Source organism: Mesorhizobium sp. 8, assembly GCF_006351905.1.
GTDB classification, from domain to species: Bacteria; Pseudomonadota; Alphaproteobacteria; order Rhizobiales; family Rhizobiaceae; genus Mesorhizobium; species Mesorhizobium composti.
On sequence record NZ_CP040914.1, the window covers coordinates 3,347,312 to 3,404,269 of the forward strand.

Genomic DNA, 56,958 nt, shown 5'->3' on the forward strand with positions numbered 1-56,958 from the left:
CACCGAGGCGTCGAGCGCCGAGGTCGGCTCGTCGAGCAGGAGGATCGACGGTTCGAGGATCAGCGCACGCGCAATCGCCACGCGCTGGCGCTGGCCGCCGGACAACTGGTGCGAATAGCGGAAGCGGAAGCCGGACCCCAGCCCCACCTCGTCCAGCGCGCGGCGGATGCGCTGTTCGCCGTCGCCGATTCCGTGGATGGCGAGCGGCTCCTGCAACAGCCGGTCTACCGTCTGGCGCGGATGCAGCGAGCCGTAGGGGTCCTGGAAAACCATCTGCACCTGTCGGTAGAAGGCTTTGTCGCGACGGCGGCCGAGCTGTCTGCCGTCCAGCGCAATGGTTCCGGCTGTGACCGGCGCCAGCCCGGCGACGGCCCTGAGCAGCGTCGATTTGCCGGAGCCGGATTCGCCGACCAGCCCGAAGGATTCGCCTGGCTGCACGGCGATGCTGACGCCCTTGAGCGCGCGGAAGCGGTCGAAGACGACTTCGAGGTCGGTGACGGCGAGGGCGGCGGTCACTGCGCCCACTCCGCCTGCCGTTGCAGCACCGGCAGCGGGTGCCGGTCGGCGCCGATCTTCGGCATGCAGTCGAGCAGGCCGCGCGTGTAGGGATGCTCGGCTTGCGACAAGTCCGACGCCCTCAACTGCTCGACCACCTTGCCGGCATACATGACGACGACGCGGTCGCAGAAGGAGGAGACGAGGCGCAGGTCGTGCGAGATGAAGATCAGCCCCATGCCGCGTTCCGCCACCAGCCGGTCGAGGATGGCGAGCACGTCGAGCTGCACGGTGACATCGAGCGCCGAGGTCGGTTCGTCGGCGATCATCAGTTCCGGCCCGGCGATCAGCATCATGGCGATCATGGCGCGCTGGCCCATGCCGCCAGAGACTTCGTGCGGATGCAGGTCGAAGACGCGTTTGGGGTCGCGGATCTGCACGGCCGCCAGCATGTCCAATGCCCGCTCGCGCGCCTCGGCCTTCGTCACCCTCTCATGGGTGCGCAGCGTCTCGATGATCTGCCGGCCGATGGTCATCACCGGGTCGAGCGAATATTTCGGATCCTGCAGGATCATGGCGATGCGTTTTCCCCGCAGCGCGCGGCGCTCGCGCGGCGGCAGCGCAAGCAGGTCGAGCCCGTCGAAGGCGAGTGTCTTCGCCGAGACCTCGGCCTGCGGCGGCGTCAGCCCCATGATGGCGCGGCCGGTCTGCGACTTGCCGGAGCCGGATTCGCCGACGATGCCCAGCCGCTCGCGGCCGAGCGCGAACGACACGCCGCGCACCGCCTCGATGCGGCCGGTGCGGGTCGGGAAAGTAACGCGCAGGTCCTCGACGTCCAGCAGGTTGCCGCCGCTCCTTGCCGCCTTGTTCATTGGTCGCCGCTCCGCGGGTCGAGCGCGTCGCGCAAGCCGTCGCCGAGCAGGTTGAAGCCCAGCGAGACGATCAGGATGGCGACGCCCGGCGCGCCGGCCACCCACCACTGGTCGAGGATGAAGCGACGGCCCGACGCGATCATCGCGCCCCATTCGGGCAGCGGCGGCTGCGCGCCGAGCCCGAGGAAGCCGAGGCCGGCGGCGGTCAGGATGATGCCGGCCATGTCGAGGGTGACGCGCACGATCAGCGAGGAGAGGCAGAGCGGCATGATGTGGCGAAGCACGATGCGGAAGGGCGAGGCGCCCATCAGTTCCACCGCCTTGATGAAGTCGGAATTGCGCACCGTCAGCGTCTCGGCACGGGCGATACGTGCGTAGGGCGGCCACGACGTGATGGCGATCGCCAGCACCGCGTTCTCGATGCCGGGGCCGAGGGCCGCGACGAAAGCCAGCGCCAGCACCAGCTTGGGGAAGGCGAGGAAGATGTCGGTGATGCGCATCAGGACGGCGTCGATCCAGCCGCCGGCATAACCGGAGACGGTGCCGACGGCCAGGCCGACGGGGGCCGCGATGATCGCCACAAGCACCACCACGAAGAGCGTCAGCCGCGAGCCGTGGACGATGCGCGAATAGATGTCGCGGCCGAGGTCGTCGGTGCCGAACCAATAGTCGGCGGACGGCGGCAGAAGTCGCGCGTTCTTCAGGTCGCCGATATAGGGCGAATGGGTGGCGAGCACGTCGGCGAGGGCGGCCACCACCAGAAGGGCGATGATGATGAAAAGCCCAACCATGGCGAGCCTGTTGGCCGAGAAACGCCGCCAGGTGACATAGGCGCGGCCGAGCCGCGCCTGCATGCGCGAGGCCGGCCGTTCGGAGAGCAGCCATTCGCGGCGGGAAAGGGAGGCAGCGTCGGAGGTGGTCATGGGAGGGCCTCCGGCGAGAGATGGTTGCGCGAAATACCCCCACCCCTAGCCCCTCCCCTCAAGGGGGAGAGGGACTTGGCATGCGGCAGCTTCCCCTCCCCCTTGCGGGGAGGGGCTAGGGGTGGGGGTGGCCAATGAAGTTCCGCCCTCATCGCACCTTCGTCCTCGGGTCGAGCAGCTTGTAGAGCAGGTCGGAGAACAGGTTGATGGCGATGAAGACCGAGCCGATGACGATGGTGCCGCCGAGCACGGCGTTCATGTCGGCGTTCTGCAACGAATCGGTGATGTAGAGGCCGATGCCGGGCCAGGAAAACACCGTCTCGGTCAGCACCGAGCCTTCCAGCAGCCCGGCATAGGACAGCGCGATCACCGTCACCATCGGCACCGCGGCGTTGCGCAGCGCGTGGCCCCAGATGATGCGGGTTTCCGACAGGCCCTTGGCGCGCGCGGCGACGACGTATTCCTGGCTGAGCTCGTTCAGCATGAAGGAACGCGTCATGCGGCTGATATAGGCGAGCGAAAAATAGCCGAGCAGCGCGCCGGGCAGGACGATGTGGCGGAACACGTCCCAGAACACGTCCCACTGGCCCTGCAGGGCCGAATCCAGCAGGTAGAAGCCGGTGACCGGCGTGAAGGTGTACTGGTAGACGATGTCGATGCGGCCGGGGAACGCCACCCATTGCAGCTTGGCGTAGAACAGCACCAGCGCCAGCAGCGCCAGCCAGAAGATCGGCACCGAATAGCCGACGAGGCCGACGACGCGCACGAACTGGTCGGCCAGGCTGCCGCGCTTCACCGCCGCCAGCACGCCGAGCGGGATGCCGAGGATGGTGCCGATCAGGGTGCCGACCGTGGCCAGCTCGATCGTCGCGGGGAAGACGCGGCGGATGTCGGCCATCACCGGGTTGGTGGTCAGCACCGAGGTGCCGAAATCGCCGTTCAGCGCCGCCTTGATGTAGATCCAGAATTGCTCGATCAGCGGCAGGTCGAGCCCCATCTCGCGGCGCGTGCGCTCGACCACGCTTTCGGGCGCGCGGTCGCCGAGCACGGCCAGAACCGGGTCGATCGGGATGACCCGGCCGATGAAGAAGGTCACGGCGAGCAGGCCGAGATAGGTCGTTGCCGCGATCAGCAGGAAGCGGCCGATGCCGCCGGCGATGGCGAGCGCGCGGCCGCTGCCGCGCGCCCCCGCCTGTTGTTCAACCGCGCTCAAGGAAACGGCCTTCCGGCTATTCCTTGGAAACCTGACTGACGAAGTTGGTGTCGAAGCTCGGGCCGAGCTTGAAGTCCTTCAGGTTGGCGCGCAGGCCGGCGACTTCGAGCTGCTGGTGGATGATGACGAAGGGGCTTTCCTCCAGCGCCTTCTTCTGCAGCTCCTGGTACATCGCCGCGCGCTTGGCCGTGTCCTTCTCCAGAAGCGCGGCTTCCGTCTGCTTGGTCAGTTCCGGGATGTCCCAGGCGTTGCGCCAGGCCAGCGTCTTGGTCTTGCCGTCGTCGGAATTGTCGGGATTGGAGACGAAGGTCTGCGCGTTCGAGTTCGGATCGAAATAGTCCTGCCCCCACTGGCCGATATAGATGTCGTGGTTGCGGGCGCGGTACTTGGTCAGGGTCTGCTTGCCGTCGCCGGGGATGATCTCGATCTTGACGCCGGCCTGCGCCGCCGTCTGCTGGATCGATTCCGCCATGGCCGTCGTCGGCTGGCCGTTGCGCACGTCCATAGTGACGCTGAAGCCGTCCTTCAGCCCGGCCTTCTCCAGCAGCTCCTTGGCCTTGGCGACATCGAGCTTGAAGGGGTTCTCGTCCAGTTCGCCGAGGTCGCCCTTGGGCAGGAAGGTCTGGTGGATTTCGCCGATGCCCTTGAGGATGGTCGAGCCCAGCGCGTCGTAGTCGACGAGGTACTTGAACGCCTGGCGCACTTCCGGCTTGGCCAGCTTCTCGTTCTTCTGGTTCAGGCTGATGTACCAGACCGTACCCTTGGGCGCGCTCACCGTGGCGAGGTCCTTGTTGTCGGCGATGGCGTTGAGGTCGTTCGGCTCGAGGTTGCGGGCGACGTCGATGTCGCCGGCCTGCAGGGCCAGGCGCTGCGCCGAGCTTTCCTTCATGTGGCGATAGATGACGCGGGCGAGCTTGGGCTTCTCGCCCCAGTAATTGTCGTTGCGCTCCATGACGACGGCCTCGTTGGCCTTCCATTCGCGCAGCTTGAAGGGGCCGGAGCCGGCATAGCCGGTCTTCATCCAGCCGTTGCCGAAGTCGTTGTCCCACTTATGGTCGGCGTCTGGCGTCACCGCCACGGCGTGTTCCTTGACCAGCTTGGAATCGACCACGGAGCCTACCGTGGAGGACAGGCAGTTCAGCACGAAGCTCGGCGCATAGGACTTGTCGACGGTGAACTGGAAGGTGGTGTCGTCCACCGCCTTGGCCTTTTCGGCGACGTTGTCGCCGGTGATGCCGAACTGGTTGATGATGAAGGCCGGGCTCAGGTCGAGCTTGACGACGCGCTCGAAGGAGTAGGCGACGTCGGCGGCGGTGATCGGGTTGCCGGAGGCGAACTTCAGGCCGGGCTTGAGCTTGAAGGTGTAGACGAGGCCGTCGTCCGAGATCGTCCAGCTCTCGGCGAGGTCGCCCTTGACCTTGGAGGTGTCGTTGAGGTCGATGCGGATCAGAAGGTCGTAGGTGTTGCCCGTCACTTCCGCCGTCGACAGTTCGAACGCCTCGGCCGGGTCGACGCTGATGATGTCGTCGATGGCGAAGCCCTCGACCAGCGTGTCGGCCGGCGTCACGGCGAAGGCGGGCGATGCCGCCACGAAAGCGGACAGGGCGGCGCCTGCCAGCCACATGCGGGAGCGCAGGGCGATCTTTTCCATCATCATCGGAGTGTTCCCTTTGTTTTGTTAGAGGGTTCGATCAGGGTGCGTTCAGGCCGGATCGAACGATGGGCCGAACCATAGCGGGCGGTTTCGTCGCCAGCAACAGCGCTTTTGACGGTCATCACAGCCGGCCCGTGAGCCGGTTGGCGGCGGTCGCCGCCATCGCCTCGGACAGGCTCATCGCCCAGCATTCGCGGCAATAGGCACGGAAGTCGAAGCAGGGCAGGCCGGGACAGACCTCGAATTCGATGAGGTGGAGCGTGTCGTCGGCCTCGACGCGCAGGTCGAGCGAAAAGACGTCGCGCAGGCCGAGGCCGCGCATCAGCCTGTCGGCGAGCGCGCGGATGCGGGCGTCGGCGCCGGGCTGGCTGCGCGCCACCGGCTCCAGCACCGGCTCAGTGTAGCGGCCTTCGGCTTTGGCGGCCGCGCCGGTGTCGCCGTAGAGGGCGAGGCTGTCTTCCATGGTCTGGAAGTCGGCGCCGGAATCGACGAAGGAGATGCCCAGCGCCTCCGTGCCGGCGGCAGGTTCGACGGCGAGGAAGGAGGCCCGCGCGTTGCGGCCGGCGACATAGGGCTGGACGATCGCGTCGTCATGATAGTGAGCGAAGATGCGCCGGCTAAGTTCAAGCGCGTGATCCAACTCGAAGCAGCGGGAATCCGGCCAGATGCCGATCTTGGCACCGAGCCGGTTCGGCTTGACGAACCAGCCCTGCGCGGAGGCGGGCGGCGGCGCCAGCCATTCGCCGTCGCGCGCCAGGCCGGCGGGCGGAACCGGCAGGCCGAGAGCTGAAAGCACGGCGCCGGCGCGGAACTTGTCCTGGCACAGCGCGAACACCGAATCGTCGGCGCCGATGGTCCGGAAGCCGCTGAGCCGCGCCAGCGCCGGCGCCGCGCCGCCACGGAAATAGGCGATGCCGTCTGTCAGCGTCCACACGAGCGTCGATGCCGGATCGCGCTGGGCAAGGGCCGCCGCCGCATCGTCCAGTTCCGCCGGTGAGAAGCGCAGGCCACGCGCCGCGCAGGCGGCGGCGATGGCGTCGAATTCGGCCGCCAGGTCGGTCGACTGGGCGAGGTAGGAGGCGATCTCGGCCGCGCGCTGCGGTTCGAAGCCCTCGGCAGCCAGCCGGTCGAGGCAGGCCCGTTCGGGCTCATGGATCAGAACGAGTTCCGGGCTGGGCATGCTTCTTGGGGGTCCGATGATCCGGTCAGTCTCGCATTCGCGCAGGGCTCGGCATCCGATAAAACCGACGCGGGATCACCAGCGGCGCGACATGCTCAGATCAGCACGCGCGGCTCGAAGCGGCCGCGCACCGGCAGGTCGATCAGGAAGGTCTTGCCGGCTTGCGGGTCGGCGGCGCGCTGGTCGGCATCCATGTCCGCCCAGGCCGAGGTGACGGCGAGCCGGTCCGCATCCGGTCCGTAGAAGGCAGGGCAGGAGGGCTGCCTTGTCGGCATGCGGACCGAGCGCGTCAGCTTGCCCTCGGGAGAATAGGCGTTGACGCACGCCTCGCCCCAGCGGGCGTTCCACAGCGTCCCGTCGAGGTCGACCACCGAGCCGTCATGGTCGCCGCTGCCGCCGCCACGGTCGGCGAACACCTTCGCCTCGCCGATTGGCAGGCCGGTGGCCGGGTCGCAGGCGGTGCGCATGATCAGGCCTGACTTGGAATCGGTGTAGTAGGCGACCGTGCCGTCGGCGGTGAAGGCGATGGAATTGGGGATGGAGATGTCGGCGAACAGCCGCCGCAACTCGCCCTTGAACAACCAGTAGATCGAGCCGGCGCCGGTCTCGGCTTTCTTGCCCATGGTGCTGATCCAGAAGGCGCCGCAGGGATGGACGCGGGCGTCGTTGGAGCGCGTCACGTGATTGTCGACCTCGACCGGCGTGTGCAGCGTGAGTTTGCCGGTGGCGACGTCGCGCAGGTAAAGCCCGTCCTCGGCCGAAATGAGTTGCCGGCCGCCATCGACAATGGCGATGGCGCTGGCCATGCGGCCGAGCGGATGGGTTTTCGTTTCGCCGTCGTAACGATGCTCGACCAGCAAGCCGTTGACGATATCGAACCAGTAGAGCGAGCCGCTCGTCGGATCGTAGCTCGGCCCCTCGCCGAGTTCGCAGACGGTGTCCGACAGGGCCGTGACGGCAGGTTCGCTCATGTGCTTCTCCCGAAGACGGAATCCCAGGCGGCAACGGCGGCGCGCGCCTTCGCCGCCACTTCGGCCACCGTCATGCCCGGCTTGAACAGGCTGGAGCCCAATCCGAACACGCTGACGCCCGCCGCCTTGTAACCGGCGAAATCCTTGTCGGAGACGCCGCCGACGGCGCCGACCAGCGTCTCGGCCGGCAGCACGGCGCGCATCGCCGCGATGCCGCCCGGGCCGAGCACGCTGGCCGGGAAGAATTTCAGCGCCGAGGCGCCGAGGCGGATCGCCTGGAAGGCTTCGCTCGGGCTGAACACGCCGGGCATCGTCACCATGCCATGATGCGCGGCGCGCTTCATCACGTCGGCGTCGATGTTGGGGCTGACCAGCAGGCGGCCGCCGGCACCGTGCAGGCGGTCCACGTCGGCTTCCGTCAGCACCGTGCCGGCGCCGACCAGCGCCGTCGCCGGCAGTGCCGCGGCCAGGCGCTCGATCGATGTGAACGGATCGGGCGAATTGAGCGGCACTTCGATCGCCTCGATGCCGGCGGCGAAAATCGCTTCGCCGATGGCGAGTGCCTCGTCCGGCTTCAGTCCGCGCAGGATGGCGACCAGCCCGCGCGCGAGTTTCGGAAAGGGGGCCGTTTGTATCATGCGGGCTCCTGCGTCGAAGCGATCATGCCGTTCTCGCGTGCGGCGGCGAAAAGGCCGGCGCGCACCGCCTCGTCGGCGTCGACCGGCCGGATGGCGTGCCCGGCCAGGCCGAGGGCTGCGCCATAGAGCACGCCCAGAGCGCCGGAAGCGACGAGCGCGACCGGCTGCTTGCCAGCTGGGTATCGGCGAGCCGCCGAGGCGATCTCGGCGCCGATCAGAAGGCCGGAGAGACAGGCTGCGGCATCGACCGGGCCGAGCCCGTGCAGCAGGCCGGCGGCGCGGATGGAAAACAGCCGGCCCGTGATATCGCCGCCTTCGGCAAGTGCCGCCTCGCACCAGCGCCGGAACGCCGGGCTGTCGGCGGTCACGGCGGCGGGATGCTCGCCCAGCGAATGGCGCAGGATGGAGTGCGCCGCCAGAACGGAAAACAGTTCGCCCGTCGGCCATGTGCCGAAGCCGGTCACCGCCCCGTCATCGACCGCGACCCATTTGGAATGCGTGCCGGGCATGCACACGATGTGCCGGCCCTTGCCTCCGAGGCCGGCGCCGGCAAGTTGCGTCTCCTCGCCGCGCATGACATCGGGCGCATCGGCCAGCCGCTGCGCCATGCCGGGCACGATGCGGATGTCGCGGCCGGCGTCCGGCACCTCGAGGGCACCGCGCAGCACGGCTGAAAGCGGCGACGGCACGTCGACATAAGGGGCTTCCAGCCAGCCCTGGCGGGCGCCCACCATGCCGCACATGATGACCGGCAGACCGGCTGGCGCGCCGGCCGCCGCCAGATGCCCCTCCAGAACGGCGGCAAAGCCTTTGTCGCGGGCGCTGATCAGGCCGTCGTCGCCGCGCTGCTCGGCCAGCACCGCGCCAGAACCGTCGAGCAGCCAGAGCCTCAGCCGAGTCGTGCCCCAGTCGACTGCCGCGATGGCCGGTGCGGCGCTCACAGCACCCCTCCGTCGACGATCAGCGTCTGCGCCGTCAGCATGGCGGAGGCGTCGGAGGCGAGGAACAGGCAGGGCCCCACCATGTCGTCGGCCACCATCATGCGCGGGATCGCCTGGCGCGCGATGTGGCTGTCGAGATTGTCCCCCTTCACCCACAGCTTCCGTTGCCGTTCGGTGACGACCCAGCCCGGCGCGATGGCGTTGACGCGGATACCGTGCCGGCCGTAGCGCCCGGCCATGCCTTTGGTCAGGCCGACGATACCCGCCTTGGCGGTCGTATAGGCCGGCATGTCGCCCATGTTGAGCATGAAGGACGTCGAGGTGAAGTTGACGATGGCGCCGTGGCCGACAGCCTTCATGCCCGGCACCACCGCCTGCACTGTGAAGAAATGCGGCCTGAGGTTGACGGCGAGGTTGGCGTCCCATTCCTCCGGCGTGACGTTTTCGGCGGCATGGCGATCGTCGCGCGCGGCGTTGTTGACCAGCACCGTCACCGGCCCGTGTCGGGCGGCTGCCTCAGCGATGGCGGCGCGCAGCGCGCCGACATCGGCGAGGTCGGCCTTCAGGTGGAGCGGGCGGTTGCCGGTTTCGGCGAGCGCCTCGCACAGCGCCCGGCTGGGTTCCTCGGCGATGTCGATGAAGGCCACCCTGGCGCCCTGCCGCGCGAAGCCTTCGGTCAGCGCCGCGCCGATGCCGGAGCCGCCGCCGGTGATCAGCACCGAGGCGCCCTCAAGGTCGGCGAACCGCGCCGATGGCATCATGGTCTTCTCCCTCCACCGGCGGCGACAGGCCGCGATGCGCGGGCGCATCCTAGCCGGCCGCGATGCGCGGGCAAGCGCGAAAAGCGGCGCCTGGCCTGTTTTGTCGGACAAAATCGCCGCAACGGCGGCTCGGTCGCCTCCCGGCCGCCGTCACACCGCCTTGATGCGTTGTGCGCCGCGGAAGGAATCGCGCAGGTAGCCGAGCGTGGCCTCGGCGTCGGCCGGCTTGCCGAACAGGTAGCCCTGGCCGCCGCCGCAGCCGAACTGGATGAGCCTGTCGGCCTGCGCCTCCTCCTCGATGCCCTCGGCGACCACGTCCATGCCCAGCCCCTCGCACATCGCCAGGATGGCGCGGATGATGTGCTCCGACGGTTTGTCCTCCAGGATGGAAGAGACGAAGGCGCGGTCGATCTTGAGCTTGTCGAAATGGAATTCGCGCAGGCGGCCGAGCGACGACTGGCCGGTGCCGAAATCGTCCAGCGAGACGCGGATGCCCACCCGCTTCAGGTCCTCGACGATCTTCTCGGCCGAGGCCGGGTCGTTCATCAGGCCGGTTTCGGTGATCTCGACCTCCAGCCGGCGCGGATCGAAGCCGTTGCGGTCGAGGATCGACAGGATGTGCAGGCCGGTGTTCTGGTCGACGAGCTGCGAAGGCGACAGGTTGAACGACAGGAAAAGGTCCTTCGGCCAGGCGCGCGCGGCTTCCGTCGCCTTGCGCAGGATCAGCTGCGACAGCGGCCCGATGATGCCGCGTTCCTCGGCGATCGGGATGAAGACGGCCGGCGAGATGGAGCCGAGGTCGCGGTCGGTCCAGCGCGCCAGCGTCTCGAAGCCGATGACGCGGCGCGTGGCGAGGTCGACGATGGGCTGGAAGTGCGGCTCCACCTCGCCCGCCGAGACGGCGCGGCGCAGCGCCTGCTCGATGCGGGTGACGTGCTTGGCCGCCTCCTCCATCTCGCGCGTATAGACCATCACCTTGCCGCGCCCCGAGCGCTTGGCGTGGTAGAGCGCGGTCTCGGCCTTGTTGACCAGGATCTCGGTCGTTTCGTCGCCGGAATAGAACAGCGAGCAGCCGACGGAGGCCGAAAGGCGGGCGGTGCGCTCGCCGACGTCGTAGGGCGCCGACAGGATCTCGATCAGCATGCGCGCCCTCTCGGCGGCCGCTTCCTCGGAAAACACCATCGGGTAGAGGAAGGCGAACTCGTCGGCGCCGATGCGGCAGACGCTGGAATGCGAATCCATCGAGGCGCGCAGGCGCATCGCCACCTGGATGAGGATGTCGTCGCCCGCCTTGTGGCCGAACAGGTCGTTGATGGGCTTGAAGCCGTCGAGGTCGACGATGCCGACGGCAAAGGGTGCGGGGTCATCGGCACGGTCGGCGATCAGCCGCTCCACCTTGTCGAAGAAGCGGCGGTGATTGCCCAGTCCCGTCAGCGGATCGGTGAAGGCCAGATCCGTTCCATCCCTGTATGCCTGCCCGGTGCCAAACGAAGTTTGCATCGGTTTTCCTGTTCTGATGCCGGAAATTGCGGCGACCATGGCAGAAAACCGTTTAGGAAAAGTATCTCCGGCGCATTTCTATGACGAAATACGCCGGATTGTGGACAGATGTGTCTGGTTCCTCGTTTCACGCTGCTGACGGCAACGTTCAAAACGGAACGATTGGCAGCGCCCCGCCAAGCCTGTAGAGCAGGGCGCACCGCAAGCCGGAGACTGAGACCGCCATGCCGCTCGATATCGCCGTCCAGATGGACCATGTCAGAACCGTCAACATCGTCGGCGACACGACGTTCGCGCTGTCGCTGGAGGCGCAAAGGCGCGGCCACAGGCTTTATCATTACACGCCCGACCGGCTGGCCATGGTCGGCGGCAAGGTCTTCGCCCGTCTCGAGCCGATGACCGTGCGCGACGAGAAGGGCGACCACTTCTCGCTCGGCGAGCCGGTGCGCACCGATTTGTCCGAGATGGACGTGGTGCTGCTGCGCCAGGACCCGCCCTTCGACATGAACTACATCACCACCACGCACATGCTGGATCGCATCCATCCGAAGACGCTGGTGGTCAACGACCCGGCCTGGGTGCGCAACAGCCCGGAAAAGATCTTCGTCACCGAGTTTCCCGACCTGATGCCGGAAACGCTGATCACCAAGGACCCGGCCGAAGTCGCCGCCTTCCGCAGGCAACATGGCGACATCATCGTCAAGCCGCTCTACGGCAACGGCGGCGCCGGCGTCTTCCACCTTCCCGAGGCCGACCGCAACCTCGCCTCGCTCTTGGAGATGTTCGCCCAGCTTTTCCGTGAGCCGTTCATCGTCCAGCGCTACCTGAAGGACGTGCGCAAGGGCGACAAGCGCATCATCCTCATCGACGGCGAGCCGGTCGGCGCCGTCAACCGTGTGCCGGCCGAGACCGAATCGCGCTCCAACATGCATATCGGTGGCCGCGCCGAGAAGACCGAGCTGACGCCGCGCGAGCGCGACATCTGCGCGGCCATCGGCCCGGAACTGAGGCGCCGCGGCTTCATCCTGGTCGGCATCGACGTGATCGGCGACTACATGACCGAGATCAACGTCACCTCGCCGACCGGCATCCGCGAGATCAAGCGTTTCGGCGGCGCCGACGTCGCGGCCCTGTTCTGGGATGCGGTGGAAGCCAAGCGCACGTAAGGCATCGTGTCGAAAAGTGGATGCCGGTTTTCGGCAAAAGCGATGCGGAAACAGAAGCTGCGCCTGGTGCGCCGGATTTGTTCCACCGGCGCAACCGGATGCAACCGCGCTACAGCTTCGGCGCGAAATTGTTCTTGAAATGTTCTTGATCTGATCGGGCGATTATATATTTGACAAACCCAACGGATTGGGCGATAACCGTTTCAAGGAGTTATCGTCATGTCCGTCCTGTCCCGCCCATACTTCCACGACGAAGCCGCCGCCTTCGAGCATGTCGAGGCGATGATGTGGCCGCAGGGTCCGGTTTGCTTCCATTGCGGTTCTATGGACAAGCACTACGCATTGAAGGGCGTCCGCACAAAGCCGTCCAAGAAGAACCCGCATGGTGTCGAGCGTCACGGCCTCTACAAGTGCGCCGCCTGCCGCAAGCAGTTCACCGTCCGCATGGGCACGATCTTCGAAGAAACCCACCTGCCGCTGCACAAGTGGTTGCAGGCGATCCACCTCATGTGTTCGTCAAAGAAGGGCATTTCAGCCCATCAGCTTCACCGCGTTCTGGAATGCACCTACAAGACCGCTTGGTTCCTTGCGCACCGCATCCGCGAAGCCATGCGTTCGGACGACTTCACGCCCATGGGAGGCAACGGCAAGACCGTGGAAGTGGATGAGACGTTCATCGGCCGCCTGTCCGGTATGCCGAAGCTTCGCGACAGCCGCGCCCACAAGAACACGGTGCTTACCCTTGTCGAGCGCGGCGGCATTGCCCGCTCCTTCCATATCGACGGCACCACCGTTGCCCGCATCGTCCCGATTGTCCGCGCTAACATCGCCAAGGAAAGCGCGCTGATGACTGACGAAGCCCGCCACTACGTCCGCGTTGGTGGCGAGTTTGCCTCACATGGTCGTGTCGAGCATTCCGCGAATGAGTACGGTCGCACCGAGGGCAGCGTGAAGATCAACACCAACACGGTCGAGGGCTTCTATTCGATCTTCAAGCGCGGCATGAAGGGCGTGTACCAGCACTGCGCCGAACATCACCTGCACCGCTATCTGGCGGAGTTCGATTTCCGCTATTCGCATCGTTCGGCGATGGGTATTGACGACGCAGTGCGGTCGCTGGTCGCGTTGAAGGGCGCCAAGGGCAAGCGCCTCACGTACCGGCAACCTGTGTGACGCCAAGAAGGATCACTACCGAAAGCCGATCCAGTTGAAGCTGCCCCTGTGGAGGGCTGGACCATTTCGGAAGCGGAACAAGCCTTGAGACGCACGTTTATTTTTGCACAGGGATTCACAATTGATTCGAGGCTTGCTATCTTTTCAATGCCCGCAGCGTCGGGGAACTTCGTGTGAACCGAAGTGCGTGGGACTATAATGAGCCGCCCTCGGAGGATTCTAAGGGCGGCTTTTTATACGGTGGCAATGCCATCATTTCTGTATTTTGTAGCCCTTAGGTTAACTACGCCCGGAGCGATAAAATCGTAGAGCGTATGATGATTGCGCCCCACGCGTTTAGCCGGAAGCGTGCCGCGCTGATGTTCAAGTTTCAGCCTTGCTGCATATGCTATGAAGTCCGCCATTTGCACAAAATAAGAAAGATGTGAGTGTTTGAAGTTCGCGTCTTTAGGGAACATATCAAGCGGCATATTTTTGTTCCTTGCGGACGACGAAACTGTCGTGCACCGGAAGCACGGTGATACCCGCGCACACCGTCAGGTCGCGCAACACCGACTTCGCCATCTCCGCGTCCAGATTCTGAAGCCGAAGGCCGATACCGGAATGAAAAGCATCGGCCACAGCCGCGTGGCGTTTCTTCATGGCGGCGATCAGCGCGGCCGCCGTCTTCCGATTGTTGCCGACATAAGGCTGGATCGCACCCAGTGCCTCGGGGTAGCTGCCTGTATTCAGCAGGATGTTGAAGACACGTTTGCAAACCTTCCGGTTCCAGCCGGCCATCGTGTAGGCGTCGCCGCTCGGTTTCTGTCCGGCAACGGCATAGAGCAGGCGGGGGTGGAGCATTTGGTAATCCAGCTCCACGGTCGCGCCGCCTTCGATGAGCAGGTGTTCGCGGTCGATGCCACGCACTTGTTGCCACCATCCTCCGTAGTAGCGCCCGCCCAGCGTCCAGGCGCCGTTATAGCGCGGTATAGGGCGTTCATCCGGGTGTAGACGGTATGATCGCCAAGGCCCTCGTCGAGCCATTGCAGGAAACCGGGAAAGTAGATGGTGCCGGCCTCCTCGTCGTGAACGACGCCGTTGATATGGCCGAGCCGGATATCGGCGCTGGCGATGTGCCCGTTGACGGCTTCCAGGAAACGGCGATCGCGCATGGTGCGCTCGGTGTCCCGGTAGCCGATCAGGTGGCCATCGGCACCCTTCAACCGGATGATTTCTCCAACGCGATAGTCAGGCCTCGGCAACACGATATCAGCCAGGCCGGGCGTAGGGCGGAAGGATGACTGGACGCCCGTTCCGCCGGGACGCCCTGTCACCTTGTCATGGTCAACCAGCAGCCCGACCTCGACAAGCGCGTCGATAGCCGGCACTACGGTGTCGTAGCCGTAGTCGGTCCCCTCATAACGGCCGGCCACCGCGTAGAATGCCTTCCGACGACTATAGGAAATCCGCCTGACGGGGTTTTCGCGCGCGGACAGGGCCGCGTCGTAGACGATCGATGCCATGGCCCGCTCGCCCCGCCTCGACCTGCAAGCCGGGAGGTCCAGGCTACGCGACAGGGTTTCGTAGTCGGCTTTCCATCGGAAGCTGAGCGGGCGGTCACGATGGCCGGGTGCATAGCCTTCCGGTGCGGTTGATATATCTAATTGTTGACATTCTTCGGTCGGAAGGGGGCGTCGGTCAGCCAGGAGGAAACCCGGCCGGGCGCTCACCCGTCGATGTGACGGGGACGATTGACCTGTGCTGTGCCGACCATCATCATGGAACCCTTACCAACACGCCACCCGGAGGGAACCCCATTCCCGTTGAAGGGTGGCGTTTCCATTGGACGCCGCTTTGAAGCGGGCGTCCAGCCCCGGCCAACGGCCGGCGCGAAAGAGAATGCAGCGTATAAGGCGTAGCCTCCAGAACGACCGGAACCGCATCCATTGCCGGGCGGGAGGCGAAGCAAATTCGCGGCGCCTCGATCGGTTCAACAAGGCGGTCTAAGGAGGGTCAGCATAGCGGCGCTAACAGCGGAACCGGGACTGTCCGCCTCCGACGAGGGGACAACAGCCGAAACGGCAGTTTCGTCAAAACAGGGCCATTTTGCCGAAAATAGGAATTTGTTCTCCCGGTTATTTGGCCATACAGCGCGATTCTCACCTCGCCATGGGTTCCAGGTCACGGAAAAAATCCGGCGTTCCTTCGAATTTCGAACGACCGGATCGTTTCGAAATTCGAAGTTTTCGACGCTTCGACAGTCAAAACATCATGCGCTCTGCCGTTCGATCACTTGGTGGGCGTCCGGCAGGAACCATCCCGGCTCCATAGCCAGGATCATCCGACGACCCCGCGTTCCTTCGAAATTCGGAGTTTTTCGATGCTTCGATAGTCGAAACGTCATGCCTCACTCGGCCGTTCGATCGCGTGGTTGGCGTCCGGAAAAAATCCCGGACGCCGTGGCCAGGATCACGCGATGATCCGGCCTTTTCGCCGGGCTTCGGATGCGTACTCTGACAACGTCTTCGTCGGGCGAAAATGCCGATCGATTTCCAGCAGAAGGCCGAACCGGGTTCGGGTGGCCGCAAGCTCCGAGATGTCGACGTAGCCGAGTTCGGGGCAGCCTTGGCCGAGGTCGCACAAGCCGAATGCGATCTTGAGGTTGGCGGGGCTGACTTCGGTCAGCAACCAGGTGGCCGAGCCGGAAGGATCGAAGATTTTGACGGCCGGCCTGTGGTCGAGTTCCCGACCTCGGGCGGTCATGCAACCGTTGGCCAGGAGTTCCGAGAGTAGAACGGGCGGGATCATTGCCCCACCTCCCTGTCAGCGCGGGCGCGGATGACGAGCCGTCCAGATACCGGGATGGCGGTAAGGGCGACATTGAAGCCTTGTCCGTCGGCGTGAGGCCAAGCGCAGCCGATGCGCGTCCAGTGGGCGGTGGGACCGTCGCTTTCCACCACGAAGACGCCGTGGCTGGGGCTGTGGTTCGTGGCTGTGGATTCTTTCTTTGCCATTTTGGCCTCCATGCCGGCCGCCTCTTGCGACCGTTCTGGAGATGGGAAACAGCGGAGTCAGGATTGGCTGGCAGGGTGACCGGAGGGAACGCTCGCGCTTGCCCATTGGCCGCCAGTCCGACCGCTGTAGAGGAAATCCCAGGAACGACGCGGGAGCGATTGGAATCAGGAGAGCGATGGCAGGGAAGGAAGGGAGCGCCTACGAAGCGCCTCCAGCTTTGGCGAGGCGACGTTTGAGAAAGAAGGCATTGGCCGCCCGGACAGCATCGGGGTCTTCCTCTGGGAAGATATCGGGGTCGATTCCATGAGGCTCCGAATCGGAGCTCAGTTCGAGCCGCCAGTTTCCGCTGTCGTAGGTGAAAGGGACCTGATCCGCCGGGACATCAGCGCGCGGTTTCAGGTGCGCGATGATGCTAAGCTCGGGATGAAAATCGACCATCTCGACCAGTTGCCGAAGCTGCTCAGCGAGGCGGACGCGGATGGCCGTGCGCTCCTCGCCCTCGGCCTCGCCCATGGCGCGGTTGAGGTCCACGGCCTCGGCCAACCGGGCTTTCAATCCGGGGTCGGCCGCGGTCTGGGCTAGGGCCTTTTCCGCTCCTGCGAGTTCAGCCTTAAGCGCCGTCACGTCGGCAACAAGTTCCCGGTATCGCGCCAGCGAATCCGGGTCCATGTCTTCGACTGCTTCCAGCATCGCGGCCCGGTTCTTTCTGCGTTTCTCAGCATCGGCGAGCCTAGCCTTCACGCTCTCGACCTTTTCAAACTCGCCGTGCGATGCCTCGCCGCGCAAGATCGCATCCGCGTCGATATATGTCAGATGTTTCAAAAGCCGCCGCTCGATCTCATCGACGCGCCAACGATTCATGTTGTCGCAACCCGCCCTCCGGCGAGCCGTGTCGCACTCGAAATAAAGTCCCCCTCTCGGCAGGGGGCCTTTGTTAATGATGTGCATGGGGCCGTGGCAAATGCTGCAACGGCCGAGCCCAGTGAGTAGATGGGAGACACCGCTTCCACGTCGGCCAGCGGCTCCGCGCTGGACAACCCGCCCGTCGTCGTCGGTCACGCGACGACGCGAGGCGATCACCGCTTGCGCCCGCCAATACGTATCTTCGTCCAGAATCGCAGGGTAGTAGCCTCTAATCGGCTCGGCCTCCTTCTGGTACGTCCGGAAGCGGGTGCTTCCGGTGCCGGGGAAAAAGTCGCCAATGACAGCCCGGTTGGTCAGGATCTTGGCGACAGAGGAGGCATGCCAACCTGTCGGCTTCCTCTTGCGGTTTTCGCCAGCGCGGAAGTTCGGGATGCCTTCTTCATTCAAGCGGTGGACGATCGTGCGACGCCCGTACCCGTCGATAGTCTCGCGAAAAACGCGTCGGACGATTTCAACCCGGTCGGCCCGCTCGATGAATCGGCCATCTTCAAGAGACAGCCATTCGGGTGCCCGCTTCGTCAGCTTATGTTCGCCGGCGCGGGCGCGTTCCCGTTTGTCGGCCCATGCTTTCCCCACATTGTTCGACTTCCGGGCGGACTCAAGGTGAGCCTGAGACAGCTTGACGACAAGAAGCAGCATCGGGGACACGTCCGGCCCCGTCAGGCGCTCTTGTGAATATTCCTGCCCATCATCGACGGTCACGACGGTTATGCCCGCCGTAGCGAGGTCGAATAGGCGCGCCGTCGATGTCATGGCGTTCTGTCGGGAGAAGCGGTCCCAGGATTCAATCAGGAGATATGAACCTCGCTCGATCTCCCCCGCCTGCACGGCATCCACGAAGCGGCCCAGCGCACCCTCGGTGAAATTGGCCCCCGTGTAACCGGACTTGCCGAGGTCGTGGAAACGCAGTTTGTCGTCAAGCTCGACCCCCTTGCGCTTGCACCAGTCGAGCGCGGCGGCCATCTGGCGACGATAGGAATCGCCTTCCGCCTGTTCTGGCGTTGAAAATCGTAGGTATGAGTAGGCTTTAGGCATAATCTCGACGGGTATCCGCTCCGCATTAATATCCGGTGTTGGTAGATTAATTAATGTAGCATACCCTCCTGATGGTCGGCCCGCCCGGCTCCGGCAAGTCGATGCTGGCGCAACGCCTGCCGTCGATCCTGCCGCCGCTGACGCCGAAGGAATTGCTGGAAGTCTCGATGATCGCTTCCGTCGCCGGCGAGCTGGCGGAAGGCCGGTTGACCGACCGGCGGCCGTTCCGCGCGCCGCACCACTCGGCCTCGATGGCGGCGCTTGTCGGCGGCGGCCTGCGCGCGCGGCCCGGCGAAGTGTCGCTCGCCCATCACGGCGTGCTGTTCCTCGACGAACTGCCGGAGTTTTCGCCGCAGACGCTGGATGCGCTGCGCCAGCCGCTGGAAACCGGCGAATGCATGATCGCGCGGGCCAACCACCGCATCACCTATCCGGCCCGCATCCAGCTGGTGGCGGCGATGAATCCGTGCCGCTGCGGCATGGCTGGCGAGCCGGGCTACCGCTGCGCGCGCGGCGAACGCTGCCGCAGCGATTATCAGGCGCGCATTTCCGGTCCGCTGCTCGACCGCATCGACCTCAGGGTCGAGGTGCCGGCGGTCTCGGCCGGCGACCTGATCCGCTCCGAGCGCGCGGAAGAAAGTGCGGCTGTGGCCGCCAGGGTGGCGCGGGCGCGCGCCGTCCAGCGCGAGCGCTTCGAGCGGAACGGCGCCGGCGCGGTGGCCTGCAACGCGCAATGTCCGGCCGGCCTGATCGAGACGCTCGCCGCACCCGACGCGGCGGGCGTGGCCCTGTTGCGCGACGCCAGCGAGAAGCTCGGCTTTTCGGCGCGCGCCTATCATCGGGTGCTGAAGGTGGCGCGCACGCTGGCCGACCTCGACGGCAGCGACACCGTCGGCCGCATCCATCTGGCCGAGGCGATCTCCTACCGCATGGCGTCCGAAAGGCTGGCGCAGGCGGCGTAGGGCGCACTGTCTCTGCGGCACGGATGGTCCGGCCTCGGCGAGACCGTTGGGACGAGGCGGCAAGAGAGTGCGGTTCCTGTTTGAGCGGAATCGTCGGAATCACTCTGTTCCCTGTCTAGCTGCATTCGTGCGACGCCGGACATTCCGTCTGGCTGCAAAATGCTTTGTCTTTTGATCCGGGCGCATTTCCGGGTGTGAAACCGTTTCACGCTTTCGCTGGAAATGCTCTCCGCTGCCGGTCCATAGTCGGCCATGTCCGGTGATCCGCATGAAGCAGTCGAATATCGTCAAGCCGTCGAGAAGGACTTCGACGCCATCGCGCATGTCTGGCGCGAAGGTGCCCGTTCCGCACTGGATCCGGCCCTGGAGCTTCCCTCCGTCGACGAGCTGCGAGCCCGGATCGACGGGGAACTGGCCTCGGGATGGGTGCTGACGGTGGCTGTCCGCAGTGGCGGCGTCGTCGGATTCCTCGCGCTGAAACCGAGGTTTGGCATTCTGGATCAGCTGTTCGTCCTGCCGTCCGCGCAGGGACAGGGAATAGGCACGGCGCTTCTGGATCGGGCGAAACGTGAGATGCCGGGCGGCTTCCGGCTCCGAACGGCGGCGGCCAACGAGAAGGCGCGCCGATTCTACCTTCGCTCAGGGCTTTCCTTCATCGGGGAGGGAATCCATCCGAAAAACGGCACCGCCGTCTGCCACTACGGATGGCAGGACAATCGGATATGGCGCGGTACCCCCACCCCTGTCCCCTCCCCGCAAGGGGGAGGGGGACGCCGACACCCTGTTTCATCGGAACTCGGCAGGGTTCGCGGTCTGTGGTGTGGCCCCGCCACAAAGTCCCCCTCCTCCTTGCGGGGAGGGGTTAGGGGTGGGGATAAACGCCGGCCGGAATGGAAGAATATTCCATATGCGATTGCCCAGCTATGGATAGAGCGCCGCGAAGGATCGAGCGGGACGTGTGCTGTGTCGCTTTTCGATGCGCGGCTACTGCACCGAGCCGACCAGCACCTGCTGGCCGTCACGGATGGAGACCCAGCGGCCGGTGTTGTTGATCGCCTGCCGCTTGAGGTAGCGGTAGCCGGTCTGGTCCCACGCCCGCACCTTGTCGGTCAGGTTGTCGAGGATGTAGTCTCCCTTGTCGGTGCGCACCGTCAGCACCGCATGGCCTTCGCCGTCCGGCTTGCGCACCACGGTGATCAGAAGATCGGCCAGCGACATGCCGAGCCGGTTCAGCCGTCGGCGCTTTTCCAGCACATAGTCCTCGCAGTCGCCGACACCCTTGTCGGGATAGGCCCAGACCTCGTCCTTGCCGTAGATCTCGAGATCGCTCATCGGCTTGACGGCGGCGTTGACGGCGGCGTTGACGCTGCCGAGCTGGCGCCACAGCGCGGTCGTCATCCTGGCCGGGCCGAGATCGCCGGGCCGGATCGAGCACTCGCCGGGATTGGCCTTGCAGAACTCATAGTGGCCGATCGGCTGCGAGGTCAGCCCGCCGGTCGCCATGCCGCCCGCCGCCGAAGCCACGCCGCCGGCCCATCCGGCTGTCGCCAGTGCCGCCGCAGCCGTCGCAAGAAGGCGCAGACCCAGCGCCACCGGTGAGGAATGCATGATCCCCGTTCACCCCTGTTGTTAACGAAACGTTAAGGGGAGTTTACACTTCGTGTCAATTAACGCCTTCGGCCGATTGGCGGCATGGTTACTCACATCGCCGTGAGAGCGGCACTTGTGCAACAGTGCCCTGAGCGCCCCCGTCTCTATGTGCGAGGGGTTTGCCGTCATGGCCGGCGGGCGCGGTGGCCCTGTTTCAGGCTCCGTTCGAGCGGACCAGCCGCGGCTTGGCCCTGGCGCGATCGCCGCGACCATGGCTTGCCATGAAGGAAACGATGCGCGGCACGATCTGGGCGCGGAAGCGCGAGCCGTTGAAGACGCCGTAGTGGCCGACGTCGGGCTGCATGTAATGCGCCTTCATGGCGTCGGGGATGTTGGCGCACAGCGCGTGCGCCGCCCGCGTCTGGCCGATGCCGGAAATGTCGTCGTTCTCGCCTTCGACCGTCAGCAGCGCCGTGTTGCGGATCGCCGCCGGCTCCACCGGCACGCCGCGATGCGTCAGCTCGCCCTTCGGCAGGGCGTGGCGCACGAAGACGGTGTCCACCGTCTGCAGGTAGAATTCGGCGGTCAGGTCCATCACCGCCAGATATTCGTCGTAGAACTCGCGGTGCTTGTCGGCGCCGTCGCCGTCGTTCTTCACCAGGTGAACGAAGAAGTCCTTGTGCGCGATGATGTGCCGGTCGAGGTTCATGCTCATGAAGCCGGACAGTTGCAGGAAGCCCGGATAGACCATGCGTCCGCAGCCCGGCACCGGCCAGGGCGCCGGCATGATGACGTTGTGGCGGAACCATTCCGTGCCCTTTTCCTTGGCCAGCACGTTCACCGCCGTCGGGTGGCTGCGGGTGTCGATCGGCCCGCCCATCAAGGTCATCGTGGCCGGCGCGAAACGGTCGCCCCTGGCCTCCATCAGCGCCACCGCCGCCAGCACCGGCACGGACGGCTGGCACACCGCCATGACGTGGGTGTCGGGGCCGAGCTTGTGCAGCATGGCGATGACGTAGTCGATATAGTCGTCGAGGTCGAAGCGGCCCTCCGTCATCGGCACCATGCGGGCGTCGACCCAGTCGGTGATGTAGACATCGGCATGCGGCAGCATGGCTTCCACCGTGCCGCGCAGGAGGGTGGCGTAGTGCCCCGACATCGGCGCCACGATCAACAGCCTGGGATCGGCCTGGCGGCCGGCGGGCAGGGCGCGTTCGAAATGCAGGAGGTTGCAGAACGGCCGCGACCAGACGGTCTTCTGGGCCACCGGCGCGGTCTTGCCGTCGACGGTCGTGGCGTCGAGGCCGAAGGCCGGCTTGCCATAGCGGCGTGTGGTGCGCTCGAACAGTTCCGCCATGGCGGCGACGGAGCGCCCCCAGGTGGTGTGGGCAACGGGGTTGAGCGGATTGGAATAGAAGATGCGCGTCGCATCGGCCAGCGCGCGTGCCGGCTGCAGCGCGGCATGGTTCATTTCATAAAGCTGATAGAACATCGAGACCTCTGCTGTCCGCCACGACCAAAAGGTCGACGCGCGGCGCCGAGCCCTCATTACGCTACAGGAAAGTTAACGCGAAATTGCTGCGGCGCAATACGTTACGGTGCGTAAGTGGGTCGATACTTTGGTCCAACGGCCGGATTTCTCTGTGATTTGGCCGCAGCCGGCTGGGAATTCGCGGCGCGCGGATGCGGCAGCGCAAAACGAAGACGCCGCCCGATGGCCGCGTCTTCGTTGATTCGGCCCGCCGAAGCGTCAGATACGGGCGGAGCAGACGGGCGCGTGGCCCGAGCCGATCATGCCGATCTGCCTGGCGGCGGCGCGCGAGAGGTCGAGCACGCGGCCCTTGATGAACGGTCCGCGATCGTTGATGCGCACCACCACGCTCTTGCCGTTGCGCTGGTTGGTCACCTTCAGGCGGGTGCCGAAGGGCAGGGTGCGGTGGGCGGCCGTCAGCGCGGCGGGATTCATGCGCTCGCCCGAGGCCGTGCGCGAATGCAGTGCGTACCAGGAGGCGCGGCCGCATTGGGCGGCGGCGGGGCTGACGGAGGCGCCGAGCGTCAGGCCGGCGGCGACGGTCGCCACGGCGAGCGCGGCTGGTGTGCAGATCTTCATTCCTTGGGAGGGCTCCGTTGACAATTACGGAGGCGCGTAGGGTCAAATGAGGCGGCAAATGGGGCGAGTTTCTGTCGGTTCCGTGGCAAAGGCACACGTTTGGAGTCGCCGCGAAACAGTATGTCAGGAGTCCAGGTGTCCTAGACTGGCCGGATTTATCAAATTGTTAACGCTTCATCCAACGCCAGGACAGCGGCGTTGCTGTTCAATTCGCGGTCTCGATTGTCCGAAACTCCCCTTCTGCTTCCAACGCGGAAGCGGGAGGCCGGCACATCCGAAAGCGGCATATTCATTGCTCTTTCGGACGAATGTCCGGCTCGCTTGGGCCTCTATACTGTAGCGCTGCCACCGTATGCGGGGACAGATGCCGAGAACGCCGCTGCCGCCCGTGCCGTGTCTCAAACCGGACACTGTCGGCCTCGGGACGAGGTAGTCATGAAGCCGCGCGTTTTGTTCCTGTCGCTGCTCAACAATGTCGGGCTGGGCCGTATCATTTGCGCCATGGCGTCCAGCGGATGCGAATGCGGCATCCTCAGCCCACCCGGCTTCTACTATGCCCAGACCCGTTTTGCCGAACGCAGGTTCCAACTGCCGCGCCATCTCGGTGTGTGGCGGGGGGTGCTGGCGGTCCAGTACGCGCTGGAGACCCTCCTTTGGCAATGGCCTCCGGACGTCGTCTTCCCGTTGGACGATGTCGCGTCGTGGCTCCTGAGGGGCATGGTCCTCGGCGGCCTCACATCGATGAGGCTGACGCAAGTGATCGAACGATCGCTGGGACCCTCGAAAGGCTATTCAGCCTGCCTCAGCCGCTTCGAACTGATGTCGCTGGCTTCCGGACTGGGGGTAAGAACGCCGCACACGGTACAGGCGCGCACACGCGCCGCGTTCTTCGACGCCGTCGAATCCTGGGGATATCCGGTCGTGGTGAAGTCGGAATTCACCTGCGGCGGCGCCGGCGTGACCGTGGCCGCGGATCGTGGCGAACTGGAAGATTGCGCGGCGAGGTATTTTCCCGCATCGCCGGCCCGGCTGCGTTCCCTGAGGAGCGGGGTCAGGAAAATGATATGGCGCCGCGCCGGCATTCCGCAACCGCGCGGCAATGCGCTGGTGTTGCAGAGCCATATAGCGGGCGGGCCGGCCATGACGATGGTCGCCGCGCGGGAGGGCCATGTCCTGGAAAGCGTCAGCTTCGTCGCCGAGCGCGTCAATCCGGCGGTCACCGGTGTCAGCACCGTCGTCAGCCACATCGAGCACGAGGAGATGAGGCAGACTGCCCGGCGGATCGTCGCCGCCCTTGGCTGCTCTGGCTTCATCAGCTTCGATTTCATGCTGAGCCCGAGAACGCAGGAGGCCTTCCTGATCGAGATGAACGCCCGCGCCATCGGCACGGGCCATCTCGGCGCCATGTTCGGTCACGACGTCTGCGGAGCCTTGGCCGCCGACCTTGGCGGGTGGCCTCGGCCGATGCCGCGTCCGCTCTGGGATCAGGAAAAATCGATCGCCCTGTTCCCCAGGGACCTCGAGCGCGAGCCGGACAACCTTGCGCGATACAAGGCGGGGAATATCCATCTCGACCTGCCGGCCGACGACCCGGCCCTTGTCGAGGCCTATCTCGGTTATCTGGCCAAACAGGTGCCCGGCGGCGTCGACGGGATCAGGACGGCGCTGGCCCTGCCGCCCGGCCAGCCGAAATGGAGAAGCGCCGTTGCGGCTGGGCTGAAGCGGCTCGCGGGTCCTGGCCCGTTGGCCGGCGAATCCCCCGATGTCGCGCTCGGAGCCTCGCGGCCCAAGAAAGCCGAAGACCGGGGATGACCCGCTCAGCCCCGGCTTTCCGTCCATCACGGTGAACCGGCCGTCTCTGCCCGCATGACCGTCGAAAACCATCGCGTCCGGCGGCGTTGCCATCCGAATTCGGCTGCTCGAACAAAACGGTGGAAAGCGGAAAAAACCGTCACCCCTGAAAAGGGATGGTGCCCAGAAGAGGACTCGAACCTCCACTCCTTGCGGAACACGGACCTGAACCGTGCGCGTCTACCAATTCCGCCATCTGGGCTGGTGGGCGCTCATGTAAGCGGGCAGGCGATGCCTGTCAACGCGCTTTTTTCGGGCAAAGCGCGGCCCGCTCGCGGCGGCACCGAATATTAGCCTTTGCGCGCTAGCCTGGCTGCAACAGACAAGGACAGGCGATGGCGACGGAACCGGCCGGCCCGCTGCGGGCATGGAGACGCTGGCGGCTGCCGGGGCGCGGTGGCGACGGCGCCGATTCCGAGCGCGGCATCCGCCGCGCCGCCGGCTCGGCCTTTCTCATCCGCATCGCCAATGCCGGGCTCGCCTATGTGTCGCAGATCCTCATGGCGCGCTGGATGGGCACCTTCGAATACGGCGTCTACGTCTATGTCTGGACCTGGGTGCTTCTGGTCGGCACCGTGGCCGACCTCGGCTTCGCGGTCACCGCGCAGCGCTTCATTCCGCGCTACACGCAGGAAGGCGACCTCGACCGCATGCGCGGCTTCATCCTCGCCAGCCGCTGGGTGCCGGGCTTCTTCGTCACGCTTCTGGCCGTCGTCGCGGCGGCGTCGATCTGGCTGCTCGAAGGCAGGATCGACGCCTATCTGGTCTTCCCGCTCTATCTCGCCTGCCTTGCCCTGCCGCCCTACGGCCTGACCGGCGCGCAGGACGGCGTGGCGCGCGCCTTCGGCTGGATCAATCTGGCGCTGGTGCCGCCCTTCATCCTGAGGCCGGTGCTGCTGCTCGCCATCATGCTCGGCCTGTTCGCCGCCGGCCTGCCGCTCGACGCGACGGCCGCCATGTGGGCGGCGGTGGCAGCCACATGGCTGACCTCCATCGGCCAGATCGCGATCCTGGACCGGCGCGTCGGCGCACGGCTGGAAAGCGGACCGCGCCGCTATGCCCACCGGCTGTGGGTGGTCTCGGCGCTGCCGATCCTGTTCGCCAACATCTTCCAGTTCATGCTGAGCTATGTCGGCGTGATCCTGTTGCAGGCCTATCGCTCGCCCACCGACGTCGCCATCTTCTATGCGGCCACCAAGGTGACGGCGATCGTCTCGATGGTCTATTTCGCCGTCTCGGCCTCGGCCACGCACCGCTTCGCCACGTTCGAGGCGGCGGGCGACCGGCCGGGCCTCGCCGCCTTCTATGCCGGGTCGATCCGCTGGATGTTCTGGCCGACGGTTCTCGTCGGCACCGTCATCCTTGCGTTCGGCAAGCCGCTTCTGTGGCTGTTCGGCGCCGAGTTCATGGCCGGCTACTGGCTGATGTGGGTGCTGGTCGCCGGGCTCGCGCTCCGCGCGGCGATAGGGCCGGGCGAGCAGTTCCTCAACATGATGGGCCGGCAACGGCTCTGCGCGGCCATCTATGCCGCCGCCTTCGCCTTCAACCTGGCGCTCTGTCTGGCGCTGGTTCCCGACTGGGGCGCCATGGGCGCGGCGGTCGCCGCCACCGCATCCATCGCACTGGAATCGCTGCTGATCTTCCTCGCCATCCGCTCGAAATTTGCCATCCGCGCCTTCATCGGCCTTGCCGGAGCAGCGCGAGGCTAAGATACGCGGCCGGTCAGGCCAGCACTTCCTTCGAGGCGACCGTGGAATCGGCGTTGAGCCGGTAGACGATCGGCACGCCGGTTCCGAGTTCCATGCCGACGACCTCTTCGCCGGTCAGCCCGTCGAGCGCCATGATGAGGGCGCGCAGCGAGTTGCCGTGCGCGGCCACCAGAACCGTGCCGCCGGCAAGCACATGCGGCTGCAGGTCGTGCAGGTAGTAGGGCCAGACGCGCGCGCCGGTATCCTTCAGGCTTTCGCCGCCGGGCGGCTGCACGTCGTAGGAGCGGCGCCAGATGTGCACCTGTTCCTCGCCCCACTTCTTGCGCGCGTCGTCCTTGTTGAGGCCTGAAAGGTCGCCGTAGTCGCGTTCGTTCAGCGCCTGGTCGCGCACCGTGTTCAAATCGCCCTGGCCGACGCCGTCCAGGATGAGCTGGCAGGTCCTCTGCGCCCGCTTCAGCGCCGAGGTGAAGGCGATGTCGAATTTCAGGCCGCGCGCCTTCAGCTTTTCGCCGGCGGCCTTGGCTTCCGCCACGCCCTGTTCGGTCAGGTCGACGTCACGCCAGCCGGTGAACAGGTTCTTCAGGTTCCATTCGCTCTGGCCGTGGCGCACGAGCACGAGGGTTCGCGACATTTTTTCTCCCTTCACGATTGCGCGGGGCGTCAGCTCAGGCCGAGCACGTCCCGCATCGAATACAATCCCGGCTTGCGGCCGCGCGCCCACAGCGCCGCCTTGACGGCGCCGCGCGCGAAGATGGCGCGGTCCTCCGCCTGGTGCGTCAGCGCGATGCGCTCGCCCTGCCCCGACAGATAGACCGTGTGCTCGCCGACCACCGAGCCGCCCCGCAGCGAGGCGAAGCCGATGGCGCCGGTGCGGCGCGCGCCGGTGAGGCCGTCGCGTCCGCGCTCGCTGTTCTCGGCAAGGGCGATGGCGCGGCCTTCCGCCGCCGCCTCGCCGAGCAGGAGCGCGGTGCCCGACGGCGCGTCGACCTTGTGGCGGTGGTGCATCTCCAGCACCTCGATGTCGAAATCCTCGGGGCCGAGCGCGCGTGCGGCCTGTTCCACCAGCACCGCAAGCAGGTTGACGCCGAGGCTCATATTGCCGGACTTGACGATGGTGGCGTGGCGCGCGGCGGCCGCGATCGCCGCGTCGTCGGCGGCCGAGCAACCGGTGGTGCCGACGACATGGACGATGCGCGCCTGCGCCGCGTAGCCGGCGAATTCGACCGACGCCGCGGGTTGGGTGAAGTCGAGCACGCCGTCGGCCTTGGCGAAGGCGGGCAGGGGATCGTCGCCGATGACGATGCCATTGGCGCCGATGCCGGCGAGTTCGCCGGCATCCCGGCCGAGCGCCGGCGAGCCTGTCCTCTCGATGGCGGCGGCGAGGCGCGCGCCGGGAATGGCGGCGATGGTGCGGATCAGCGTCTGGCCCATGCGGCCGCCGGCGCCGACGACGACGAGGCCCATATCTGTGGCTTGCGGCGTGGCTTCCTGGGCACTCATGCCTTGGTCCTCGCGGTCTTGCGGCCGCGTCCCTGTTCGGGGGCCTGCGGCTCCGGTTCTTCGACTTCCTCGCGATCGTCGACGAGGCCGAGCCCATGGCCGCCTTGCAGGCGGTGGAAGCGGGCGTAGACGCCGTCGGGGTCCGCCAGAAGCTGTGCGTGGGTGCCCTGTTCCGCCAGCCGGCCTTCTTCCAGCACGACGATGTGGTCGGCATTGACGACGGTCGACAGGCGGTGCGCAATGACGATGGTGGTGCGCCCCTGCATGATCTCGCCGAGCGCCTGCTGCACGCGCGCTTCCGATTCGTTGTCGAGCGCCGACGTCGCTTCGTCGAGCAGCAGGATCGGCGCGTCGCGCACGATGGCGCGCGCGATCGACAGGCGCTGGCGCTGGCCGCCCGAAAGCGTGACGCCGTTCTCGCCGACCTCGGTGTCGTATCCCTGCGGCTGCTGGCGGATGAACTCGTCCGCCGCCGCCAGCCCGGCCGCCTGTTCGATTTCGCCGTCGGTGGCGTCGAGGCGACCATAGCGGATGTTGTCGCGGATGGTGCCTTCGAACAGGTAGGGCTGCTGCGAGACATAGGCGATGGCGCTGCGCAGCGACTTCTTCGTCACCTTCGAGATGTCCTGCCCGTCGACGGAGATGGTGCCGGCGTCGACATCGTAGAAGCGCTGCAACAGCGCCACCAGCGTCGACTTGCCGGCGCCCGAGGCGCCGACGATGGCCGTCGTCTTGCCGGCGGCGGCGACAAAACTCAGGTCGCGCAGCACCGGCGCGTCCTCGGCATAGCCGAAGCGGATGGCGTCGAAGCGCACCTCGCCGTTCTTGACGTGCAGGGCGGCGGCACCGGCCGAATCGCCCTGCTGCGGCTCGAGGTCGAGGATCTCGTAGATCATGCGGGCATTGACCAGCGCGCGTTCCATGCCGACCTGCACGCGCGCCAGCCGCCTCGCCGGGTCGTAGGCGAGCAGCAGCGCGGTGATGAAGGCGAAGATCGTTCCGGGCGGCTCGCCGGCGACTGTGGCGCGGTAGCCGGCATAGGCGATGACGCCGGAAACGGCGAAGCCGGCAAGGATCTCGGCGATCGGGTTCAACCGCTCGGAGACGCGGGCGATACGGTTGGCGCGCTGCTCGGCGGCGGTCACCAGGTCGCTGATGCGCCGCGACAGCACGTCCTCCATGGTGAAGGCCTTGACGATGGCGATGCCCTGCGTCGCCTCCTGCATGGCGCCGATCAGCCGCGAATTGATCTGCACGGCCTCGCGCGTCGCCCGCCTCAGCCGCTTCATCAGGTAGACGACGGCATAGATGAGCGGCGGGCCGATGAGCAGCGACATCAGCGACAGGAACGGGTCCTGCACCACCATCACCGCGATCAGGCCGACCAGCGAGACGGCGTCGCGGGCGACGGAGGTGAGAGTCATGGACAGGAGATCGCGCACGCCGTTGACGTTCTCGTTGATCTGCGCGGCGAGGCGGCCGGAGCGTGTGTCGTTGTAGAAGCCCATGCCGAGGCGCATGAGGTGGTCGAACAGGCGCCGCTGGTAGCGGGCGACGAGATTGTTGCCGATCTTGGCCAGCGTCACCGCCTGGCCGTAGGTCGCCAGCCCCCGGATGACGAAGGCGGCGAAGAGCGACAGACAGATGAGGGCGACGAGGTCGCCGCGCTGGCGATAGAAGATCTCGTTGATGACGTCGCGCATGATCCATGCGGTGAAGGCTGTCGTCGCGGCCACCGCGACCAGGCAGACGATGGCGAAGACGTAGTGCCAGACATAGTCGCGGCCGTTCTCGGCGAGGATGCGGCGGATGACCGTCGCGATCTCGCGGGATTTCGTCTGCGGTGCCTTATCTGCGTTCAAGGAGCCGTTCCGTGTCTTGGGCCGGGCGCCCCTCATAACGCCCCGAAAGCGGATTGCCTATGCCCCGAAGTCGAAAAGCTCAGCCCCGCCAGCGGCGGCCGTCTGTCTGGACGCCGAACAGCGACGGCGCGCGCGCATAGGCGGCGAGACCCAGCAGGGCGGCGAGCGGATGGGTGATGACGTAGACCGGCATGTCGCGCATCAGCGCGCTGTGCGGCGCCTTGTCCTCGAAGGCGGCGCGGAAGTTGCCGGCCTTCAGCGCCGGCACGATCTTCTGCGCGATGCCGCCGGTGAGGAAGACGCCGCCGCGGCTCATGAACACCAGCGCCAGGTCGCCGGCGGTGCGGCCGAGGCAGGTGACGAACAGCGAAAGCGCTTCCTCGGCCACCGCGTCGGTGCCGGCGAGAGCCGCCGCCGTCACTTCCGACGGCTTGGTGAAGGGCGCGTCCTTGCCGTCCGCCGCGGCCACCGCGCGATAGACGTTGACGAGGCCCCGTCCGCACAGGATCTGTTCGCCCGAGATGCGCCCCTCGATCGTCTCGATGTGCGGGAAGACCTCGAAGTCGCGCGGCGTACGCGGGCCGATGTCCATGTGCCCGCCTTCGCCCGGCACCGGTATCCAGTGGCCCAGCGCATGCACGAGCCCGGCGACGCCGAGGCCGGTGCCCGGTCCCAGCACGACGCGGCCGGCATTGGGCTCGGGCGTGCCGCCGCCGATCTTTTCCATATGCTCTTCGCCGAGCGCCACCACGGCCAGCGCCTGCGCCTCGAAATCGTTGAGCACGACGATGTCGGCGAGGCCGAGATTGGCGATCATCTCCTTCGGCCGCACCACCCATGGGCAGTTGGTCAGTTCGATCTCGTCGCCGTCGACTGGGCCGGCGACGGCGAGCACGGCGGATTTCGGCTGGACCGAGGAGCGGTCGAGCACGGCGGCCTGGATGGCGGCGTCGATAGTAGGAAAGTCCGCCGTCTGCACGATCCGCGGCTCGCCGGCCTCGGAATTGGCGTCGAGCACGACGGAAAACCGCGCATTGGTGCCACCGATGTCGCCGATCAGGATCGGAAACCGCAGGCCCGTTCCGTCCTCGCTCGCGCCCTGCATCCTGTCCCGCTCCATGGTTCGGTTTCGCGTCGCTATAGCCAAACCATGGCCGCTGCGGAAGACGCCTCGCTCACGGACCCGGCCGCGGACGCGGCACCGGCACGCCGATCTGCGGCGTTTCGGCGAAGGCGCTGAAAGCCGGCAGGCCGGTCGTGCCGGCCAGGACGGGAGCGGGCGGCGAAGCCGGCTCCGGCACGACGGCTTCCGGCGCCGGAGCGGTCGCCACCGCGACCGGGGCGCGGCCACCTTTATACAGCGCCGCCTCGAAGGAAAGCGGGCTCGGCTGGGTCAGCACCGCCTGGCACTGCTTCGGCAGCGCCGCCATGGTCATGATGTCGCGCGCCTTGGGCGCGTCGGGGTTCTTCGCCGGCCGCCATGGTTCCTCGGTGAACCACCAGGCAAGCTCCTTGCCGCAGCCGTCGCCCCTGCCGGTATCGTGCTGCGGCTTGCAGTTCGGTGAACCGGGCTGGCAGCCGATGCGGACGTGGAAATGCTCGTCATGGCCCCAGAACGGCCTGATCTTGTTCAGCCAGCCGCGGTCGCCGCTGACGGTATCGCACAGCTTTTTCTTGATGCCGGGATGGACGAAGATGCGCTCCACCTCCGGATAGCTGGCGGCGCGCTTCAGCAGGCGGGCGCGCGACTCCGTCCAGCGGCGGTCGTCGACGACAAGCGATTTCGGCTTCAGCATGGAGACGGCGCCGATCTTCTCGCGCCCGCTCATCGAATAGGGCTGGTCCGGCATCGGGCTGAACCAGATGTCGGCGTCCAGCCCGAGCTGGTGCGAGGCGTGGCCGGTGCGCATCGGGCCGCCGCGCGGCTGCGAGATGTCGCCGACCAGAAGGCCGCGCCAGCCGTCCTGCACCGCATCGCGCGACAGCTTTTCCAAAAGCGCGATCATCGCCGGATGGCCCCAGTTGCGGTTGCGCGAAGGGCGCATGACCTGCCAGGTCGGCCCATCCAGCGGCAGGCCGACGCCGCCGGCGAAGCAGCCCTTGGAATAGAAACCGTAGGATTGCGGGGCCACCGCCGAGGGCAGCGCCTCCGCGCCGAACAGGTTCTTCGCCAGTTCGGCAGCACCAGCCGTGTCCGCGCCGGACAACAGGCCGGTCAGCGCCACCGTCATTGCCAGCAGGACCGACCGGGGCGCGGAGAGCCATTTCGACTGTGTCATGCGATTTCCCCTGCCTGCCCGTCCGCCGCAAGTCGCCGCCGAAGCGGCCGGTTCGCGAATCATAGCACGGCCTGCCCTGTCGGGGCGATCACGACCGTTTCATCGCGCTGCGCGCCGCCCCGTCCGCCCAGTCGCCCGCCGCCCATAGGGCATCGAAGGCGACGCGGTAGTCCGGGAAGCGGAAGGCGTAGCCCGTCTTCCTGATCGCGGCGTTGGAAACGCGCTTGTTCTCGCCGTAGAAAGACCGCGCCATGGGCGAAAGTTGGGCGGTTTCGAACGGAATTTCCGGCGGCGGCTCCACGCCCATCAGCGCGGCGGCATAGGCGACGACCTCCTGCGGCGGCGCCGGCAGGTCGTCGGTGACGTTGAAGACGCCGCCAAGGTTGCGCTCGGCCAGGTGCCGCAGCGCGCCGGCGATATCGTCGCGGTGGATGCGGTTGAACACCTGGTTCGGCTTGACGAGGCGCCGGGCGGTGCCGTCGCGCAGGTTGACGAAGGCGTTGCGGCCCGGCCCGTAAATGCCGGAGAGCCGCAAGACCGCGACCGGCAGGCCGGCGCGCTGCCCAAGCTCCAGCCACTGCCGCTCCGCCTCCAGCCGGCGGCGCGAGCGCTGCGATACCGGCCGGCATGCGCTCTCCTCGTCCACCCAGCCGCCGCCATGGTCGCCGTAGACGCCGACGGTGGAGAGATAGCCGATCCATTGCAGCGCCGGCAGGCCGGCGGCGAGCCCGGCCGCGACGACATCGAGCGCCGGGTCGCCGGCCTCGTCCGGGGCGATCGAGACGACGACGTGGGTGGCTTGCTCGAGGGCCGCGAGCAGTTCAGGCGTCGAGGCGCCCTCGAACGGCAGCGGCGTGATGCCGGCATCGCGAAGTGTGGCGAATTTTTCCGGTGAGCGCGTCGTGCCGACGATGGTGGTGCCCGCAGGCAGCGCGCGGGCGAAAGCCTGGCCCGAATAGCCGGCGCCGAAGATGAGAACGGTTTTCATGGTCATTTGTACTTGGCGCGCTGCCCCTCACCCTTACCCTCTCCCCGTGAACGGGGAGAGGGGGACGCCGGCGTCGCAGCTTCTCCCCTCTCCCCGTTGTTCACGGGGGGAGGATGCCGGCAGGCAGGTGAGGGGCGGCGCGGAGCTACCATCGATTCACTGCCATCCATTCTTGCCTGACGTCCTCATCTTCCTCGTTCTCGACCCGCCCGGCGCAGCTCAAAAATGCCTCCGGCGCCAGCCGCGACAGCGCCCATACGGCAGCGCCCCGCACCAGCGGCGAAGGATCGCCAAGCAGGCTGCGGACCTGTTCCGTCAGTGCGCCGTCGCCCGAATTTCCGGCGGCGATCAGCACGTTGCGGATAAAACGGTCGCGCCCGATGCGCTTGACCGGCGAGCCGGAAAACAGCGCCCGGAAAGCGGTGTCGTCCAGTTCGAGCAGGTCGATGAGCTTCGGCGCGCGCAGATCGTCGCGGGCGGCGAGCTTCGCCTCCGAAGCCGCCTGCGCGAACTTGTTCCATGGGCAGGCGGCGAGGCAGTCGTCGCAGCCATAGATGCGGTTGCCGACCGCCTCGCGGAATTCGGCCGGGATCGGCCCCTTGTTCTCGATGGTGAGGTACGAGATGCAGCGGCGCGCGTCGAGCCGGTAGGGCGCCGGAAAGGCGTTTGTCGGGCAGGCGTCGAGGCAGGCGCGGCAGGAGCCGCAATGGTCGTCCTCGCGGCTGTCCGGCTCCAGCTCCGCCGTGGTGAAGATCGAGCCGAGGAACAGCCAGGAGCCGTGGGCGCGGCTGACGAGGTTGGTGTGCTTGCCCTGCCAGCCGAGCCCGGCGGCTTCGGCCAGCGGCTTCTCCATCACCGGTGCGGTATCGACGAATACTTTTACGTCGCCGCCGGCACGCGCCACGATCTTGCCGGCGATTTCCTTCAACCGCCCCTTCATGACGTCGTGGTAGTCGCGGTTCTGCGCGTAGACGGAGATGGCGGCCCGATCCGGCCGCGACAGGATTTCGCGCGGGTCGCTGTCGGGGCCGTAGTTCATGGCGAGCACGACCACCGAGCGCACCTCGGGCCACAGCACCGAGGGGTCGGCGCGACGCGCCAACGTCTCCTCGATCCAGCCCATCGAGCCGTGGAAACCGTCGGCCACGAACTGGGCAAGCCGCGCCGGCGCCAGCGGGATGGCGTCCGGCCGGGTCACGGCGACGGCGGCGAAGCCGGCGGCTCGCGCCTCGCGCTCGATCAGCTCGCGCAGGCGCTTCGGATCAGAAATCGAGGTCCGCATAGTGCGACACCGGCGAAAGGCCGCGCACGCGGTCGGCCAGCAGCGGCCGGAACGACGGCCGCGACTTCAGCCGCGTATACCATTCGCGCGCGGCGACGTGCTCGCGCCAGTCGATCTCGCCCAGATAGTCGAGCACCGAAAGCGTGGCGGCGGCGGCGAGGTCGGCATAGGTGAGCCGCGACCCCGCCAGCCAGGGACGGGTGCCGGCCAGCCAGTTGGTGTATTTCATGTGCTGGCGGATATTGGCGCGGGCGGCGCGGATGGCGGTCGAATCGGGCGAGCCGCCGCCGGCCTCGGCCGGCATGTGCGGCTTCAGCGCACGCTCGCGCACAAGGTGCCGCGTCACCTCGCTCTCGGCCTTGACGAGGTACCAGTCGGTCAGGCGGCGAATCTCGGCGCGCTCCATCGAGCCTTCCACGAACAGGCGCTTGTCGCGCTTCAAAACGCCGCGCGTCTCGTCGAGATATTCGGCGATGACCGAGGCGCCGACGATCGGCACGTCGCCCTCGGCGAGCAACACCGGCAGGTTGCCGGCCGGGTTCAGCGACAGGAACTCCTTGCGCCGCATCCACGGCTTTTCCTCGATCAGCGCCAGTTCCTCGCCGTATTCGCCGAAGGCGAGGCGCACGAACCGGCAGGAGGCGAACAGGGGATGATGAAAAAGCGTCAGCATGATACCGCGATTGACATGCGCTCTGGCGAATCGCCCGCCGCACCGCTAAAGCTTTGCCGCGACGGGTCGGGGCCGGCAAGGGTGCTGCGACCTATAGGGTGGTTCCCGCGCCGTGACAAGCAACGCCTTTTCGAACCCCCGACGCCAAGGACGCCCCAAAGGACCACCATGGACAGCCAGACCCTGATCGAAGCCCTCCTGCTCGGCCTGCTGGAGGGTTTTACCGAATTCCTGCCGGTGTCCTCCACCGGCCATATCCTGCTGGCGGGGCATTTCCTCGGCTTCAATTCGACCGGCAAGGTGTTCGAGGTGCTGATCCAGCTCGGCGCCATCCTCGCCATCCTTTCCGTCTATGCGAACCGTTTCTGGGATTTCATCAGGCGCCCCGACGCCTTCGCCCGGCTGGTCGACGTCGCGGTCGGCGTGGTGGCTGCCCTGATCTGGCTGGCCGGCTGCACCTGGGAACTCCTGGTGACGGGGTTCCGGCGCAAGCGGCCGAACCTGTTTTTGCCGCCTGAGCGCTCGTCCGACCATTCGGTCAGGCTGATGGTCGCCGTGGTGCTGGCCTTCCTGCCGGCGGCGGTGATCGGCGTGATCCTGCACGACTTCATCAAGACGGTGCTGTTCGAGACGCCGAAGCTGATCTGCATTATGTTGATCCTCGGCGGCATCGTGCTTCTGTGGATCGACCGGCTGGACCTGAAGCCGCGCGTCCACGACGCGTCCGAACTCTCCATTCCGCTGGCGCTGAAGATCGGCCTGTTCCAGTGCCTCGCCATGATTCCCGGCACCTCCCGCTCCGGCGCCACCATTGTAGGCTCGATGCTGATGGGCGTGGACAAGCGCGCGGCGGCGGAATTCTCCTTCTTCCTCGCCATGCCGACCATGCTCGGCGCCTTCACGCTCGACCTCCTCAAGAACCGCCACCTTCTGTCGGCGGCGGATTTTCCGATCATCGCCGTCGGCTTCATCGCCGCCTTCATCACCGCCGTCATCGCCGTGCGCAGCCTGCTTGGCTATGTGTCGCGGCACGGCTACGCGCTGTTCGGCTGGTGGCGGCTGATCGTCGGCGGGCTGGGGTTGATCGCGCTGTACGTTTTCGGGTGAGTTTTATCCTCCACAAAAGTGGGGCTTGGCATAGGGCGCTCCCCCTCTCCGTCGCGCTACGCGCGCCACCTCTCCCCCCGTTCCGGGTGGAGAGGATGGGAGCCAGGCTTGACGCCTATCCTCTCCCTCACGAAGTGGGGGAGAGGTGGCGCGCGTAGCGCGACGGAGAAGGGGCAATGCGCCTGGGGCGATAGCTTCCCCGCGCCGGGGGTCGTCGACGGCCGAAAATTTTCCTGCCTCGGTTCTCTTACGCCTCGGCGTTGCCGGCGGTGTCGCCGCGCTGGAACTGGCCGGCGGCGCGGAAGCGCCACAGGTAGCTGGGCAGGATGGTGCCGAGCGCCTGCGGCTGGATGCCGAGGCCGGGGAGCGTGCGGCCTTCCTTGTCGGCCTTGTCCGAGACGACGTTGTGCTCGCGCAGCTGCGCCACCTGGTCGCGGGTGAGCAGCGGCTTCGGCAGCATGCCGAGGATGGAGGCCTGAAGGTTCGCCAGCCACCAGGGCACCGGCACCAGCATGCGCTTGCGGTCGACGACGGCGAGCAGTTCCTCCATGCACTGGCGGAAGGTCAGCACCTGCGGCCCGCCGAGTTCGTAGGCGCGCCCGCCGGCGACCTGCCCGTCCACCGAGCGCGCGATCGCCTCGGCGATGTCCACCGCATAGACCGGCTGGAATTTCGTCTCGCCGCCGCCGATCAGCGGCAGCACCGGCGAATAGCGCGCCATGTTGGCGAAGCGGTTGAAGAAGGTGTCTTCCGGGCCAAAGGCGACGGAGGGGCGGAAGATGACGGCGTCGGCAATCGTCTCCAGCACTGCCTTTTCGCCGAGCGCCTTGCTGCGCTGGTAGGCGGAGGCCGACTGGGCGTCGGCGCCGAGCGCCGAGACGTGGGTCATGCCGGCGCCGACGGCGCGCGCGGCCTCCGCGACGGCGCGGGCGCCGAAGGTGTGCACGGCGCCGAAGCGCTGGCGGCCGCTCTCATGCAGGATGCCGACGAGGTTGACGACGTGGGCGGCGCCCCGGACCGCGTTGTCGACCGACCAGCGCACGCGCACATTGGCCTGCACCGGCTGGATCTGGCCGACATTGCCGAGCGGCTGCAGGTGGCCGGCGAGGTCGGGCCGTCGGCAGGCGGCGCGCACGCGGTAGCCGCGGCGGGCCAGCGCACGCACCACGTGGCGCCCCAGGAAGCCCGAGCCGCCGAAGACGACGACCAGCGGGGGTGTTTGCAGGATTTCGGTCATGGCTGGCTCCGGCAGGGCAGTTCGAGGCGTGGCTTTGCCGTTTCATAGTCGCTTTCGCGGCGAAGGCAAAGGGACTTGGATGGGCCGCCGAGGGTCATCCTTCCGGCCTTGCCTCAGCCGCCGCCACGTCAGGCATCGCCTTTGCCCAGTTCGTGGAGAAAAGACATCATCATGATCATCCGCCGGATGGCTTGCGGCGGCATGGGGCCGGCCAGGCAGACCAGGCGCGAATCCTCCAGGCGCACTTGGCAGCGGCCCTCGCGGCGGCAGGTGCGGCCGGGACAGCGTGACGGCGCCTCGTCCTCTTCCAGAGCAAGGCGCATGGCGATTCGGCAGGAGCGGGCGAACCGTTCCTTCTCGTCGTCGTCCCATTGGTTGTATGGCAGGTCGGGATCGTGGTCGCTGACGGGAGCGTCCTCCAAGGTAGGCAGGTCGTTCATGGTTGTTCCTCCGTTCCGATGATGGGTGGGCCGCCGCCCCGCAGGCGGCGGAAATCGTTGCCACGCCCGGCCTGTCGCCGTCTGGCCTTTGTTCGTCGCCGCCTTCCGAACACGGGAAGCGGAAGGGAAGCGGGGCGCGAGGCCGTGCCTCTTTTTGTTGTTTTTCGTGGCGCGAACCTCGCGCCCCGCCGGCCGCTTGCCTCCCCGAGGGTCGCTGCCGCTCGCGCGGCCCGCTGGCTCGGTCGAGGCCCGGACCTGGGGGTTCATCGCCCAGTGGCGCTACCGTAGCGCCACCGGCCCGGAGCCGCCGTCCTCACCCGATGTCCGGTGCGCACCGGGCTTCCCGCAAGGACGGTGAGGGAATTATCGGCGGCGCCGAAGCGACGGGGATAAAACGAAGCGAAAGAATCACCGTCTACGACGCAAGCCGTTGATCCGGCTTGACGATATCCCGGTATGCAGGAAGCGGTTGTCCGCGTCGCACCGCGCGGCCGTGGCTGAATGGACTCCCCCAGCCTGCCCTTGAATCGGCTCCTCGGGGATGGCAACCAGTAGGCGAGGCTTTCAACCCTTCAGGATGCGCTGCGTGCCGACCTTTCCGTTCTCCGAAGCCGACCCGATCCGCTATCCCGGCCCGCCGCCGAAGGCGTCCGAGGTGGTCGTCGTCGGTGGCGGCGTCATCGGCGTGACGACGGCGCTGTTCCTGGCGCAGCGCGGCATTCCGGTGACGCTTCTGGAAAAGGGGCGCGTCGCCGCCGAGCAGTCCTCCCGCAACTGGGGTTGGGTGCGCAAGCAGGGACGCGACGAGGGCGAATTGCCGGTCGCCATCGAGGCCGGCCGCCTGTGGCGGCAACTGGCCGAGGAATGCGGCGAGGACATCGGCCTCGTCGAGACGGGCGTGACCTATCTGGCGGAAACCGACAAGGAGTTGGCTGGCTTCGACGACTTCATGAGGCTCGCCGCCGCCCACGACCTCGACACGCGCCTGCTCGACGGCAGCGAAACCGCCAAGCTTATTCCGGGCATGGCGCGCAAATTCGCCGGCGCGATGACGACGCCGTCCGACATGCGCGCCGAGCCGTGGCTGGCCGTGCCCGCGCTCGCCCGCCTCGCCGCCCGCAAGGGCGCCACCATCGTGGAGAACTGCGCCGTCCGCACGCTCGATATCGCGGCGGGCAAGGTCAGGGGCGTTTGGACGGAGGCAGGCTTCATCGAAGCTTCCACGGTGCTGGTCGCGGCCGGCGCGTGGTCGTCGCTGTTCCTGCGCAAGCACGGCGTCTCCATTCCGCAGCTCAGCGTCCGCTCGACCGTGGCGGCGACCGAAGCCATGCCGGAGGTGCATCCGGGTGCTGCGGCAGACGACCATATCGCCTTCCGGCGCCGGCGGGACGGCGGCTATACGCTGGCGGCGGGCGGCGGCAGTCAGCTCTATGTCGGCCCCGACGCCTTCCGGCATGTCGTCAAATACCTTCCCGCCCTGCGGGCCAATCCGTTCGGCGTCCGCTATTCCCCGGCCGCCCCGTCCGGCTTTCCCGACGGTTGGACGACGCCGCGCGACTGGACGGCGGAGACGCAAACACCGTTCGAGCGGATGCGGGTGCTGAACCCGGCACCCGAACGCTCCAAGCTGCAGGCGGTGGAAAAGAATTTCGGCGCCCTTTTCCCGCAGCTCGGCAAGGTCCGCCTGGAGGCGAGCTGGGCCGGCATGATCGACGCCATGCCCGACGTGGTGCCGGTCGTCGACCGCGTTGAGGCGCTTCCCGGCCTGTTCGTCGCCACAGGCATGAGCGGCCACGGCTTCGGCATCGGGCCGGGGTTCGGCCGCGTCGTCGCCGACCTGATCCAGGGCAACGCGGTGGGCCACGACATGAGCCGCTTCCGCCTGTCGCGCTTCTCCGACGGCAGCGCCCTCAAGCTGGGGCCGGCGCTGTAGGGAGAAGCTCTCGCCAGCAGGCAGGACTATCGCATCTGGCGCAGCCCCCTCTCCGTCTTGCTTCGCAAGCCACCTCTCCCCCCGTTCCGGGTGGAGAGGATAAGCTGGCCGCAAGCCTTGGCTCCCATCCTCTCCCCTCACGAAGTGGGGGAGAGGTGGCTCGGCGAAGCCGAGACGGAGAGGGGGCGATGCGCCAGAGGAACTGAACTGCCCTCTGCTGAGAAGGTTTTTACTGCCCCGCCGTATAGGCCGCGATGGCCGCCATGTTGACGATGTCGCTGTCCTTGGCGTTGAGCGGCACGATCTGCACCGGCTTGTTCAGCCCCACCAGCAGCGGGCCGATGACGGTCGAGCCGCCGAGTTCCTGCAGCATCTTGGTTGAGATCGAGGCTGAGTGGAAGGCCGGCATGATGAGCACGTTGGCCGGGCCGGTGAGGCGGCAGAACGGGTATTGCTGCTGCATCAGCCGGTGGTTGAGCGCCACGTCTGCGGCCATCTCGCCGTCGTATTCGAAGTCGACGCGGCGCTTGTCGAGGATCTTCACCGCCTCCTGGATGCGCTCGGAGCGCTCGCCCTGCGGATGGCCGAAGGTGGAATAAGCCAGCATCGCCACGCGCGGCTCGTAGCCCATGCGGCGGGCGAAATTGGCCGATTCCTCGGCGATGTCGGCGATCTGCTCGGCGTTCGGCATGTCGTGCACGGCGGTGTCGGCGACGATCACCGTGCGGCCGCGCGCCAAAACGATGGAGGCGCCGATGACGCGGTGGCCGGGCTTGGCGTCGATGACGCGGCGTATGTCCTCCAGCGCGGTGGAGTAGTTGCGGGTGACGCCGGTGACGACGCCGTCGGCGTCACCCAGCGCCACCATGCAGGCGGCGAAATGGTTGCGGTCCTGGTTGATGAGGCGCTGGCAGTCGCGCAGCAGGTAGCCCTTGCGCTGCAGGCGCTCGTAGAGGAAATCGGCGTAGATGGCGTTGCGTCGCGACAGCCGGGCGTTGATGATCTCGATACCCGGCTTGTCGAGGTCGATGCCGGCATGCTGGGCATTTTCGCGCATGACGTCGTCGCGGCCGAGCAGGATGGCGGTGCCAAGGCTCTGGTTGGCATAGGCGACGGCCGCGCGCATCACCTGCTCCTCCTCGCCTTCGGCGAAGACGATGCGCTTGGGCTGGCGGCGCACGCGGTCGTAGATGCGCTGCAGGGTCGAGGCGATCGGATCGCGCCGCGCCGACAGTTCCTGCGCGTATTTGTCGAGGTTGAGGATTGGCCGGCGCGCCACGCCGGTCTCCATCGCCGCCTTCGCCACGGCGACGGGAATGGCGGAGATCAGGCGGGGGTCGAACGGCACCGGGATGATGTAGTTGGCGCCGAACTTCGGCCGGTTGCCCTGATAGGCGGCGGCGACGTCGTCGGGCACGTCCTTGCGGGCGAGGTCGGCCAGCGCGTGGGCCGCGGCGATCTTCATGGCGTCGTTGATGGTGGTGGCGCGCACGTCCAGCGCCCCCCGGAAGATATAGGGAAAGCCGAGCACGTTGTTGACCTGGTTCGGATAGTCCGAGCGGCCGGTCGCCATGATGGCGTCGGTGCGGATTTCGGCGACTTCCTCGGGCGTGATCTCCGGGTCCGGATTGGCCATGGCGAAGATGATCGGGTTCTTCGCCATCGATTCGACCATGGCCCGCGTCAGTGCCCCCTTGGCCGACAGGCCGAAGAAGACGTCGGCGCCTTCCATGGCGTCGGCCAGCGAGCGCGCCTCGGTCTTGACCGCATGCGCCGACTTCCATTGGTTCATGCCTTCGGTGCGGCCCTGCCAGACGACGCCCTTGGTGTCGCACAGCGTGATGTTCTCGGGCGCGAAGCCCATCGCCTTGATGAGCTCGATGCAGGCGATGCCGGCCGAACCCGCGCCGTTGCACACCAGCTTCGTCGTCTTCATGTCGCGGCCGGAAATCTCCAGCGCGTTGATGAGGCCGGCGGCCGAGATGATGGCGGTGCCGTGCTGGTCGTCGTGGAAGACCGGGATGTCCATCAATTCGCGCAGACGCTGCTCGATGATGAAGCATTCCGGCGCCTTGATGTCCTCGAGGTTGATGCCGCCGAAGGACGGGCCGAGGAATTTCACGCAGTTGATGAACTCGTCGGCGTCCTCGGTGGCGACTTCGAGGTCGATGGAATCGACGTCGGCGAAGCGCTTGAACAGCACCGCCTTGCCTTCCATCACCGGCTTCGACGCCAGCGCGCCGAGATTGCCGAGGCCGAGGATGGCGGTGCCGTTGGAGATGACGGCGACCATGTTGCCGCGGCTGGTATAGTCGAAGGCGCGCGAGGGGTCCTCGGCGATGGCCTTGACCGGCACGGCGACGCCCGGCGAATAGGCGAGCGACAGGTCGCGCTGCGTCGCCATCGGCTTGGTCGGCACCACCTCCAGCTTGCCGGGCCGGCCCATGGCGTGGAATTCCAGGGCCTCCTCTGCGCTGACGGAGGGGCCGTCGCTGTCGGGTTTTCTGGCCATGATGCTGGTGTTTCCTCGCCTTGGAACGGCTGCCGGACATGGCGGGCCGCATTGTTTTTGTGGAGTGTCCCCGATTAAGGCTACACTTCCAACCGGTCCTGCGCCAAGCAGGGACCTTTCGGGAATTTTGGAAAGACTTTCTTGAACGACGAAACGGCCATCCAGACCGAAGGGAGTACGCCAGCCGCCATGGGCGGCGGCGCGCCGATGCCGGCTGCCGCCGGCACCGTCACGCCCATGATGGAACAGTATATCGAGATCAAGACGGCGAACCCCGGTTCGCTGCTGTTCTACCGCATGGGCGATTTCTACGAGCTGTTCTTCGACGATGCCGAAAAGGCGAGCGCCGCCCTAGGCATCGTTCTGACCAAGCGCGGCAAGCACCAGGGCGCCGACATCCCGATGTGCGGCGTGCCGGTCCATGCCGCCGACGACTACCTGCAAAAGCTCATCGCGCAGGGCTTCCGCGTCGCCGTCTGCGAGCAGATCGAGGACCCGGCGGAGGCGAAGAAGCGCGGCTCCAAGTCGGTGGTGCGGCGCGACGTCATCAGGCTGGTGACGCCCGGCACCATCACCGAGGACAAGCTGCTCAACGCCGCCGAATCGAATTTCCTGATGGCACTCGGGCGGGTGAAGGGGGCCGCAAGAGGCGAGGAGCGCGACAGCGCGACAGGGAACCAGGGAACCTATGCGCTGGCCTGGATCGACATTTCCACCGGCGCCTTTCACGTCGCCGAGACCGATGCCGGACGGCTGCTGGCCGACATCGCCCGCGTCGATCCGCGCGAACTGATCGTCGCCGAGCCGGTGTTCCACGATGCCGAGCTGAAAGCCGTCTTCGACGTTCTCGGTCGCATCGCCGAGCCGCAGCCGGCGACGCTGTTCGATTCGGCCTCGGCGCCGGCGCGCATCGCCCGCTTCTACGCGGTGGCGACGCCGGATGCCTTCGGCGCCTTCTCGCGCGCCGAACTGTCGGCCATCTCTGCGGCCATCGCCTATGTCGAGAAGACGCAGAAGGCCGAGCGGCCGCAACTGGCGCGACCCGAGCGCGAGGAGAACGGCTCGACGCTGTTCATCGATCCGGCGACGCGCGCCAACCTGGAAATCCTGCGCACCCTGTCGGGCTCGCGCGACGGCTCGCTGTTCAGGGCCATCGACCGCACCGTCACCGGCGGCGGCGCCCGCCTTCTGGCCGACCGGCTGACGGCGCCGCTGACGAGCCCCGACAGGATCGCGGAGCGGCTGGATTCGGTCTCCTTCTTCCGCAGCGAGCCGCGGCTCTGCCAAGCGGTGCGGCTGGCGCTGAAAGGCGTCGCCGACATGCCGCGCGCGCTGTCCAGGCTGGCGCTGAACCGCGGCGGCCCGCGCGATCTCGGCGCTTTGCAGGCCGGTTTCGAGGCCGCCCGCGCCATCGCCGAGACCTTCGCCGCCACGCCGCCGCCGGCGGAGCTTGGCTCAGCCCTTGCCGCGATCGCGGCCCTTCCCGAGACGCTTGCCGCGCATTTCGGCCGGGCGCTGGCCGACGAACTGCCGCTGCTGAAGCGCGACGGCGGCTTCGTCCGCGCCGGCTACGACGCCGAACTGGACGAGATGCGGGCGCTGGCGTCAGAATCGCGAAAAGTCATCGCCGCCATGGAGCGCGACCTGATCGAGGAAACCGGCATCCGCTCGCTGAAGATCAGGCACAACAACGTGCTGGGCTTCTACATCGAGGTGACGGCCAACCACGCCGCCGCCCTGACCGGTTCGGACGAGGCGAAGGCGCGCTTCATCCACCGCCAGACGATGGCGAGCGCCATGCGTTTCACCACCACCGAACTCGCCGGGCTGGAGACGAAGATCGCCAACGCCGCCGACCGGGCGCTTTCCATCGAACTCGCCGTGTTCGAGACGCTGCTGCGCGAAGCAGTCGCCGAGGCCGAAAAAATCCGCGCCGGCGCCGAAGCCCTTGCCGTGCTCGACGTGTCGGCGGCGCTGGCGTTGCTTTCGGAAAGCGAGGACTGGTGCCGGCCGCAGGTGGATTCGTCCCTCGCCTTCGCTGTCGAGGGCGGCCGCCACCCGGTGGTCGAGCAGGCGCTGCGCCGCTCCGGGGAGGGGCCGTTCGTCGCCAACGATTGCGACCTGTCGCCGGAAGGCGACAGGGAGGCCGGCGCCATCTGGCTGCTGACCGGGCCGAACATGGGCGGCAAGTCCACCTTCCTGCGCCAGAACGCGGTTATCGCCATCCTCGCCCAGATGGGTTCCTTCGTCCCCGCCGCGCGCGCCCATATCGGCGTGGTGGACCGGCTGTTCTCCCGCGTCGGCGCCTCCGACGACCTGGCGCGCGGCCGTTCCACCTTCATGGTCGAGATGGTCGAGACGGCGGCGATCCTCAACCAGGCCGGCGAACGCGCGCTGGTGATCCTCGACGAGATCGGCCGCGGCACCGCCACCTTCGACGGCCTGTCCATCGCCTGGGCGGCGGTGGAATACCTGCACGAGAAGAACCGCTGCCGGGCGATCTTCGCCACCCATTTCCACGAGATGACGGCACTGGCCGGGAAGCTTGGCCGTCTCCACAACGTCACCATGCGGGTCAAGGAATGGGAGGGCGACGTCGTCTTCCTGCACGAGGTCGGCAAGGGCGCGGCCGACCGCAGCTACGGCGTGCAGGTGGCCCGTCTCGCCGGTCTTCCCGAGGCGGTGGTGGCGCGGGCGAAACAGGTGCTCCACCAGCTCGAGGAAGGCGAGGTGGCCGGCAAGACCGATCGGCTGGTCGACGACCTGCCGTTGTTTTCCGTCGCGGTGAAGCGCGAGGCGTCAAAACCCGCCGCGCCGCAGAAGGCCGACAGACTGGGCGAAGCGCTCGCCGCCCTGCACCCCGACGAAATGACCCCGCGCGAGGCGCTGGAGGCGCTGTATCGGCTGAAGGGAATGGCGGGGGAGGAGTAGGACGCGGGCGGCTGCATACGTCCGTAACGCCAATGCCATCGTCTATGATGCAGACCCCCCTCTCCGTCGCGCTTCGCGCGCCACCTCTCCCCCATTTCATGGGGGCGAGGATCGGAGCCAAGCTGGACGCCTATCCTCGCCCCCACGACGTGGGGGAGAGGTGGCTCGGCGAAGCCGAGACGGAGAGGGGGAACGCCAGTAATTGAAGCTGAAAGGGCCAGCTGTCCTCTACCACACCGCCCCCGGAAACGCTTCCAGTGGAAATTTCAGGTAGCGCTTGCCGTTTTCCTCCGGTTCCGGCAGGCGGCCGCCGCGTATGTTCACCTGCAGCGCGTGCAGGATCAGCTTCGGCATCGGCAGGGTTTTGTCGCGCGTCTCGCGCAGCGCCACAAATGCCTGCTCGTCCTTGCCGGCGAGATGGGCGTTGGCGCGCTTCTGTTCGCCCACCGTGCTTTCCCATTTCGGCGCCCGCCCGCCCGGCTGGTAGTCGTGCCCGGTGAACAGCCGCGTCTCGTCCGGCAAAGCGAGGATCGCCTGGATCGAGCTCCACAGCGCCCTGGCGCTGCCGCCGGGGAAGTCGGCGCGCGCGGTGCCGGAATCCGGCATGAAGATGGTGTCGTGCACGAAGGCGGCGTCGCCCACGACATAGGTGATCGAGGCCAGCGTGTGGCCGGGCGAAAACAGCACCCGGCCTTCCAGCGAGCCGATGTGGAAGGTGTCGCCGGCGGCAAACAGCCGGTCCCAGTACGAGCCGTCCGTCTTCAGTTCCGGCCAGTTGTAGATGTCCTTCCACAGCGCCTGCACGCCGGTGATGTTGGCGCCGATGGCGGTCTGCGCGCCGGTTTTTCCTTTGAGATAGTGCGCGGCGGAAAAATGGTCGGCATGGGGATGCGTGTCGAGGATCCATTCGACCGTCAGCCCTTCTTTCTCGACATAAGCGAGCAGCGCGTCGGCACTGGTCGTGGCGGTGGCGCCGGACTTTTCGTCGAAATCGAGGACGGGATCGACGAGCGCGCAGCGCTTCGTCGCCGGGTCCGTCACCACATACTGGATGGAGAAGGTGCGCGGATCGTAGAACCCGGTCACTTCCGGCACGCGCTTTTGCTCGCGCGCCAGCCAGCGCGCCGCGCCCGAGAGATCGAAGCCGTGCGCCTTGCCGAAGGCCTCCACCTCCTCGGCCTTCATGCGCCCGTCCAGCACCTCGGCCAGCGCATAGAGGGTGAGCGCGCGGGTGCCGCCCTTGCAATGGGCGTAGACCGGCCCTTCCGAGCGCTGCATCAGGCCGCGAAAAGCCTCGACGTCGGCCCTGCCTATGGTCGGCCCGGTGACCGGCACGAAGCCGTAGGCCATGCGGGCGCCCGCCGCCGCCGTCCGCTCGGCCGCGTTGCCCGGCTGGCCGGGCTCCTCGCCGTCGGGGCGCAGGTTGACGAGGGTAGCGAAGCCTTTTGCGGCGATGTCGCGAAAGGCCTGCGGGTCCGGCTGGCCGGCAACCGTCAGCCGGTCCGTGATCTTCACCTCGCTCATGGCCTTCCCCTCGCATGGATTGGATTCGCGGGGACATCATAGCCCATCGCGGTGCGCCGGCCAGTTTGAAGTGGCGGACGGACTGCGAGGACGAAAAATCTCGGCTGTGTCGGTTTTCGTGCCGGCCCTGCGTCCTAGGTTATCCGTAACCACAGGAGGACCGTCATGCAGTCTCTTGCTTCCGCCAAGGAACTGGCCGAGCGCAACGCCTTTCGCATTCCAGGTGAAAGCGCCGAATACCGCAGGGCGCGCACCGCGCTGCTGGCCGAGGAGATCGACCTGCGCCGCCATATCGAGCGCGTCGCCGAGCAGCGGCGGATGCTGCCGCCGGGCGCCGAGATCGAGAAGGACTATGTGTTCGAGGGCGAGAACGGCCCCGCGCATTTCGCCGACCTGTTCGGCGACCACGACGCGCTGGTGATCTACACCTACATGTTCGGGCCGGAGCGGGCGCGGCCTTGCCCGATGTGCACGGCGCTGGTCGGCGCGCTGGCCGCCAATGCCGCCGACATCCGCCAGCGCGTGGCGCTGGCCGTCGTGGCGCGCTCGCCGGTCGAGCGCCTCTACGCCTTTGCAAAGGAGCGCGGCTGGAAGAACCTGCCGCTCTACAGCGACACGACCGAGGAATTCGGCCGCGATTTCGGCAGCTGGACCGCCGAGGGCGACATGCCGGGCTATCACGTCTTCACCCGGCGCGACGGCACGATCCGGCATTTCTGGTCGGGCGAGATGGGCGGCGAGACCGCCGATCCCGGACAGGATCCGCGCGGCGCGCCTGACTTCACGCCGCTGTGGAACGTGCTCGACACGACGCCCGCGGGACGCGACCCGCACTGGTATCCGAAGGTGGATTACTGAGGCCGTGCCGGCGGCGGCGAAGGGCTAGCCCTTCACATACTGCGCTTCGCCGTTGCCGAACGACCAGTCGATCAACTCGTTCTCGGTGAGAACGATCATCACGTCTTCTTTCCGGACGTCGAGACGGGCATGGAGGTTGTCGGTAATAGTGCGGTAGAGCGCCTTCTTCTTCTCGACCGTGCGCCCGCCGCGCATGGTGATCTCGACGATCAGCGCGCCGGCGCCCCGCTCGATACCGAGATAGGTCGGGTCGATGACCAGCCGCCCGGCCGGATAGTCGGCAATGACGTGGAAGCGGTCGGCCGCCGGCACGTCGATGGTCGCCACCATGGCGTCCTGCACCGCGTCGGAAACGCCTTTGGCGAAGCCGGCATCCTTGCCGGCGGGGAGGGAAATGCGCACCATGGGCATGACGGATCCTTTCGCTCTTGTTGAGTCACCGGCAGATGGGCGCGGGAACGCCGAAGTTGATGAAGCCAGACAGCGGAGCCGGTCGAGCCAGACGCGCAGGCTTCAGATCATCTCCAGCGGGCTTTTCCGTCCCGGCGGAGGAAAGGCGCGGTCGAGGTCGGCGAGATCGTCGGCCGAAAGCGCGATGTCCAGCGCCGCCACGTTCTGGCGTACATGCTCGGGCTGCACCGCCTTGGGGATGGCGATGATGCCGTCCTGCGCCAGCACCCAGGCAAGCGCGACCTGGGCGGCGCTCGCGCCGTGGCGAGCGGCGACGGCGTCCAGCCGGGCGTTGCGGGCGAGCCTGCCCTGTTCGACCGGCGAATAGGCCATGACCGGCATGGAGCGCTGCCGACACCAGGGCAGGAGGTCGAATTCCGGGCCGCGGCGGGAGAGGTTGTAGAGCACCTGATCGGTCTGGCACCGGTTGCCGGCCGGCAGGCCGGCAAGGTCTTCCATCTCGTCGGCGTCGAGGTTCGACACGCCCCAGTGACGGATCTTGCCGTCGCGCTTCAGCGCTTCCAGCGCCTCGACAGTTTCGGATAGCGGTACTGAACCCATCCAGTGCAGCAGATAGAGGTCGATGCGGTCTGTGGAGAGGTTCTTGAGACTGCGCTCGCAGGCGGCGACCGTGCCGCGCCGCGAGGCGTTGGACGGCAGCACCTTGGAAACGATGAAGACCGCGTCGCGCCGGCCCGCGACGGCCTCGCCCACGACGCGCTCGGAGCCGCCGGAACCGTACATCTCGGCCGTGTCGATCAGCGTCACGCCAAGGTCGAGGCCGAGCCGCAGCGCCGCCACCTCATCGGAAAAGCGGCTTTTGTCCTCGCCCATGCGCCATGTGCCGAGGCCGAGCGTCGGCACGGCTTCGCCACTGGGCAGTGTGGTGGTCTTCATCGGCATCGGCGGGCTCCGAGACTGAGGCGGGTCAGGAGCAAAGATACCGCACGGGGAGATTTGGGCCAGTGTCTTGGGAACTACTGGGAGGTCATCGGCTTCCGCCCGATTCTGACCGTCGTGCACCCCCACCCCTGTCCCCTCCCCGCAAGGGGGAGGGAGACGCCGACACCGCCGGTTCACTCAAAGTCGGCAACGTCAGTCGACTGTGGGAGCGCCGTCGCAAAGTCCCCCTCCCCCTTGCGGGGAGGGGTTAGGGGTGGGGGTACTGCGCCGTACGGAAGCTGATATCCTCTCATTTTTCTCCATGCGCCTTTAGCCAGTCCTGCATCTGCCTGATCTCGGCTTCCTGCGCCTTGATGACGGCCTCGGCCAGCTTGCGGATCTCCGGGTCCTTGCCGTGCTCCAGCACGATCCTGGCCATGTCGATGGCGCCCTGGTGGTGCGGGATCATGCCGCGCACGAAATCGGCGTCGGCGTCGCCCGTATAAGCCATCGCCATCATGTCTGCGTGCATCTTGTCCATCGCCGCCTTGTAGGCTTCGGTCGAGGGGCTGTCCGCCTGCATCGACATGGTGCCCATGTCGTGGCCGCTGTGGCTTTCCTCAGCCGGTACGGTTTCGATGAAGGTGGCGAGCAGCATGCCGGCGGCGGTGGCGGCGAGCACGATCTTCTTCGTCCTGGTCATGGCGTCTTTCCTTTCTGTTTCTTCTTGGGGGGAGGATCACAGTTTCAGGGCGCGCAGGCGCAGCGCGTTGGCGATCACCGACACCGACGACAGGCTCATCGCCGCCGCCGCCAGCATCGGCGACAGCAGCGTGCCGGTGAGCGGATAGAGCACGCCGGCCGCCACCGGCACGCCGAGCACGTTGTAGAGGAAGGCGAAGCCGAGGTTCTGCTTGATGTTGCTCAGCGCGCCTTCGGCCAGCCGCCGCGCCCTGACGATGCCGGCGAGGTCGCCCTTGACCAGCGTGATGCCGGCGCTTTCCACGGCGACGTCCGCGCCGCTGCCCATGGCGATGCCGACGTCCGCCGCGGCCAGCGCCGGCGCGTCGTTGACGCCGTCGCCGGCCATGGCGACGATACCGCCGCGCTTGCGCAGTTCATCGATCAGCGCCGCCTTCTGCTCCGGCAAAAGGCCGGCGCGCACCTGCGCGATGCCGAGCTTGCCGGCGATCGCCTTGGCTGTCAGCGCGTTGTCGCCGGTGGCCATGACGACGTCGATCTCGAGCGCCTTCAGCGCTTTGATCGCGCCGGCGGCACTCTCCTTGATCGGATCGGCGACCGCCACCAGCCCGGCCGCACGGCCGTCGACGGCGACGAACATCGCCGTCCTGCCGTCGGCCTGCAGCGCCTCGGCCTTCTGCTTGAGGTTGCCGGCATCGATGCCGAGGTCGGCCATGAGTGCCGCATTGCCGAGCGCGACCTTGCGGCCGGAGACGGTGCCGGTGACGCCCTTGCCGGTGACGGCCTCGAAATCGGAGGCGGCCGCGACGGTCAGGCCGCGCGCCTCGGCACCCTGCACGATTGCCTCCGCCAGCGGATGCTCGGAGCCTTTCTCCAGCCCGGCGGCGAGCGCCAGCAACTCGTCCTCGGCGATGCCGTCGGCGACCACCTCGGTCAGCTTCGGCTTGCCCTCGGTCAGCGTGCCGGTCTTGTCGACCACCAGCGTGGTGACGGCGGCGAGCCGTTCGAGCGCGGCCGCATCGCGCACCAGCACGCCGGCATGCGCGCCGCGCCCGGTGGCGATCATCACCGACATCGGCGTCGCCAGGCCCAGCGCACAGGGACAGGCGATGATCAGCACCGAGACGGCCGAGACGATGGCGAAGGTCAGCCCGTAGCCGGCCAACAGCCAGACGGTGAAGGCGGCCAGCGCCACCAGCACCACCGCCGGCACGAAGTAGAAGGAGACGCGGTCGGCCAGCCCCTGGATCGGCGCACGGCTGCGCTGCGCGGTGGCGACCAGTTCGACGATGCGCGACAGCGTCGTCTCCGCGCCGACGCGCTCGGCCTGCATCACCAGCGTGCCGTTGCGGTTCAGCGTGCCGCCGGTGAGCGCCTCGCCCGGCACCTTCTCCACCGGCACCGGCTCGCCGGTGATCATCGATTCGTCGACGGACGAGCGGCCTTCCAGCACGCTGCCGTCCACAGGCACGGCTTCGCCGGGGCGCACGCGCAGCCGGTCGCCGGTCTTCACCTCGTCCAGCGGCACGTCGGTCTCGGAGCCGTCGGCGCCGATGCGCCGCGCCGTCTTCGGCGCCAGGTCGAGCAGGGCGCGGATGGCCGAACCGGTCTTCTCGCGCGCCTTCAGTTCCAGCACCTGGCCGAGGAAGACCAGCGCGACGATGACGGCGGACGCCTCGAAATAGACCGGCACGGCGCCGCCATGGCCGCGCATCTCGTGCGGGAAGAGGTCGGGGAACAGGATAGCGACGACGCTGTAGATGTATGCCGCGCCGACGCCGAGCGAGATCAGCGTCCACATGTTGGGGCTGCGGTTGACGATGGACGCCCAGCCGCGGCGGAAGAAGGGAAGGGCCGCCCACAGTACTACGGGTGTTGCCAGCACCAGTTCCAGCCAGCCGGCCAGCGGCTCGCCGATCCAGTCGCGCACCGGCAGTCCCAGCATCGGCCCCATGGCGACGACCAGCAGCGGGATCGAAAGTGCGGCGCTGACCCAGAAGCGGCGGGTGAAGTCGATCAGTTCGGGATTCGGGCCTTCATCGCCGGTCGGCACGCCCATCGGCTCCAGCGCCATGCCGCAGATCGGGCAGTCGCCGGGGCCGTCGCGCACGATCTCCGGGTGCATCGGGCAGGTGTATTTGGTCCCCTTGGGCGCGGGCGCAGGGGCCGGGCGGCCGTCGCGGTATTTTTCCGGGTCGGCCTCGAATTTCTTCATGCAGCCTTCGGAGCAGAAATAGTGCTTCTGCCCCTCGTGCTTGAGGAAATGCCGGGCCGTGGCGCGGTCCACCTTCATGCCGCAGACAGGGTCGGTTGCCGTGAGATAATCCTGCGGCGCCGCCTCGAACTTTGTCCGGCAGCCCTGGCTGCAGAAGTGGAAGGTACGGCCGTCGTGCTCGGCGGTCGGCTTGCCCGAAGCCGGATCGACCGTCATGCCGCAGACGGGATCGCGGACGACGGCGGGCGCCTCGGCGGCGGGGGCCGAACAGCACGAATCGCCGTCCGCCTTTGCATGACCGCCGCAGCAGGCGCCGTCGCCATGCGCGGGGCAGTGGTCGTGCGCATGTCCGTGGTCGTGCCCATGAGCATGGTTGTGCCCGTGGTCGTGTCCGTGGGCATGTTTGTGGTCGTGGGAATGCGTCATGTCAGCCGTCCGGGTTCTCGATTTCACCGGAGATAGGGCTTCCAGTCACTGGAAGGTCAAGAGGCGATTTTGGGGCGACAGGACAATTGTGCGAAAGCCTTGCCGGCCTCCTCCACCGTTCCCCGTCGCGCAAGGATGGAGCATCGGCTTATGGCGCTCCCCCTCTCCGTCGCGGCTTCGCCGCGCCACCTCTCCCCCACCTCGTGGGGGAGAGGACAAGTGCCCACCTCGTGGGGGAGAGGACAAGTGCCGAGCTGTGCGACCAGCCTATCCTCTCCATCCGGGACGGGGGGAGAGGTGGCGCGGCGAAGCCGCGACGGAGAGGGGGGCTTCCTACGCAATAGACCCGCTGTACGAGCGCAGTTCTTATACGCCCGGCCGTTCGTAACGCCCCATACCCAGCGCCGCCGAAACAGTTTATACACCGCGCCGGACGAAACGAACCCGGCCGGTATATGGCGAAACTTCCCCTCAGGCTCGAGGAACTGATCGACGGCGCGGCCCTGCGCCGCGACCTGACCGCGCTGACGGCCGAGACGCAGGGCGACGGCTCTTCGCCGGCGGTTCGCGCCGCCGTTTTGAGCCTCCTGAAACAGTATCGTGCCGCCGGGCGCCGCACCGCCGAGCTGATGCTGATGGCGGACGGCGGCGGCATCGCCTGCGCCGCCCGGCTGTCGCATGTCATGGACGAGATCGTGCGCGCGCTCTACGATTTCGCCGTCACCCACGTCTATCGCACCCGCAACCCTTCGGCCGCCGAGCGCATGGCCATCGTCGCCGTCGGCGGCTACGGCCGCGGCACGCTGGCGCCGGGTTCCGACATCGACCTCCTTTTCCTGCTGCCCTACAAGCAGACGCCATGGGGCGAGCAGGTCGTCGAATACATGCTCTACATGCTGTGGGACATGGGGCTGAAGGTCGGCCACGCCACCCGCAACATCGACGAATGCCTGCGGCTGGCGCGGGGCGACATCACCATCTCCACAGCACTTCTGGAAGCGCGCTTCCTGTGGGGCGAGGAGCCGCTCTACGACGAGATGGTGCGGCGCTTCGACCATGAGGTGGTGCGCGTCACCGGGCCGGAATACGTCCAGGCCAAGCTCGCCGAGCGCGACGCCCGCCACGCCAAGGGCGGCGAGAGCCGCTACGTGGTCGAGCCCAACGTCAAGGACGGCAAGGGCGGCCTGCGCGACCTGCAGACCCTCTATTGGATCGGCAAGTATTTCTATCGCGTGCCGACCGGCGCCGAACTGGTGGAGAAAGGCGTCTTCACCGGCGCCGAATACCGCGAATTCGTCAAGGCCGACGACTTCCTGTGGGCGGTGCGCTGCCACATGCACTTCCTCACCGGCAAGGCGGAGGAGCGCCTGCATTTCGACATCCAGCGCGAGATCGCCGAACGGCTGGGCTATACCAGCCACCCCGGCCTGTCGGCGGTCGAGCGCTTCATGAAGCACTATTTCCTCATCGCCAAGGACGTCGGCGATTTGACCCGCATCTTCTGCGCAGCACTTGAGGAAGAGCAGGCCAAGCACGTGCCGGGCTTCAACCGGCTGATCGCCGGCTTCTCGCGCCGCAAGCGCAAGCTCGCCGGCACGTCCGACTTCATCGTCGACAACGAGCGCATCAACATCGCCGACGAGCAGGTCTTCCGGCGCGATCCGGTCAACATGCTGAGGCTGTTCTGGTTCGCTGACAAGCACGGGCTGGAATACCATCCCGACGCGCTGAAGCTGCTCACCCGCTCGCTCGGCCTTGTCGACAGGACGCTGCGCCGCGACCCGGAGGCCAACCGGCTGTTCCTCGACGTGCTGACGTCCGATCGCAACCCCGAACTCAATCTCAGGCGCATGAACGAGGCCGGCCTGCTCGGCCGGCTGATCCCCGATTTCGGCAAGATCGTCGCCATGATGCAGTTCAACATGTACCACCACTACACGGTGGACGAGCACCTGATCCGCTGCATCGGCGTGCTGGCCGAGATCGAGCACGGCGATTCGCAAGATATCCATCCGCTGTCGCATTCGCTGATGCCGGGCCTGAAGAAGCGCCGCGAGGCGCTCTACGTCGCCGTCCTCCTGCATGACATCGCCAAGGGCCGGCCCGAGGACCATTCGACGGCCGGCGCGAAGATCGCGCGGCGCATCTGCCCGCATATGGGCCTCTCGGCGGCCGACACCGAAACGGTGGCCTGGCTGGTGGAAAACCACCTTCTCATGTCGATGACGGCACAGACGCGCGACCTGAACGATCGCAAGACCATCACCGATTTCGCCGACGTCGTGCAGTCGGTGGAGCGGCTGAAGCTTTTGCTCATCCTGACCGTTTGCGATATTCGCGGCGTCGGGCCGGGCGTGTGGAATGGCTGGAAGGGCCAGCTCCTGCGCAACCTCTACTACGAGACGGAGCTGCTGCTTACCGGCGGCTTCTCCGAACTGTCGCGCGCCGAACGCGCCGTGGCCGCGCGCGAAAACCTCGCCGGGGCGCTGGCCGCGTGGCCGGAAGCGGAGCGCCGGCGCATCGTCAGGCTGCACTACGAGAACTACCTGCTGACCGTCGATCTGGCCGACCAGCTGCGTCATGCCGAATTCATCCGCGAGGCCGACGCCGCCGGCCGGAAGCTGGCCACCATGGTCAAGACGCATCAGTTCGAGGCCGTCACCGAGATCACCGTGCTGGCGCAGGACCATCCGCGCCTGCTGTCGGTCATCGCCGGCGCCTGCGCGGCGGCCGGCGGCAACATCGTCGACGCGCAGATCTTCACCACCTCGGACGGCAGGGCGCTGGACACCATCCTGATCAACCGCGAGTTCGAGCACGACGAGGACGAGCGCCGCCGCGCCATGCGCGTCGGCAAGCTGATCGAGGACATGCTGTCGGGCAAGGCCTTCCTGCCGGAGATGATCGCGACGCGCACCAGGCCGAAGCGCGGCCAGAAGGTGTTCCGCATCCCGCCGCGCGCGGCGATCCGCAACGCGCTGTCGAACCGCTTTTCCGTCGTCGAGGTGGAAGGGCTCGACCGGCCCGGCCTGCTGTCGGAGATCACCGGCACGCTGTCCGACCTGTCGCTCGACATCGCCTCCGCCCACATCACCACCTTCGGCGAGAAGGTCATCGACACCTTCTACGTGACCGACCTGACCGGCCAGAAGATCGAGGGCGCAGCGCGCGAAAAGGCCATCCGCCAGCGGCTCATCGCCACGCTGGAGGGCAAGCCCGCGACGGCCAGGGCGAAGGCGGCGGCGGAGTAGCATGATGGTGCGTCCTTCGAGGCTCGCCCGCCATTCTCTGCGCGGATCTTTGAGCAGGTCTGCGGGCTCGCACCTCAGGATGAGGGCGGTCGGTAGCCGGCGTCATCAAATCTCTTGCGCCGATCTTTTCGGACTTCGAATGAACCGTACTTACGGTCCTCATCCTGAGGTGCGAGCGAAGCGAGCCTCGAAGGACGCACGATGAGCCTCATAAAGAAATTCGCCACCGTCGCGTCCGGCACGCTGATGAGCCGCATCCTCGGCTTCACCCGCGAGATGCTGATGGCGGCGGCGCTTGGCACCGGGCCGGTGGCGGACGCCTTCTACGCCGCCTTCCAGTTCCCCAACACCTTCCGCCGCCTGTTCGCCGAGGGTGCGTTCAACACCGCCTTCGTGCCGCTGTTCGCCAAGGAGATCGAGGCCGGCGGCATGGACGGCGCCAAGCGCTTTTCCGAGGAAGTGTTCGGCGTGCTGTTCTCGGCGTTGATCGTGCTCACCATCGCCATGGAACTGGCGATGCCGTTCCTCGTCAGCACCATCATCGCGCCCGGTTTCACCGGCGATCCGGAAAAATACGACCTGACCGTTGCGCTCGCCACCGTCATGTTCCCCTATCTGGTGTGCATGTCGCTGGCCTCGATGATGGCCGGCATGCTGAACTCGCTGCGCCGCTATTTCGCCGCAGCGATCGCGCCGGTGTTCCTCAATGTCATCCTGATCGGCGTGCTCTACTGGGCCTGGCGCAGCGGCGCCGACGGGCTGGCCGTCGGCCACTGGATGGCCTGGGGCGTCATGGCGGCGGGCGTCGTGCAACTCGCCATCGTCTGGATCGCGGCGCGCCATGCCGGCATTTCCATCGGTTTTCGCCGGCCGCGGCTGACGCCGGGCGTCAAGCGGCTGCTGCTTTTGGCCCTGCCCGCGGCGGTCACCGGCGGCATCACCCAGATCAACACGCTGATCGGCACGGCCATCGCCTCCACGCAGGCCAGCGCGGTTTCCTCGCTGGCGCTGGCGGACCGCGTCTACCAGCTGCCGCTCGGCGTCGTCGGCATAGCCGTGGCGATCGTGCTGTTGCCGGAACTGTCGCGGGCGCTGAAATCCGGCAACGAGGTCGAGGCGGCCAACCTGCAGAACCGTTCGGTCGAGTTCACCCTGTTCCTGACCCTGCCGGCGGCGGCCGCACTTCTGGTCATGGCCGAGCCGATCGTACGCGTGCTCTACGAGCGCGGCGCCTTCGCCGC

The 56,958-nt window shown here is 67.0% G+C and carries 46 protein-coding genes, 1 tRNA gene and 1 pseudogene (2 of these 48 only partly in view); 12 read left to right on the plus strand and 36 right to left on the minus strand.

The features are described 5' to 3' along the window. From FGU64_RS16260 to FGU64_RS16310, 11 genes are all read right to left on the minus strand, one after another. Positions 1-516: the 5' portion of an ABC transporter ATP-binding protein gene (locus FGU64_RS16260; protein WP_139954127.1), read on the minus strand. The gene continues 234 nt to the left of window position 1, outside the view; the window shows 516 of its 750 coding nt (coding positions 1-516); its start codon is at positions 514-516; its stop codon lies off the left edge, out of view. Beyond that, positions 513-1,367, minus strand: a complete 855-nt coding sequence (locus FGU64_RS16265; protein WP_139954128.1) for an ABC transporter ATP-binding protein — start codon at positions 1,365-1,367, stop codon at positions 513-515. The genes FGU64_RS16260 and FGU64_RS16265 overlap by 4 nt, the downstream gene beginning before the upstream one ends. Further along, on the minus strand, positions 1,364-2,290 hold the full coding sequence (nikC, locus tag FGU64_RS16270; RefSeq protein WP_139954129.1) for a nickel transporter permease: 927 nt from the start codon (positions 2,288-2,290) through the stop codon (positions 1,364-1,366). The genes FGU64_RS16265 and nikC overlap by 4 nt, the downstream gene beginning before the upstream one ends. A 148-nt stretch (positions 2,291-2,438) precedes the next feature. Beyond that, positions 2,439-3,503: an ABC transporter permease gene (locus FGU64_RS16275; protein WP_139954130.1), complete on the minus strand. Its 1,065-nt coding sequence runs from the start codon at positions 3,501-3,503 to the stop codon at positions 2,439-2,441. A 16-nt stretch (positions 3,504-3,519) separates the two neighbouring features. After that, positions 3,520-5,160 carry an ABC transporter substrate-binding protein gene (locus FGU64_RS16280; RefSeq protein WP_136354309.1) on the minus strand — a complete coding sequence of 547 codons (1,641 nt, stop codon included), beginning with the start codon at positions 5,158-5,160 and terminating at the stop codon, positions 3,520-3,522. A 118-nt stretch (positions 5,161-5,278) separates the two neighbouring features. After that, positions 5,279-6,337, minus strand: a complete 1,059-nt coding sequence (locus FGU64_RS16285) for a D-alanine:D-lactate ligase-like protein (RefSeq protein ID WP_139954131.1) — start codon at positions 6,335-6,337, stop codon at positions 5,279-5,281. Positions 6,338-6,432: 95 nt separating this feature from the next. Beyond that, positions 6,433-7,308, minus strand: coding sequence for an SMP-30/gluconolactonase/LRE family protein (locus FGU64_RS16290; RefSeq protein ID WP_139954132.1), 876 nt, complete (start codon positions 7,306-7,308; stop codon positions 6,433-6,435). Then, positions 7,305-7,946: a 2-dehydro-3-deoxy-6-phosphogalactonate aldolase gene (locus FGU64_RS16295; protein WP_139954133.1), complete on the minus strand. Its 642-nt coding sequence runs from the start codon at positions 7,944-7,946 to the stop codon at positions 7,305-7,307. Before FGU64_RS16295 ends, FGU64_RS16290 begins: the two co-directional genes overlap by 4 nt. Further along, entirely contained in the window at positions 7,943-8,887 is a 945-nt protein-coding gene (locus FGU64_RS16300; protein WP_139954134.1) for a 2-dehydro-3-deoxygalactonokinase, read from the minus strand. The genes FGU64_RS16295 and FGU64_RS16300 overlap by 4 nt, the downstream gene beginning before the upstream one ends. After that, positions 8,884-9,648 carry an SDR family oxidoreductase gene (locus FGU64_RS16305; RefSeq protein ID WP_139954135.1) on the minus strand — a complete coding sequence of 255 codons (765 nt, stop codon included), beginning with the start codon at positions 9,646-9,648 and terminating at the stop codon, positions 8,884-8,886. The genes FGU64_RS16300 and FGU64_RS16305 overlap by 4 nt, the downstream gene beginning before the upstream one ends. 150 nt (positions 9,649-9,798) lie before the next feature. Next, positions 9,799-11,148, minus strand: coding sequence for an EAL domain-containing protein (locus FGU64_RS16310; RefSeq protein WP_139954136.1), 1,350 nt, complete (start codon positions 11,146-11,148; stop codon positions 9,799-9,801). Between the two features lie 224 nt (positions 11,149-11,372). Between FGU64_RS16310 and gshB the strand changes: the two genes are divergently transcribed. Both gshB and FGU64_RS16320 read left to right on the plus strand, forming a co-directional pair. Next, complete coding sequence (gene gshB / locus FGU64_RS16315; protein WP_139954137.1) at positions 11,373-12,314, plus strand: glutathione synthase; 942 nt, start codon at positions 11,373-11,375, stop codon at positions 12,312-12,314. A 219-nt stretch (positions 12,315-12,533) separates the two neighbouring features. Beyond that, positions 12,534-13,487 (plus strand): IS1595 family transposase, encoded by a 954-nt coding sequence (locus FGU64_RS16320; protein WP_139954138.1) that lies wholly within the window; start codon positions 12,534-12,536, stop codon positions 13,485-13,487. Positions 13,488-13,720: 233 nt separating this feature from the next. On the opposite strand, the gene FGU64_RS16325 is transcribed toward FGU64_RS16320, so the two are convergent. Continuing rightward, entirely contained in the window at positions 13,721-13,957 is a 237-nt protein-coding gene (locus FGU64_RS16325) for a DUF3800 domain-containing protein (protein WP_139954139.1), read from the minus strand. Next, positions 13,947-14,396, minus strand: a complete 450-nt coding sequence (locus tag FGU64_RS16330) for a hypothetical protein (protein ID WP_139954140.1) — start codon at positions 14,394-14,396, stop codon at positions 13,947-13,949. Before FGU64_RS16330 ends, FGU64_RS16325 begins: the two co-directional genes overlap by 11 nt. Before the next feature lie 89 nt (positions 14,397-14,485). On the opposite strand from FGU64_RS16330, the gene FGU64_RS16335 reads away from it, so the two are divergent. Continuing rightward, on the plus strand, positions 14,486-14,770 hold the full coding sequence (locus FGU64_RS16335; RefSeq protein ID WP_139954141.1) for a hypothetical protein: 285 nt from the start codon (positions 14,486-14,488) through the stop codon (positions 14,768-14,770). Between the two features lie 1,168 nt (positions 14,771-15,938). On the opposite strand, the gene FGU64_RS16340 is transcribed toward FGU64_RS16335, so the two are convergent. The 3 genes from FGU64_RS16340 to FGU64_RS16350 form a co-directional block, all read right to left on the minus strand. After that, the gene (locus FGU64_RS16340) at positions 15,939-16,277 is read right to left on the minus strand and encodes a DUF2958 domain-containing protein (RefSeq protein WP_139954142.1); all 339 of its coding nucleotides are present in this window, start codon (positions 16,275-16,277) and stop codon (positions 15,939-15,941) included. After that, on the minus strand, positions 16,274-16,483 hold the full coding sequence (locus FGU64_RS16345; protein WP_139954143.1) for a hypothetical protein: 210 nt from the start codon (positions 16,481-16,483) through the stop codon (positions 16,274-16,276). Before FGU64_RS16345 ends, FGU64_RS16340 begins: the two co-directional genes overlap by 4 nt. Positions 16,484-16,682: 199 nt before the next feature. Beyond that, a complete protein-coding gene (locus FGU64_RS16350; RefSeq protein ID WP_139954144.1) occupies positions 16,683-18,443 on the minus strand; it encodes a recombinase family protein in 1,761 nt (586 codons plus the stop codon). 65 nt (positions 18,444-18,508) lie between these two features. Here FGU64_RS16350 and FGU64_RS16355 point away from each other — a divergent pair. Then, positions 18,509-19,405, plus strand: a pseudogene (locus FGU64_RS16355) (ATP-binding protein); the annotation flags it as partial. A gap of 984 nt (positions 19,406-20,389) precedes the next feature. Here the strand turns inward: FGU64_RS16355 and FGU64_RS16365 are convergent. From FGU64_RS16365 to FGU64_RS16375, 3 genes are all read right to left on the minus strand, one after another. Continuing rightward, positions 20,390-21,013 (minus strand): transglutaminase-like cysteine peptidase, encoded by a 624-nt coding sequence (locus tag FGU64_RS16365; RefSeq protein ID WP_139954146.1) that lies wholly within the window; start codon positions 21,011-21,013, stop codon positions 20,390-20,392. Positions 21,014-21,209: 196 nt separating this feature from the next. Continuing rightward, positions 21,210-22,487, minus strand: a complete 1,278-nt coding sequence (locus tag FGU64_RS16370; RefSeq protein ID WP_139954147.1) for a polyhydroxyalkanoate depolymerase — start codon at positions 22,485-22,487, stop codon at positions 21,210-21,212. A 258-nt stretch (positions 22,488-22,745) separates the two neighbouring features. Next, positions 22,746-23,105 (minus strand): septal ring lytic transglycosylase RlpA family protein, encoded by a 360-nt coding sequence (locus FGU64_RS16375; RefSeq protein ID WP_136354352.1) that lies wholly within the window; start codon positions 23,103-23,105, stop codon positions 22,746-22,748. A gap of 435 nt (positions 23,106-23,540) precedes the next feature. On the opposite strand from FGU64_RS16375, the gene FGU64_RS16380 reads away from it, so the two are divergent. Then, positions 23,541-24,917: an ATP-grasp domain-containing protein gene (locus tag FGU64_RS16380; RefSeq protein WP_139954148.1), complete on the plus strand. Its 1,377-nt coding sequence runs from the start codon at positions 23,541-23,543 to the stop codon at positions 24,915-24,917. A gap of 156 nt (positions 24,918-25,073) precedes the next feature. Here the strand turns inward: FGU64_RS16380 and FGU64_RS16385 are convergent. Beyond that, a tRNA-Leu gene (locus FGU64_RS16385) sits at positions 25,074-25,158 on the minus strand. A 133-nt stretch (positions 25,159-25,291) separates the two neighbouring features. On the opposite strand from FGU64_RS16385, the gene FGU64_RS16390 reads away from it, so the two are divergent. Further along, positions 25,292-26,665: a lipopolysaccharide biosynthesis protein gene (locus FGU64_RS16390; protein ID WP_139954149.1), complete on the plus strand. Its 1,374-nt coding sequence runs from the start codon at positions 25,292-25,294 to the stop codon at positions 26,663-26,665. 13 nt (positions 26,666-26,678) lie between these two features. Here FGU64_RS16390 and FGU64_RS16395 read toward each other — a convergent pair whose 3' ends face one another. The 8 genes from FGU64_RS16395 to FGU64_RS16430 all read right to left on the minus strand — a co-directional run bounded on the left by FGU64_RS16395 (position 26,679) and on the right by FGU64_RS16430 (position 35,249). Beyond that, complete coding sequence (locus FGU64_RS16395) at positions 26,679-27,296, minus strand: 2,3-bisphosphoglycerate-dependent phosphoglycerate mutase (protein ID WP_139954150.1); 618 nt, start codon at positions 27,294-27,296, stop codon at positions 26,679-26,681. 29 nt (positions 27,297-27,325) lie between these two features. Next, complete coding sequence (gene dapB / locus FGU64_RS16400) at positions 27,326-28,165, minus strand: 4-hydroxy-tetrahydrodipicolinate reductase (RefSeq protein WP_139954151.1); 840 nt, start codon at positions 28,163-28,165, stop codon at positions 27,326-27,328. Then, complete coding sequence (locus tag FGU64_RS16405; protein WP_246671138.1) at positions 28,162-30,027, minus strand: ABC transporter ATP-binding protein; 1,866 nt, start codon at positions 30,025-30,027, stop codon at positions 28,162-28,164. Before FGU64_RS16405 ends, dapB begins: the two co-directional genes overlap by 4 nt. A 79-nt stretch (positions 30,028-30,106) precedes the next feature. Beyond that, entirely contained in the window at positions 30,107-31,132 is a 1,026-nt protein-coding gene (locus FGU64_RS16410) for a glucokinase (RefSeq protein ID WP_139954153.1), read from the minus strand. 70 nt (positions 31,133-31,202) lie between these two features. Beyond that, positions 31,203-32,258, minus strand: coding sequence for a penicillin-insensitive murein endopeptidase (gene mepA / locus FGU64_RS16415; protein WP_246671362.1), 1,056 nt, complete (start codon positions 32,256-32,258; stop codon positions 31,203-31,205). A 136-nt stretch (positions 32,259-32,394) separates the two neighbouring features. Then, positions 32,395-33,300, minus strand: coding sequence for an SDR family oxidoreductase (locus FGU64_RS16420; protein ID WP_139954155.1), 906 nt, complete (start codon positions 33,298-33,300; stop codon positions 32,395-32,397). 139 nt (positions 33,301-33,439) lie between these two features. After that, positions 33,440-34,576 (minus strand): tRNA epoxyqueuosine(34) reductase QueG, encoded by a 1,137-nt coding sequence (queG, locus tag FGU64_RS16425; RefSeq protein WP_139954156.1) that lies wholly within the window; start codon positions 34,574-34,576, stop codon positions 33,440-33,442. Then, a complete protein-coding gene (locus FGU64_RS16430; protein ID WP_139954157.1) occupies positions 34,557-35,249 on the minus strand; it encodes a glutathione S-transferase family protein in 693 nt (230 codons plus the stop codon). The genes queG and FGU64_RS16430 overlap by 20 nt, the downstream gene beginning before the upstream one ends. 168 nt (positions 35,250-35,417) lie before the next feature. On the opposite strand from FGU64_RS16430, the gene FGU64_RS16435 reads away from it, so the two are divergent. Then, complete coding sequence (locus FGU64_RS16435) at positions 35,418-36,356, plus strand: undecaprenyl-diphosphate phosphatase (RefSeq protein WP_139954158.1); 939 nt, start codon at positions 35,418-35,420, stop codon at positions 36,354-36,356. A 247-nt stretch (positions 36,357-36,603) separates the two neighbouring features. Here the strand turns inward: FGU64_RS16435 and FGU64_RS16440 are convergent, their stop codons facing one another. Next, entirely contained in the window at positions 36,604-37,593 is a 990-nt protein-coding gene (locus FGU64_RS16440) for a complex I NDUFA9 subunit family protein (RefSeq protein ID WP_136354377.1), read from the minus strand. Between the two features lie 128 nt (positions 37,594-37,721). Further along, positions 37,722-38,033, minus strand: a complete 312-nt coding sequence (locus tag FGU64_RS16445) for a hypothetical protein (RefSeq protein WP_139954159.1) — start codon at positions 38,031-38,033, stop codon at positions 37,722-37,724. A gap of 586 nt (positions 38,034-38,619) precedes the next feature. On the opposite strand from FGU64_RS16445, the gene FGU64_RS16450 reads away from it, so the two are divergent. After that, entirely contained in the window at positions 38,620-39,966 is a 1,347-nt protein-coding gene (locus FGU64_RS16450; protein WP_139954160.1) for an FAD-binding oxidoreductase, read from the plus strand. Positions 39,967-40,195: 229 nt separating this feature from the next. Here the strand turns inward: FGU64_RS16450 and FGU64_RS16455 are convergent, their stop codons facing one another. Further along, the gene (locus FGU64_RS16455; protein WP_139954161.1) at positions 40,196-42,478 is read right to left on the minus strand and encodes an NADP-dependent malic enzyme; all 2,283 of its coding nucleotides are present in this window, start codon (positions 42,476-42,478) and stop codon (positions 40,196-40,198) included. A 189-nt stretch (positions 42,479-42,667) separates the two neighbouring features. Here FGU64_RS16455 and mutS point away from each other — a divergent pair, with 189 nt between their 5' ends. Then, a complete protein-coding gene (gene mutS, locus FGU64_RS16460; protein ID WP_139955415.1) occupies positions 42,668-45,409 on the plus strand; it encodes a DNA mismatch repair protein MutS in 2,742 nt (913 codons plus the stop codon). A 228-nt stretch (positions 45,410-45,637) separates the two neighbouring features. On the opposite strand, the gene blh is transcribed toward mutS, so the two are convergent. Next, positions 45,638-46,933, minus strand: coding sequence for a bifunctional sulfur transferase/dioxygenase Blh (gene blh, locus FGU64_RS16465; RefSeq protein ID WP_139954162.1), 1,296 nt, complete (start codon positions 46,931-46,933; stop codon positions 45,638-45,640). 165 nt (positions 46,934-47,098) lie between these two features. On the opposite strand from blh, the gene FGU64_RS16470 reads away from it, so the two are divergent. Continuing rightward, a complete protein-coding gene (locus FGU64_RS16470) occupies positions 47,099-47,791 on the plus strand; it encodes a DUF899 family protein (protein WP_139954163.1) in 693 nt (230 codons plus the stop codon). 24 nt (positions 47,792-47,815) lie between these two features. Here the strand turns inward: FGU64_RS16470 and FGU64_RS16475 are convergent, their stop codons facing one another. The 4 genes from FGU64_RS16475 to FGU64_RS16490 all read right to left on the minus strand — a co-directional run bounded on the left by FGU64_RS16475 (position 47,816) and on the right by FGU64_RS16490 (position 52,466). Further along, positions 47,816-48,202: a tautomerase family protein gene (locus tag FGU64_RS16475; RefSeq protein ID WP_139954164.1), complete on the minus strand. Its 387-nt coding sequence runs from the start codon at positions 48,200-48,202 to the stop codon at positions 47,816-47,818. A gap of 102 nt (positions 48,203-48,304) precedes the next feature. Next, positions 48,305-49,144: an aldo/keto reductase gene (locus FGU64_RS16480; protein ID WP_139954165.1), complete on the minus strand. Its 840-nt coding sequence runs from the start codon at positions 49,142-49,144 to the stop codon at positions 48,305-48,307. A 289-nt stretch (positions 49,145-49,433) separates the two neighbouring features. Further along, a complete protein-coding gene (locus FGU64_RS16485) occupies positions 49,434-49,826 on the minus strand; it encodes a DUF305 domain-containing protein (RefSeq protein ID WP_136354393.1) in 393 nt (130 codons plus the stop codon). A 36-nt stretch (positions 49,827-49,862) separates the two neighbouring features. Then, positions 49,863-52,466 (minus strand): heavy metal translocating P-type ATPase, encoded by a 2,604-nt coding sequence (locus FGU64_RS16490; RefSeq protein ID WP_139954166.1) that lies wholly within the window; start codon positions 52,464-52,466, stop codon positions 49,863-49,865. 455 nt (positions 52,467-52,921) lie between these two features. Here FGU64_RS16490 and FGU64_RS16495 point away from each other — a divergent pair, with 455 nt between their 5' ends. Both FGU64_RS16495 and murJ read left to right on the plus strand, forming a co-directional pair. Continuing rightward, on the plus strand, positions 52,922-55,717 hold the full coding sequence (locus FGU64_RS16495; protein WP_139954167.1) for a [protein-PII] uridylyltransferase: 2,796 nt from the start codon (positions 52,922-52,924) through the stop codon (positions 55,715-55,717). A gap of 201 nt (positions 55,718-55,918) precedes the next feature. Then, positions 55,919-56,958: the 5' portion of a murein biosynthesis integral membrane protein MurJ gene (gene murJ / locus FGU64_RS16500; RefSeq protein ID WP_139954168.1), read on the plus strand. 559 nt of this gene lie beyond the right edge of the window; the window shows 1,040 of its 1,599 coding nt (coding positions 1-1,040); it begins with the start codon at positions 55,919-55,921; its stop codon lies off the right edge, out of view.

Excerpts from the sequence above, each read along its gene's own strand:
- FGU64_RS16435 (WP_139954158.1), top strand. The coding sequence starts at position 35,418 with ATGGACAGCCAGACCCTGATCGAAGCCCTCCTGCTCGGCCTGCTGGAG.
- FGU64_RS16420 (WP_139954155.1), bottom strand. The coding sequence starts at position 33,300 with ATGACCATGAAAACCGTTCTCATCTTCGGCGCCGGCTATTCGGGCCAG.
- FGU64_RS16290 (WP_139954132.1), bottom strand. The coding sequence starts at position 7,308 with ATGAGCGAACCTGCCGTCACGGCCCTGTCGGACACCGTCTGCGAACTC.
- FGU64_RS16475 (WP_139954164.1), bottom strand. The coding sequence starts at position 48,202 with ATGCCCATGGTGCGCATTTCCCTCCCCGCCGGCAAGGATGCCGGCTTC.
- nikC (WP_139954129.1), bottom strand. The coding sequence starts at position 2,290 with ATGACCACCTCCGACGCTGCCTCCCTTTCCCGCCGCGAATGGCTGCTC.
- FGU64_RS16375 (WP_136354352.1), bottom strand. The coding sequence starts at position 23,105 with ATGAAGATCTGCACACCAGCCGCGCTCGCCGTGGCGACCGTCGCCGCC.
- dapB (WP_139954151.1), bottom strand. The coding sequence starts at position 28,165 with ATGAGTGCCCAGGAAGCCACGCCGCAAGCCACAGATATGGGCCTCGTC.
- FGU64_RS16480 (WP_139954165.1), bottom strand. The coding sequence starts at position 49,144 with ATGCCGATGAAGACCACCACACTGCCCAGTGGCGAAGCCGTGCCGACG.
- FGU64_RS16350 (WP_139954144.1), bottom strand. The coding sequence starts at position 18,443 with ATGCCTAAAGCCTACTCATACCTACGATTTTCAACGCCAGAACAGGCG.
- blh (WP_139954162.1), bottom strand. The coding sequence starts at position 46,933 with ATGAGCGAGGTGAAGATCACGGACCGGCTGACGGTTGCCGGCCAGCCG.
- FGU64_RS16335 (WP_139954141.1), top strand. The coding sequence starts at position 14,486 with ATGATCGCCAAGGCCCTCGTCGAGCCATTGCAGGAAACCGGGAAAGTA.
- FGU64_RS16365 (WP_139954146.1), bottom strand. The coding sequence starts at position 21,013 with ATGCATTCCTCACCGGTGGCGCTGGGTCTGCGCCTTCTTGCGACGGCT.
- FGU64_RS16390 (WP_139954149.1), top strand. The coding sequence starts at position 25,292 with ATGGCGACGGAACCGGCCGGCCCGCTGCGGGCATGGAGACGCTGGCGG.
- mutS (WP_139955415.1), top strand. The coding sequence starts at position 42,668 with ATGGGCGGCGGCGCGCCGATGCCGGCTGCCGCCGGCACCGTCACGCCC.
- FGU64_RS16455 (WP_139954161.1), bottom strand. The coding sequence starts at position 42,478 with ATGGCCAGAAAACCCGACAGCGACGGCCCCTCCGTCAGCGCAGAGGAG.
- FGU64_RS16310 (WP_139954136.1), bottom strand. The coding sequence starts at position 11,148 with ATGCAAACTTCGTTTGGCACCGGGCAGGCATACAGGGATGGAACGGAT.
- gshB (WP_139954137.1), top strand. The coding sequence starts at position 11,373 with ATGCCGCTCGATATCGCCGTCCAGATGGACCATGTCAGAACCGTCAAC.
- FGU64_RS16320 (WP_139954138.1), top strand. The coding sequence starts at position 12,534 with ATGTCCGTCCTGTCCCGCCCATACTTCCACGACGAAGCCGCCGCCTTC.
- FGU64_RS16410 (WP_139954153.1), bottom strand. The coding sequence starts at position 31,132 with ATGCAGGGCGCGAGCGAGGACGGAACGGGCCTGCGGTTTCCGATCCTG.
- FGU64_RS16340 (WP_139954142.1), bottom strand. The coding sequence starts at position 16,277 with ATGATCCCGCCCGTTCTACTCTCGGAACTCCTGGCCAACGGTTGCATG.
- FGU64_RS16490 (WP_139954166.1), bottom strand. The coding sequence starts at position 52,466 with ATGACGCATTCCCACGACCACAAACATGCCCACGGACACGACCACGGG.
- FGU64_RS16265 (WP_139954128.1), bottom strand. The coding sequence starts at position 1,367 with ATGAACAAGGCGGCAAGGAGCGGCGGCAACCTGCTGGACGTCGAGGAC.
- FGU64_RS16495 (WP_139954167.1), top strand. The coding sequence starts at position 52,922 with ATGGCGAAACTTCCCCTCAGGCTCGAGGAACTGATCGACGGCGCGGCC.
- FGU64_RS16445 (WP_139954159.1), bottom strand. The coding sequence starts at position 38,033 with ATGAACGACCTGCCTACCTTGGAGGACGCTCCCGTCAGCGACCACGAT.
- queG (WP_139954156.1), bottom strand. The coding sequence starts at position 34,576 with ATGCGGACCTCGATTTCTGATCCGAAGCGCCTGCGCGAGCTGATCGAG.
- FGU64_RS16295 (WP_139954133.1), bottom strand. The coding sequence starts at position 7,946 with ATGATACAAACGGCCCCCTTTCCGAAACTCGCGCGCGGGCTGGTCGCC.
- FGU64_RS16280 (WP_136354309.1), bottom strand. The coding sequence starts at position 5,160 with ATGATGATGGAAAAGATCGCCCTGCGCTCCCGCATGTGGCTGGCAGGC.
- FGU64_RS16430 (WP_139954157.1), bottom strand. The coding sequence starts at position 35,249 with ATGCTGACGCTTTTTCATCATCCCCTGTTCGCCTCCTGCCGGTTCGTG.
- FGU64_RS16305 (WP_139954135.1), bottom strand. The coding sequence starts at position 9,648 with ATGATGCCATCGGCGCGGTTCGCCGACCTTGAGGGCGCCTCGGTGCTG.
- FGU64_RS16485 (WP_136354393.1), bottom strand. The coding sequence starts at position 49,826 with ATGACCAGGACGAAGAAGATCGTGCTCGCCGCCACCGCCGCCGGCATG.
- FGU64_RS16395 (WP_139954150.1), bottom strand. The coding sequence starts at position 27,296 with ATGTCGCGAACCCTCGTGCTCGTGCGCCACGGCCAGAGCGAATGGAAC.
- FGU64_RS16470 (WP_139954163.1), top strand. The coding sequence starts at position 47,099 with ATGCAGTCTCTTGCTTCCGCCAAGGAACTGGCCGAGCGCAACGCCTTT.
- FGU64_RS16380 (WP_139954148.1), top strand. The coding sequence starts at position 23,541 with ATGAAGCCGCGCGTTTTGTTCCTGTCGCTGCTCAACAATGTCGGGCTG.
- FGU64_RS16440 (WP_136354377.1), bottom strand. The coding sequence starts at position 37,593 with ATGACCGAAATCCTGCAAACACCCCCGCTGGTCGTCGTCTTCGGCGGC.
- FGU64_RS16345 (WP_139954143.1), bottom strand. The coding sequence starts at position 16,483 with ATGGCAAAGAAAGAATCCACAGCCACGAACCACAGCCCCAGCCACGGC.
- FGU64_RS16370 (WP_139954147.1), bottom strand. The coding sequence starts at position 22,487 with ATGTTCTATCAGCTTTATGAAATGAACCATGCCGCGCTGCAGCCGGCA.
- FGU64_RS16285 (WP_139954131.1), bottom strand. The coding sequence starts at position 6,337 with ATGCCCAGCCCGGAACTCGTTCTGATCCATGAGCCCGAACGGGCCTGC.
- mepA (WP_246671362.1), bottom strand. The coding sequence starts at position 32,258 with ATGACGGTGGCGCTGACCGGCCTGTTGTCCGGCGCGGACACGGCTGGT.
- FGU64_RS16325 (WP_139954139.1), bottom strand. The coding sequence starts at position 13,957 with ATGCCGCTTGATATGTTCCCTAAAGACGCGAACTTCAAACACTCACAT.